Annotated in this window: 55 protein-coding genes and 1 tRNA gene (1 of these 56 cut by a window edge); 29 read left to right on the plus strand and 27 right to left on the minus strand. The window is 63.4% G+C overall.

What is annotated here, in order from left to right; genetic code table 11:
* Positions 1-261, minus strand: a 261-nt coding sequence (locus tag G568_RS0106865) for an IS5/IS1182 family transposase (RefSeq protein WP_026757473.1), incomplete at its 3' end; no start/stop codon positions are given.
* A gap of 293 nt (positions 262-554) precedes the next feature.
* Between G568_RS0106865 and G568_RS0106875 the strand changes: the two genes are divergently transcribed.
* A complete protein-coding gene (locus tag G568_RS0106875; RefSeq protein WP_037373817.1) occupies positions 555-1550 on the plus strand; it encodes a tyrosine-type recombinase/integrase in 996 nt (331 codons plus the stop codon).
* A gap of 18 nt (positions 1551-1568) precedes the next feature.
* Here G568_RS0106875 and G568_RS0106880 read toward each other — a convergent pair whose 3' ends face one another.
* A complete protein-coding gene (locus G568_RS0106880; protein ID WP_157084319.1) occupies positions 1569-2003 on the minus strand; it encodes a thermonuclease family protein in 435 nt (144 codons plus the stop codon).
* A 25-nt stretch (positions 2004-2028) separates the two neighbouring features.
* On the opposite strand from G568_RS0106880, the gene G568_RS20230 reads away from it, so the two are divergent.
* The gene (locus G568_RS20230; protein ID WP_157084321.1) at positions 2029-2235 is read left to right on the plus strand and encodes a hypothetical protein; all 207 of its coding nucleotides are present in this window, start codon (positions 2029-2031) and stop codon (positions 2233-2235) included.
* Between the two features lie 62 nt (positions 2236-2297).
* On the opposite strand, the gene G568_RS0106885 is transcribed toward G568_RS20230, so the two are convergent.
* A tRNA-Ser gene (locus G568_RS0106885) sits at positions 2298-2387 on the minus strand.
* Positions 2388-2544: 157 nt separating this feature from the next.
* Between G568_RS0106885 and G568_RS0106890 the strand changes: the two genes are divergently transcribed.
* The 11 genes from G568_RS0106890 (at position 2545) to G568_RS0106940 (ending at position 13696) form a co-directional block, all read left to right on the plus strand.
* Positions 2545-2985 (plus strand): tellurite resistance TerB family protein, encoded by a 441-nt coding sequence (locus G568_RS0106890; protein ID WP_026757336.1) that lies wholly within the window; start codon positions 2545-2547, stop codon positions 2983-2985.
* A complete protein-coding gene (locus tag G568_RS0106895) occupies positions 2982-3752 on the plus strand; it encodes a phosphate/phosphite/phosphonate ABC transporter substrate-binding protein (RefSeq protein ID WP_026757337.1) in 771 nt (256 codons plus the stop codon). Before G568_RS0106890 ends, G568_RS0106895 begins: the two co-directional genes overlap by 4 nt.
* Positions 3753-3868: 116 nt before the next feature.
* Positions 3869-4645, plus strand: coding sequence for an ABC transporter ATP-binding protein (locus G568_RS0106900; protein WP_026757338.1), 777 nt, complete (start codon positions 3869-3871; stop codon positions 4643-4645).
* A gap of 48 nt (positions 4646-4693) precedes the next feature.
* The gene (locus tag G568_RS0106905; protein ID WP_026757339.1) at positions 4694-5425 is read left to right on the plus strand and encodes a transporter substrate-binding domain-containing protein; all 732 of its coding nucleotides are present in this window, start codon (positions 4694-4696) and stop codon (positions 5423-5425) included.
* 97 nt (positions 5426-5522) lie between these two features.
* On the plus strand, positions 5523-6413 hold the full coding sequence (locus G568_RS0106910) for an ABC transporter permease (RefSeq protein WP_026757340.1): 891 nt from the start codon (positions 5523-5525) through the stop codon (positions 6411-6413).
* Positions 6410-7216, plus strand: a complete 807-nt coding sequence (locus G568_RS0106915; RefSeq protein WP_026757341.1) for an ABC transporter permease — start codon at positions 6410-6412, stop codon at positions 7214-7216. Before G568_RS0106910 ends, G568_RS0106915 begins: the two co-directional genes overlap by 4 nt.
* Before the next feature lie 175 nt (positions 7217-7391).
* Positions 7392-8726, plus strand: a complete 1335-nt coding sequence (locus G568_RS0106920; RefSeq protein WP_026757342.1) for a glutamine synthetase family protein — start codon at positions 7392-7394, stop codon at positions 8724-8726.
* 63 nt (positions 8727-8789) lie between these two features.
* A complete protein-coding gene (locus G568_RS0106925) occupies positions 8790-9470 on the plus strand; it encodes a type 1 glutamine amidotransferase (protein WP_026757343.1) in 681 nt (226 codons plus the stop codon).
* Positions 9467-10825 carry a glutamine synthetase family protein gene (locus G568_RS0106930; RefSeq protein ID WP_026757344.1) on the plus strand — a complete coding sequence of 453 codons (1359 nt, stop codon included), beginning with the start codon at positions 9467-9469 and terminating at the stop codon, positions 10823-10825. Before G568_RS0106925 ends, G568_RS0106930 begins: the two co-directional genes overlap by 4 nt.
* A gap of 102 nt (positions 10826-10927) precedes the next feature.
* Positions 10928-12232: an NAD(P)/FAD-dependent oxidoreductase gene (locus tag G568_RS0106935; protein WP_026757345.1), complete on the plus strand. Its 1305-nt coding sequence runs from the start codon at positions 10928-10930 to the stop codon at positions 12230-12232.
* 246 nt (positions 12233-12478) lie between these two features.
* Entirely contained in the window at positions 12479-13696 is a 1218-nt protein-coding gene (locus G568_RS0106940) for a DegT/DnrJ/EryC1/StrS family aminotransferase (RefSeq protein ID WP_026757346.1), read from the plus strand.
* A 24-nt stretch (positions 13697-13720) separates the two neighbouring features.
* On the opposite strand, the gene G568_RS0106945 is transcribed toward G568_RS0106940, so the two are convergent.
* From G568_RS0106945 to G568_RS0106960, 4 genes are all read right to left on the minus strand, one after another.
* The gene (locus tag G568_RS0106945) at positions 13721-14701 is read right to left on the minus strand and encodes a LysR family transcriptional regulator (RefSeq protein WP_026757347.1); all 981 of its coding nucleotides are present in this window, start codon (positions 14699-14701) and stop codon (positions 13721-13723) included.
* 6 nt (positions 14702-14707) lie between these two features.
* On the minus strand, positions 14708-15274 hold the full coding sequence (gene phaR, locus G568_RS0106950) for a polyhydroxyalkanoate synthesis repressor PhaR (protein WP_026757348.1): 567 nt from the start codon (positions 15272-15274) through the stop codon (positions 14708-14710).
* Between the two features lie 122 nt (positions 15275-15396).
* Entirely contained in the window at positions 15397-15846 is a 450-nt protein-coding gene (locus G568_RS0106955) for a phasin, PhaP (protein ID WP_026757349.1), read from the minus strand.
* 131 nt (positions 15847-15977) lie between these two features.
* A complete protein-coding gene (locus tag G568_RS0106960; protein WP_026757350.1) occupies positions 15978-17768 on the minus strand; it encodes a PHA/PHB synthase family protein in 1791 nt (596 codons plus the stop codon).
* A gap of 107 nt (positions 17769-17875) precedes the next feature.
* Between G568_RS0106960 and phaZ the strand changes: the two genes are divergently transcribed.
* Positions 17876-19165 carry a polyhydroxyalkanoate depolymerase gene (gene phaZ / locus G568_RS0106965; RefSeq protein ID WP_026757351.1) on the plus strand — a complete coding sequence of 430 codons (1290 nt, stop codon included), beginning with the start codon at positions 17876-17878 and terminating at the stop codon, positions 19163-19165.
* Between the two features lie 3 nt (positions 19166-19168).
* Here the strand turns inward: phaZ and pgi are convergent, their stop codons facing one another.
* From pgi to zwf, 3 genes are read right to left on the minus strand one after another with little or no spacing between them, the layout of a single operon-like run.
* Positions 19169-20779, minus strand: coding sequence for a glucose-6-phosphate isomerase (gene pgi / locus G568_RS0106970; protein WP_026757352.1), 1611 nt, complete (start codon positions 20777-20779; stop codon positions 19169-19171).
* Positions 20776-21450 (minus strand): 6-phosphogluconolactonase, encoded by a 675-nt coding sequence (gene pgl, locus G568_RS0106975; protein WP_026757353.1) that lies wholly within the window; start codon positions 21448-21450, stop codon positions 20776-20778. The genes pgi and pgl overlap by 4 nt, the downstream gene beginning before the upstream one ends.
* Positions 21447-22901 (minus strand): glucose-6-phosphate dehydrogenase, encoded by a 1455-nt coding sequence (zwf, locus tag G568_RS0106980; protein ID WP_026757354.1) that lies wholly within the window; start codon positions 22899-22901, stop codon positions 21447-21449. The genes pgl and zwf overlap by 4 nt, the downstream gene beginning before the upstream one ends.
* A 195-nt stretch (positions 22902-23096) precedes the next feature.
* Here zwf and G568_RS0106985 point away from each other — a divergent pair, with 195 nt between their 5' ends.
* Complete coding sequence (locus tag G568_RS0106985) at positions 23097-24041, plus strand: radical SAM protein (RefSeq protein WP_026757355.1); 945 nt, start codon at positions 23097-23099, stop codon at positions 24039-24041.
* A gap of 1 nt (position 24042) precedes the next feature.
* On the opposite strand, the gene G568_RS0106990 is transcribed toward G568_RS0106985, so the two are convergent.
* Entirely contained in the window at positions 24043-25155 is a 1113-nt protein-coding gene (locus G568_RS0106990) for an anhydro-N-acetylmuramic acid kinase (protein WP_026757356.1), read from the minus strand.
* A gap of 63 nt (positions 25156-25218) precedes the next feature.
* On the opposite strand from G568_RS0106990, the gene tyrS reads away from it, so the two are divergent.
* Complete coding sequence (gene tyrS, locus G568_RS0106995) at positions 25219-26517, plus strand: tyrosine--tRNA ligase (protein WP_026757357.1); 1299 nt, start codon at positions 25219-25221, stop codon at positions 26515-26517.
* Between the two features lie 134 nt (positions 26518-26651).
* Entirely contained in the window at positions 26652-27683 is a 1032-nt protein-coding gene (locus G568_RS0107000) for a fatty acid desaturase (RefSeq protein WP_051202821.1), read from the plus strand.
* Positions 27684-27736: 53 nt separating this feature from the next.
* Here G568_RS0107000 and G568_RS20235 read toward each other — a convergent pair whose 3' ends face one another.
* From G568_RS20235 to dksA, 3 genes are all read right to left on the minus strand, one after another.
* The gene (locus tag G568_RS20235) at positions 27737-28024 is read right to left on the minus strand and encodes a hypothetical protein (RefSeq protein WP_157084323.1); all 288 of its coding nucleotides are present in this window, start codon (positions 28022-28024) and stop codon (positions 27737-27739) included.
* A 255-nt stretch (positions 28025-28279) separates the two neighbouring features.
* On the minus strand, positions 28280-29452 hold the full coding sequence (locus G568_RS0107005; protein ID WP_026757359.1) for an FAD-dependent monooxygenase: 1173 nt from the start codon (positions 29450-29452) through the stop codon (positions 28280-28282).
* 84 nt (positions 29453-29536) lie between these two features.
* A complete protein-coding gene (gene dksA, locus G568_RS0107010) occupies positions 29537-29959 on the minus strand; it encodes an RNA polymerase-binding protein DksA (RefSeq protein WP_037373836.1) in 423 nt (140 codons plus the stop codon).
* 185 nt (positions 29960-30144) lie between these two features.
* Between dksA and G568_RS0107015 the strand changes: the two genes are divergently transcribed.
* From G568_RS0107015 to G568_RS0107030, 4 genes are all read left to right on the plus strand, one after another.
* Complete coding sequence (locus G568_RS0107015) at positions 30145-30984, plus strand: AAA family ATPase (protein ID WP_026757361.1); 840 nt, start codon at positions 30145-30147, stop codon at positions 30982-30984.
* A gap of 136 nt (positions 30985-31120) precedes the next feature.
* Positions 31121-32536 (plus strand): DUF2927 domain-containing protein, encoded by a 1416-nt coding sequence (locus G568_RS0107020; protein WP_051202823.1) that lies wholly within the window; start codon positions 31121-31123, stop codon positions 32534-32536.
* Between the two features lie 2 nt (positions 32537-32538).
* Complete coding sequence (locus tag G568_RS20490; RefSeq protein ID WP_026757363.1) at positions 32539-32709, plus strand: hypothetical protein; 171 nt, start codon at positions 32539-32541, stop codon at positions 32707-32709.
* Positions 32710-32712: 3 nt separating this feature from the next.
* The gene (locus G568_RS0107030) at positions 32713-33897 is read left to right on the plus strand and encodes a vWA domain-containing protein (RefSeq protein ID WP_026757364.1); all 1185 of its coding nucleotides are present in this window, start codon (positions 32713-32715) and stop codon (positions 33895-33897) included.
* A 5-nt stretch (positions 33898-33902) separates the two neighbouring features.
* On the opposite strand, the gene G568_RS0107035 is transcribed toward G568_RS0107030, so the two are convergent.
* Positions 33903-34640, minus strand: coding sequence for a maleate cis-trans isomerase family protein (locus G568_RS0107035; protein WP_026757365.1), 738 nt, complete (start codon positions 34638-34640; stop codon positions 33903-33905).
* A 166-nt stretch (positions 34641-34806) separates the two neighbouring features.
* Here G568_RS0107035 and G568_RS0107040 point away from each other — a divergent pair, with 166 nt between their 5' ends.
* On the plus strand, positions 34807-35505 hold the full coding sequence (locus G568_RS0107040; protein ID WP_026757366.1) for a M48 family metallopeptidase: 699 nt from the start codon (positions 34807-34809) through the stop codon (positions 35503-35505).
* Between the two features lie 36 nt (positions 35506-35541).
* On the opposite strand, the gene G568_RS0107045 is transcribed toward G568_RS0107040, so the two are convergent.
* The 3 genes from G568_RS0107045 to G568_RS0107055 are packed head-to-tail and all read right to left on the minus strand — an operon-like array spanning position 35542 to position 37977.
* Positions 35542-36096: an RSP_2648 family PIN domain-containing protein gene (locus G568_RS0107045; RefSeq protein ID WP_026757367.1), complete on the minus strand. Its 555-nt coding sequence runs from the start codon at positions 36094-36096 to the stop codon at positions 35542-35544.
* Positions 36093-37289: an RSP_2647 family RNA methyltransferase gene (locus G568_RS0107050; protein WP_026757368.1), complete on the minus strand. Its 1197-nt coding sequence runs from the start codon at positions 37287-37289 to the stop codon at positions 36093-36095. Before G568_RS0107050 ends, G568_RS0107045 begins: the two co-directional genes overlap by 4 nt.
* A gap of 37 nt (positions 37290-37326) precedes the next feature.
* Complete coding sequence (locus G568_RS0107055; protein WP_026757369.1) at positions 37327-37977, minus strand: DUF6778 family protein; 651 nt, start codon at positions 37975-37977, stop codon at positions 37327-37329.
* Positions 37978-38175: 198 nt separating this feature from the next.
* On the opposite strand from G568_RS0107055, the gene edd reads away from it, so the two are divergent.
* Entirely contained in the window at positions 38176-39984 is a 1809-nt protein-coding gene (gene edd / locus G568_RS0107060) for a phosphogluconate dehydratase (RefSeq protein WP_026757370.1), read from the plus strand.
* The gene (locus G568_RS0107065) at positions 39981-40622 is read left to right on the plus strand and encodes a bifunctional 4-hydroxy-2-oxoglutarate aldolase/2-dehydro-3-deoxy-phosphogluconate aldolase (RefSeq protein WP_026757371.1); all 642 of its coding nucleotides are present in this window, start codon (positions 39981-39983) and stop codon (positions 40620-40622) included. Before edd ends, G568_RS0107065 begins: the two co-directional genes overlap by 4 nt.
* A gap of 29 nt (positions 40623-40651) precedes the next feature.
* On the opposite strand, the gene G568_RS0107070 is transcribed toward G568_RS0107065, so the two are convergent.
* Together G568_RS0107070 and G568_RS0107075 are read right to left on the minus strand one after the other, a co-directional pair.
* A complete protein-coding gene (locus G568_RS0107070) occupies positions 40652-40921 on the minus strand; it encodes a hypothetical protein (protein ID WP_026757372.1) in 270 nt (89 codons plus the stop codon).
* Positions 40918-43710 carry a [protein-PII] uridylyltransferase family protein gene (locus G568_RS0107075; protein WP_026757373.1) on the minus strand — a complete coding sequence of 931 codons (2793 nt, stop codon included), beginning with the start codon at positions 43708-43710 and terminating at the stop codon, positions 40918-40920. The genes G568_RS0107070 and G568_RS0107075 overlap by 4 nt, the downstream gene beginning before the upstream one ends.
* 79 nt (positions 43711-43789) lie before the next feature.
* Here G568_RS0107075 and G568_RS0107080 point away from each other — a divergent pair, with 79 nt between their 5' ends.
* The 3 genes from G568_RS0107080 (at position 43790) to G568_RS0107090 (ending at position 45745) form a co-directional block, all read left to right on the plus strand.
* A complete protein-coding gene (locus G568_RS0107080) occupies positions 43790-44257 on the plus strand; it encodes a YbaK/EbsC family protein (RefSeq protein ID WP_026757374.1) in 468 nt (155 codons plus the stop codon).
* 113 nt (positions 44258-44370) lie between these two features.
* Positions 44371-44793, plus strand: coding sequence for a DUF2852 domain-containing protein (locus G568_RS0107085; RefSeq protein WP_026757375.1), 423 nt, complete (start codon positions 44371-44373; stop codon positions 44791-44793).
* A gap of 130 nt (positions 44794-44923) precedes the next feature.
* The gene (locus G568_RS0107090; RefSeq protein ID WP_026757376.1) at positions 44924-45745 is read left to right on the plus strand and encodes an arginyltransferase; all 822 of its coding nucleotides are present in this window, start codon (positions 44924-44926) and stop codon (positions 45743-45745) included.
* A 61-nt stretch (positions 45746-45806) separates the two neighbouring features.
* On the opposite strand, the gene G568_RS0107095 is transcribed toward G568_RS0107090, so the two are convergent.
* The 3 genes from G568_RS0107095 to G568_RS0107105 form a co-directional block, all read right to left on the minus strand.
* Complete coding sequence (locus G568_RS0107095) at positions 45807-48161, minus strand: TRAP transporter large permease (RefSeq protein WP_026757377.1); 2355 nt, start codon at positions 48159-48161, stop codon at positions 45807-45809.
* 20 nt (positions 48162-48181) lie between these two features.
* Positions 48182-49108, minus strand: a complete 927-nt coding sequence (locus tag G568_RS0107100; RefSeq protein WP_026757378.1) for a TRAP transporter small permease subunit — start codon at positions 49106-49108, stop codon at positions 48182-48184.
* Positions 49109-49234: 126 nt separating this feature from the next.
* A complete protein-coding gene (locus tag G568_RS0107105; RefSeq protein ID WP_026757379.1) occupies positions 49235-50320 on the minus strand; it encodes a TRAP transporter substrate-binding protein in 1086 nt (361 codons plus the stop codon).
* Between the two features lie 618 nt (positions 50321-50938).
* On the opposite strand from G568_RS0107105, the gene G568_RS0107110 reads away from it, so the two are divergent.
* Both G568_RS0107110 and ilvN read left to right on the plus strand, forming a co-directional pair.
* The gene (locus G568_RS0107110) at positions 50939-52693 is read left to right on the plus strand and encodes an acetolactate synthase 3 large subunit (RefSeq protein WP_026757380.1); all 1755 of its coding nucleotides are present in this window, start codon (positions 50939-50941) and stop codon (positions 52691-52693) included.
* A 59-nt stretch (positions 52694-52752) separates the two neighbouring features.
* Positions 52753-53316, plus strand: coding sequence for an acetolactate synthase small subunit (gene ilvN / locus G568_RS0107115; RefSeq protein WP_026757381.1), 564 nt, complete (start codon positions 52753-52755; stop codon positions 53314-53316).
* A 12-nt stretch (positions 53317-53328) separates the two neighbouring features.
* Here ilvN and G568_RS0107120 read toward each other — a convergent pair whose 3' ends face one another.
* From G568_RS0107120 to G568_RS0107135, 4 genes are all read right to left on the minus strand, one after another.
* The gene (locus G568_RS0107120) at positions 53329-54147 is read right to left on the minus strand and encodes a DUF2189 domain-containing protein (RefSeq protein ID WP_026757382.1); all 819 of its coding nucleotides are present in this window, start codon (positions 54145-54147) and stop codon (positions 53329-53331) included.
* Between the two features lie 146 nt (positions 54148-54293).
* On the minus strand, positions 54294-54677 hold the full coding sequence (locus G568_RS0107125) for a GFA family protein (RefSeq protein ID WP_026757383.1): 384 nt from the start codon (positions 54675-54677) through the stop codon (positions 54294-54296).
* Between the two features lie 385 nt (positions 54678-55062).
* On the minus strand, positions 55063-56190 hold the full coding sequence (prfB, locus tag G568_RS0107130; RefSeq protein ID WP_026757384.1) for a peptide chain release factor 2: 1128 nt from the start codon (positions 56188-56190) through the stop codon (positions 55063-55065).
* Between the two features lie 86 nt (positions 56191-56276).
* Positions 56277-56791, minus strand: partial view of a penicillin-binding protein 1A gene (locus tag G568_RS0107135; protein ID WP_026757385.1) — the 3' portion only. Its footprint extends 2017 nt past the window's final position; the window shows 515 of its 2532 coding nt (coding positions 2018-2532); its start codon lies beyond the right edge, outside the window; it ends in the stop codon at positions 56277-56279.

Below are 56791 nucleotides of genomic sequence, written 5' to 3' on the forward strand. Positions count from 1 at the left end.
GTCCAGGTCGACCAAATGCAGCAGGCTCTCGACGAAGCCTGTGGTCTGGCGTAGCGCCATGCCGAACAACACTTTCATCGTCAAGCATGTCTGGATAGCGGTGTCGCTGTAGGTCTGCTGCCGACCGCGCTTACCGGTCGGCGCAGCCTCCCAGATCATCTCCGGGTCAAACCAGACTGTCAGCGAGCCACGGCGCTTGAGCGCTTCGTTATAGGCCGGCCAGTTCCTGGTCTTGTAGGTTGGGGGTGTGGGTCTGCTCATGTCGCCCAGCTACCACACTGGATTCGCGACATGAATCCCTCACGCGCTTTGTGCAACAGAGCCCCTTATCGGTCAAACCGTATTTCTCAACGTATTCCATCAGGACGGACATCAGCTCATCGTTCAGCTTCTCAAGGACCAACAACTTTTGTTCTGTTTGCATTCATTCTGCCCCACATGATTGCGACTTTTCCAGCAACGTCAGCTTGCCCATCCAAAGTTAATATTTAGTAAGCATATCGCGCATAGCGCAGGACGCCTTCAGATTCTCAACAAAAACCAGGAGACATATCGTGACCCAAGCTTTTGACCGCGAAGCAGAGCGCTTCGCAACAATTGCCAAACTCAGCAACACACCATCTGAAGCGCGAGCAGCGCTTGTCGACGAATATAAAAGACGATCCGAGGAGGCCTTCGCGCCCTCAACGCTGCGCAACTATCGCCAAATGTCCATGAACTTCAGAAACTGGTGCGATGAAAGAGGCTTTCAGTCCAAACCGCCAATAGAGCCCAAGGCAGTCGCCGCATATATTGATTTCTTAGGTGGCAAGATCCGCGCAACGACGATTGAGCTGCGCCTATGGGCAATCTCAGAGATGCACCGAGCCGCCTTTATGCCCTCACCCTGCCGCCATCGCCTGGTCGTGCTTGCCCTGAAAGCCGTAAAAAGGAAATACGGGGCGGGGATCAGACAAAAACCGCCGCTCTGCAAAGCGGAGGTGCTGGCCGCGATTGATAGGCTCGGAAGCAGTCGCCTGGAAATCCGAGACAAGGCAGTTCTATGGATTGCGACCGACAGCTGGTGCCGCGCATCCGAGATTGTGGCGCTCAAGGTGAAAGATCTGATCCGGCAGGATGATGGCGCAAGCCTCCTTTACATCGAAAGATCAAAGACCGATCAGTACGGTCAAGGGGCCTATGCGTTTCTTTCTGAAGCTGGAACTGGAGCCGTGCTCGACTGGACTGATCTGGCGGGCTTGAAGTCCGAAGACCCCATACTGACGAAATCACAAGCCAATGCCAGGATTTGCTCGCTCAATCCGCTGACCATAACGCGGATCATCAAGCGGTGCACGGGACGGCGAGATGTATCGGCACACAGCACACGTATCGGCGGTGTTCACGACGCGTTCAGAATTGGATGCGACCTGTCTTCGATCATGGTCGCTGGGCGCTGGTCCTCGCCCGAAATGCCCGCCCGCTACGGTCGGAGAATTCTGGCGACCCAATCTGCGGCAGCGCTTGTGTCCAAGGCAGTCTCTGAGGAGATCGCGACCTCCGGGGAGTGAGGAGTGCCAGCGACAGGCCTACCGGCAGTAGCCGTGAATCGGCAATCTGCGGCTTTCATCAGTTTCGAAACTGGCATACTTGCCGTCCGAGTATCGCGGACAGTCCCTCGCCTGTCCTGCGGAGATCGCCAGCGCGCCCAGGTCTTCTTCTGACTTGGTGTAACATGTGCCAACCCAACGGTCATACGTGCGGTCCCCGTTGAGCCAGCAGCGCACCGGCTTGCGCAGGACAAGTCGCTGCATCCACCTTTTTGCGGCCTGTCCGCCTCGTTCATCGAGTTCAGGGCCGTCCACGCCGTTCAACCTGACAGCACGGCTCTCAACCTCGATGGTATCGACGTCCCGCACATGGGTTACTCGGCCTTCAATCCATTCTCCCGCATAGGATGGCTGGCCGACTACGAGACAGGCGACAATCAGAAAGAACGGGGCAAGAGTGTGATCAAGAACCATAATAACTATAGAGTAGGTTATTGAGATGCTGGACTGCAAGTATCTCACTGAAATCGCTCAAACAGTTATCGAAACACTATGGCAGATCAGACGTTTTGGGAGCGAACACGCTTACCTACAAACGCTGGAACATGATCAGAAAACAGCGTCAGATGCGGCAGGACTAGGCGAGGTCACCAGAATCGCGACCAACGCTGAACGCTTAAAAGCGTGTGGTGATAACGTGTGGTGACAGCGAAAATACCCACCTTCTAACTATCTGATATTAAGCTAATTTTATGGGGTGTAGATGTATGGCGGAGACGAAGGGATTCGAACCCTCGAGACCCTTCCGGGCCTACTCCCTTAGCAGGGGAGCGCCTTCGACCACTCGGCCACGTCTCCGCCGACGCGTATAGCCGCCCGGGCGATCGATTTACAAGGCCAAATTTCAACGTTTCTGCCGAAAGGCATGCGGCGTGGATCACCCCCTCCGCGCGGGCGGGCGGCGTGCGGGAAATGACGGATTGGCGAGCGGGGCCAACCATTCTATATATGCCGGATGATTTCAGATTTGCTAAAGACCCTCTTCGCCCCGGCGCCCGAGCCGATCACGGATCAGGATGCGCGCCTTGCGCTGACCGCGCTGCTGGTGCGTGTGGCCCGTTCCGACAACGCCTACGAGGTGTCCGAGATCACCCGTATCGACCGGATCGTCGCCACCCGCTATGGCCTGGACACGGCCGAGGCCAAGGACCTGCGCCGCGAGGCCGAGGAGCTTGAGGCCCACGCACCTGACACAGTCCGCTTCACCCGCGCGATCAAGGATGCCGTGCCCTATGATGACCGCCTCGGCGTGATCGAGGCGCTGTGGCAGGTCGCCCTGGCCGATGGCGAGCGCGATCATCACGAGGATTCGCTCATGCGGATGGTGGCCAACCTGCTGGGCATCAACGATCGCGACAGCGCGCTGGCCCGGCAGCGCGTCGATACCTCCGAATGATCGCCAGCCTGCCGATGTATGACCGCCCCGAAACGCGGGCGGCGACCGATCAGCTGTGGCATCTGGTGCGCGAGGAGCTGGGGTATGGCCCCAAAACGCTTAGCCGCGGCCAAGACCCCTGGGCCGACTGGCAATCGCCCGGGCTGCTGCTGTCGCAAACCTGCGGCCTGCCCTATCGCACGCGGCTGCGCGGGCGCGTGGCGCTTGTCGGCACACCCGATTTCGCGCTGGAGGGCTGCCCGCCGGGATATTACCGCAGCATCCTGGTGGTGCGCCGCGACGCGCAGGGCGCGCGCCTGGCCGATTTCACCACGCAGCGCTTTGCCTATAACGATCCCGCCTCGCAATCGGGCTGGGCCGCGCCGGCGGCCTATGCCAAGGCGCAGGGCCTGCGCATCACGGACCCCATACAAACAGGCGGGCACGCCGCGTCGGCCCGCGCGGTGGTCGAGGGGCGCGCCGATATCGCCGCGATTGACGCGCAAAGCTGGCGCCTGATGCAGCGCCATGATGCCTTTGCCACGCGCCTGCGGGTGCTATGCAAGACGTGGCCCACGCCCGGCCTGCCGTGCATCACCGCCATCGCGCACGATCCCGCGCCGATCCGTACCGCCCTGCGCCGGGCCATCGCCGCGCTGGACGATGAGGCGCGCGGCACGCTGTGCCTGCAGGCCCTCATCGACATCCCCGAGGCGGCCTACCTTGCGGTTCCGACACCCGCCGCGCCTGCCGCCGCACAGCGCGCAAATGGTCACATTTCGGGCTGACGCCGGGTCAATTCGGAAGGAATCGGGGCAAGTCTTCCGTTTTGGAAGTTGCATCAGCGTTTATTTTCCGTCCTATTGGCGGACGTGATGGATAAACGACCAGACCGGAGCACCGCGTGACAGACGCAAGCCCAGTGATCGAAATTCGCAACCTGCACAAAGCCTTCGGCGCGCTGGAGGTGCTCAAGGGGGTGGATATATCGGCCCGGCGCGGTGACGTGGTGTCGCTGATCGGCTCTTCGGGGTCGGGCAAATCGACGCTTCTGCGCTGCGCCAACCTTCTGGAGGATAGCCAGCAGGGCGAGATCCTGTTCAAGGGCGAGCCGGTCAAATGGCGCGGCACCGGGGCGCATCGCCATCCCGCCGATGCCAAGCAGGTCCTGCGCATCCGCACCAACCTGTCGATGGTGTTCCAGCAGTTCAACCTGTGGGCGCACATGACCATCCTGCAAAACGTGATGGAGGCGCCGATGACGGTGCTCGGCCGCGAACGGGCAGAGGTTGAAAAGGCCGCGCGCGGGTATCTCGAAAAGGTCGGGATCGGCGACAAGGCCGATGCCTGGCCGGCGCAGCTTTCGGGCGGACAGCAGCAGCGCGCCGCGATCGCGCGCGCCCTGTGCATGGAGCCCGAGGCGCTGCTGTTCGACGAGCCGACCTCGGCGCTCGACCCGGAGCTGGAGCAGGAAGTGGTCAAGGTGATCAAGGATCTTGCCTCCGAGGGGCGCACGATGCTTATCGTAACGCATGACATGCGCATGGCCGCGGATTTATCCGATCACGTCGTGTTCCTGCACCAGGGACTCGTCGAAGAAGAAGGCGCGCCAGACGAGCTGTTCGGCGCACCCAAGACCGAACGTTTGCGCGGATTTCTCTCCTCGACAATGCCGGGCTGAGACAATGCGCATGCACTTTGAACCAAACCAACCAACGGGAGAACTCAAATGAAAAAACTGATCCTGACCACAGCCGCGCTGGCCTTTGGCGCCAGCCTTGCAATGGCCGACAACCACGGCGGCACCGTGCGCCTGGGCACCGAGGGCGCCTACCCTCCGTATAACTACCTCAACGATGACGGCGAGGTTGCCGGCTTCGAGCGGGTGCTTGGCGACGAACTGTGCGAGCGCGCCGAGCTGGACTGCGAGTGGGTCACAAACGACTGGGACAGCATCATTCCCAACCTGGTGTCGGGCAACTACGACGCGATCATCGCGGGCATGTCCATCACCGACGAGCGCAAGGAAGTGATCGACTTCACCGATCCCTACACGCAGCCCGATCCGTCCGCCTACATGGCGCTATCCGCCGATGCAGACATTGAAAACGGCGTGATCGCGGCGCAGACCGGCACCATCCAGGCCAGCCATATAGCCAACAGCGACGCGACCCTGCTCGAGTTCGCAACGCCCGATGAAACCGTCGCCGCCGTGCGCAACGGCGAGGCCGACGCGGTGCTGGCCGACAAGGCGTATCTTGAGCCGATGGTCAGCGAATCGGGCGGCGATCTGGTTTGGGCCGGCGACGATGTCCTTCTGGGTGGCGGCATCGGCCTCGGCATCCGCAAGTCCGATCCCGAGCTGAAGGAAAAGTTCAACGCCGCGATCCAGTCGATGAAGGACGACGGCACCCTGAACGAATTGATCAAGGAATGGCTGCCCGGTTCGGCGACGTTCTGATCTGACCTGACCTGCGCCAGGGGGGCCACGGCCCCCTTGGCGACCGCTTTCCCGTCATACTATCCCGCTTTCGCCCGACATCGCCACAGGTGCCGCCATCTTCAGCTTCTGCTCAGATCCTTCGACGCTCAGCGGCCTGTCATGGCTGAGTTGCTACCTGACCACGGGTAAGCACATGGCGTTTTACGGCTCCATCGGCACGGTGCTGTTGCTGCTGGCCATTACCGCGCCCGCCGCGCTAGCATTCGGGTTTGTCGGGGCCAGTGCCGCCCGCGCCCGGTTTGCGCCGCTGCGCTGGATCGGCAAGACCTATATCGCGCTGGTGCGGGGCGTGCCCGACATCGCGTTTTTCCTGTTTTTCGTGATCGCCCTCGACCAGGCGATCGAGTGGGTCCGCCACAAGACGCTCTGCCCCGACTGGGATCAACCCATTCGCCAAGGCAATGATTTCGTTGTGTGCCAGGCCGCCAAGATGCCCTTGGGCAACGCGCCCCAATGGGTGCACGAAACCTACGGGTTTTTCATAGCGGTGTTCACCTTTGCCATCGTGTTCGGCGCCTTCGCGGCGAATGTGCTGTTCGGGGCCATGCGCGCCGTGCCGCGCGCCCAGATGGAAACCGCCGAGGCCTACGGCATGACGCACCGCCAAAGCTTCTGGCGTATCCTTGTGCCGCAAATGTGGATCTATGCCCTGCCCGGCCTGTCGAACCTGTGGATGATCCTGGTCAAAGCGACTCCGCTGCTGTTCCTGCTGGGGATCGAGGACGTGCTTTATTGGGCGACCGAGCTGGGTGGTTCCAAGGCCGCGCGCTTTTCCGACTATCCGCATGGCGACTGGCGGATGTGGTATTTCCTGGGGCTGCTGGTGCTGTACCTGCTGTTCACCAAGGCATCCGAGGTGGTGCTTGAGCGGATCATGCAGCGCCTCAGCCGCGGACAAGCCACCAGTGGCGGCGACGCGGCCCGCCGCGCGGAGGCCCGCGCATGAGCTGCATCCAGACCATACAGGATTACGGCCTGCGCAGCCTCGGCCATGGCGAGCGGCTGCTCCCGCGCGAGGATTTCACCCTGTGTGAGCAGTTCACCCTGATCGGCTCGGGGATGATCTGGAACGTCTATTTCGGCATTTTCGCCCTTCTGGCCGGTTTTTTCCTGGCTACCGGGCTGGCCGTGGCCAAGAGCGCCCGCCGCAAATGGCTGCGCAAACCGGCCGAATGGTTCATCTTCGTGTTCCGCGGCTCGCCGCTATTCATACAGTTTTTCTTTGCCTATTTCCTGTTCCTGTCGCTCAAGACGGTGATGCCGGTGTTCAGTGCCTTCACCAGCGCATGGGCCGGCGCGCTGGTGGTGCTGTTTCTCAATACCGCCGCCTACTCGGCCGAGATCTTCTACGGCGCGCTGCGCTCGATCCCGCGCGGCGACCTGGAGGCGGCCGATGCCTACGGCATGTCCGGCTGGCACCGCTTTCGCCGAATCGTTTGGCCGACGATGCTACGGCTGGCATGGCCCGCCTACACGAACGAGGCGATCTTCCTGTTCCACGCCACCACGCTGGTGTTCTTCGCGGGCTTTCCGGCCTGGCAGCAAAAGGGCGATGCGCTCTACTATGCCAGCTATTTCGCCGACAAGACGTTTAACCCGTTCGTGCCCTACCCGATCCTTGCGGGCTATTTCATCTTGCTGACGCTGTGCATCGTGGGCGCGTTCGGGCTGGTTAATCGCCACCTCAACCGGCACCTGCCGCAAGAGGCCCGGCGCAGAATCCGCTTGCGTATGAATCTCATCCGGTAGTATTCATGATTTGATCAAATTATTTTAACGCGTGTTCGCCCCTCCAATTGAACGGGAAAAGGCGAACTGGCATGCCTATCCTAATTTGATCATAAAATTGAAACGGGCCCTCCTCCGCCGCGCCCCCGCATCGCCGGCCCCGGAGGACCGGGCCCCAACCCACCGGGTGACAGGTATGAAGAACTGGCTCAGGAAACACCCCGAAGTGCGCACGATCCGCGTCGCCGCCGCCGACCTAAACGGTCAGCCGCGCGGCAAGCGCGTGCCGACGCGCTTCGCCGACAAGGTGGTCGAGGACGGCACCCGCTTTCCGCTGTCGGTGCTCAACCTCGACATCTGGGGTGAGGATATCGACGACAGCCCGCTGGTGTTCGACTCAGGCGATGCCGACGGCGTGCTCAAACCCACCGAGCGGGGTTTCATGCCGATGCCGTGGCTTGAGGCGCCGACTGCGCTGTTGCCGATCTGGATGTTCCGCGAGGACGGCCGCCCCTATGACGGCGATCCGCGCCATGCCCTGCGCGCGGTGCTGGACCGGTTCAAGGCACGCGGCCTGACCCCGGTGGTCGCGGTCGAGCTGGAGTTTTTCCTGATCGACGATTCGGGCCGCAACCTGCAGGTTCCGATCAGCCCCCGCTCGGGCAAGCGGCGCAAGGCGGCCGAGACGATGTCGGTGCGCGCACTGGATCAGTTCGATATCTTCTTCACCGATCTCTATGATGCGTGCGAAGAAATGGATATCCCCGCCGACACCGCCATTTCCGAGGCCGGGCTGGGTCAGTTCGAGATCAACCTGATGCATTGCGACGACGCCCTGCGCGCCGCCGATGACGCGTGGCTGTTCAAGATGCTGGTCAAGGGGCTGGCGCGGCGGCACGGGTTCGCTGCCTCGTTCATGGCCAAACCCTATGACGACTATCCCGGCTCGGGCCTGCACACACATTTCTCGCTGCTCGACAAGGACGGCAACAACGTGTTTGACGACGGCGGGCCCAAGGGCACCGACACCCTGCGCCACGCCATCGCGGGCTGCTTGAACGCCATGCACGACAGCGCCCTCGTCTTTGCGCCCCATTCCAACAGCTATGACCGCATGGTGCCCGGCGCCCACGCCCCCACCGGCATCTGTTGGGCCTACGAGAACCGCACCGCCGCCATCCGCGTGCCCTCGGGCAGCCACAAGGCCCGCCGCGTCGAGCACCGCGTCGCCGGCGGCGACGTGAACCCTTACCTGATGCTTGCCGCCATCCTGGGTGCCGCCCTCAACGGGATCGAGGACGCCGCCGAGCCCCCCGCCCCGATCAGCGGCAACGCCTATGCGCTGGACCTGCCGCACATCCCCGACACCTGGGCCGGCGCGATCGACGCCTTCGAAAACTCCGACATCGTCAAGCGCATCTTCGCCCCCGAAATGATCCGCAACCTTGTCCTGACCAAGCGGCAGGAGTTGCACTACATGGGCGAGTTGACACCGACGGAACAGGCCGAAATATACCTCGACACCGTCTGACGCGCCCTTGCCGCGCCGGCGCGGCTGGCCTAGCCTTCGCACACTCCAATCAACTGGTGATCCATGAAAATCGGCATCCTGCAAACCGGCCACGCCCCCCAAGAGGTGAAGGAACGCCTGGGCACATACCCCGACATGTTCGCGCAACTCCTCGCCGGGCACGGCTTCGACTTCGAGACGTGGCGCGTCGTCGATAACGAGTTCCCCCCCGGCCCCGAGGCAGCCGATGGCTGGCTGATAACCGGCTCCAAGCACGGCACCTACGAGGATCACGACTGGATCGCGCCGCTGGAGGAGCTGGTGCGCGATATCCAGGCAGCAAAACGCCCGCTGGTCGGCATCTGCTTTGGCCACCAGATCATCGCGCAGGCCCTTGGCGGCAAGGTCGAGAAATTCTCGGGCGGCTGGGCCATCGGGCCGCAAAGCTACGATTTCGACGGCACCAGCCTAATGCTCAACGCCTGGCACCAGGACCAGGTCACCGAGAAACCCAAGGGCGCCCGCGTGACCGCGACCAACCCGTTTTGCCGCTATGCCGGGCTGGCCTATGGCGACACCATCCTGTCGGTGCAGCCCCACCCGGAATTCAGCCCCGAAATGATCGACATGCTGATCACGCATCGGGGCCCCGGCCTGGTTGACGAGGCAACGCTGAGCGACGCCCAAAAGCGCCTCGCCACCCCCCTGAACGCGCAGGATTTCGCCAACCAGATTGCCGATTTTTTCAAAAGGACCACGTCATGAGCGATTGGACCGAAAACCTTCCCGACCACGCCCGCGCCTACCTCGAAGGGCGCCGCCTGGACGAGGTGGAATGCATCATCTCGGACCTTCCCGGCATAGCGCGCGGCAAGGCCGTCCCGGCCAGCAAATTCGCGCGGCAGGACTATTTCCATCTGCCCGACAGCATCTTCTACCAGACTATCACCGGCGACTGGGGCGAGGCAGCCGGCGAGGATGGCTTCATCGAGCGCGACATGATCCTCAAGCCGGACATGACCACCGCCTCGGCCGCGCCGTGGACCGGCGATTGGACACTGCAGGTGATCCATGACGCGTTCGACCGCAAGGGCGAGCCGATCGAGTTCGCCCCGCGCAACGTTCTCAAGCGCGTCGTCGATCTCTACCACGCGCAGGGCTGGACGCCGGTCGTGGCCCCCGAGATGGAGTTTTACCTCGTCGCGCGAAATGTCGATCCGGCCAAGAAGATCGAGCCGATGATGGGCCGCTCGGGTCGCCCCGCCGCCGCGCGTCAGGCCTATTCGATGACCGCGGTGGACGAATTCGGCCCCGTCATCGACGACATCTACGACTTCGCAGAGGCACAAGGCTTCGAGATCGACGGCATCACCCAAGAAGGCGGCGCCGGGCAGTTGGAAATCAACCTGCGCCATGGCGACCCGGTCAAGCTGGCCGACGAGGTGTTCTTCTTCAAGCGCCTGATCCGCGAGGCGGCCATGCGCCACGATTGCTTTGCCACTTTCATGGCCAAGCCGATCGCCGAAGAGCCGGGCTCGGCCATGCATATCCACCACTCGGTGCTGGACATGGACACCGGCAAAAACATTTTCTCCGGCCCCCAGGGCGGCGAGACCGAGGCGTTCTATCACTTCATCGGCGGCCTGCAGGAACACATGCCCTCGGCCATCGCCGTGATGGCGCCCTACGTGAATTCCTACCGCCGTTACGTGCGCGACCACGCGGCGCCCATTAACCTGGCCTGGGGCCGCGACAACCGCACCACCGGCATCCGCGTGCCGCTCTCGGGGCCAGACGCGCGCCGCGTCGAAAACCGGCTCGCCGGGATGGATTGCAACCCCTACCTGGGCATCGCCGCCAGCCTCGCCTGCGGCTACATGGGCCTGATGGACGAGGTCCGCCCCGACAAGCAGTTCAAGGGAGATGCCTATGACGGCGACGGCGACATCCCCCGCGTTCTCGGGCAGGCGCTCGATCAATTCGACGCCGCCACCCACCTGCACGCAATCATGGGCCCCGAGTTCGCCCGCGTCTACAGCATCGTCAAACGCGCCGAGTACGAGGAATTCCTGCAAGTCATCAGCCCGTGGGAGCGAGAGCACCTGCTGATCAACGTCTGACCCTGCGCCCCGTTTCTTCTGGCCCGAAATATCCCGGGGGGCCGCGCGGCACGCGCGGCGGGGGCAGCGCCCCCTCCCCCGCTGACCCACGGAAAACGCCCCATGAACCTGCTCTACTCCAACGACCGCCCCGGCGAATATCCCCAAAGCTGGTACGCCGCCACCGCCGCCAAGGCCCCGCGCACCGCGCCCCTGTCGGGCGAGGTTCGCGCCGATGTCTGCGTGGTCGGCGCCGGCTACACAGGCCTGTCGGCCGCCCTGCACCTGGCCGAGCGGGGCTACGACGTGGTCCTGCTCGAGGCGCATCGCGCCGGGTTCGGGGCTTCGGGACGCAACGGCGGGCAGCTCGGATCGGGCCAGCGGCAGGAACAGGACACGCTCGAGCGGATGCTCGGGCGCGAGGATGCGCGCAAGCTGTGGCACCTTGCTGAGGAGGCCAAGCAATTGGTGCGCGGCCTGATCGACAAGCACGCCATCGACTGTCAGCTCAAGCCCGGCATCGCCTGGACCGGCTTTCGCCGCTCCGAGGTCGATCACATGCACGCCTATGTGGAACTGCTGCAAAACCGCTATGGCTACAACCAGATCGAGGCGCTGGACCGCGATGCCATGCACGCGATCTGCCCCTCGCCCGCCTATGTAGGTGGGCTACTCGATCACGGCGCGGGGCACCTGCACCCGCTCAATTTCGCGCTTGGCCTGGCGCGCGCGGCCACCGCGGCGGGCGTGCGGCTGCATGAAAACTCGGCCGTGCGCAACATCACCACCGGCCCGCAAACCCTGGTTGAGACCGAGCACGGCAAGGTCCAGGCCGATCACGTGATCCTTGCGTGCAACGGGTACCTGGGCGGGCTCAACGCGCAGGTCGCGCGCCGGGTGATGCCGATCAACAATTTCGTCATCGCCACCCGGCCACTGGGCGAGGAGGCCGCGCGCGTGCTGACCCGCGACATCGCGGTCGCCGACAGCAAGTTCGTGATCAACTACTTCCGCCTCAGCGAGGATCGCCGGCTGCTGTTCGGCGGCGGCGAAAGCTATGGATACAAATTCCCGCGCGACATCGCCGCGTTAGTGCGCAAGCCGATGCGCCAGATCTTCCCGCACCTCGCCGATGTCCCGATCGATTATGCTTGGGGTGGCACCCTGGCCATCACCATGAAACGCCTACCTTACCTGGCGCGGGTCGCGCCCAATATCCTGTCGGCCTCGGGCTATTCCGGCCACGGCGTCGGCACCGCCACCCATGCCGGGATGCTGATGGCCAAGGCCATCGCCGGTCAGGCAGAGGGCTTTGACACCATGGCGCGCATCCCCACGGCGCCGTTCCCCGGCGGCCCCACGCTGCGCACGCCGCTGCTGACGCTGGCGATGACGTGGTTCGCGCTGCGCGACCGGTTGGGTTTCTAGCATTGCCCACCTGACACAGCTTGCCCGCTGCCGTCGACGAACGGAAACTTCAAAAGATTCCGTTCAAAAAAGTTTTAAACTTTCTTGGCCGTCACGCATCGCGGGCGCGGGCCCCTTTTGCCGGGTAACAATCACGCGCGCACCGAGGCGCATTGCCGCGTCCATAGCGCCGCGCTTGGGGCTTTGCTTTTCGACGCCTTTCGTTTAGAAAATCGGAAAGGGAAATTCAGGAAAGCCGAAAGCCTCATGACGCTACCGCCCAATGTCTACGACGCCGAACCCATCCCCGAAGCCGCCCGCGACGAGATCGAGCGGCTTTTGCAAAGCGGCGATCTGTTTCGCTACACCGCGCCCAAGGACGCGCCGGTTTCCCTGCTCGAGCGCGAGTTCGCCGATGTCATGGGCACCCGCTACGCCCTCGCGGTCAGCAGCTGCTCGGCCGCGCTGTTTCTGTCGCTCAAGGCGCTCGGCCTTCCACGCGGCGCACGCGTCCTGATCCCCGCCTTTACCTTCGCCGCGGTGCCCTCGTCTATCGTACACGCCGACTGTACGCCCGTCCTGTGCGAAGTGGGCGAGAATTACCGCATCGACATCGACGATTTCGCCGAACGGCTCGACGCGTCAATCGACGCGGTCATCATAAGCCATATGCGCGGCCACACCTCCGACATGGACGCGATCATGGCACTGGCCGAGGCACGCGGCGTGCCGGTGATCGAGGACGCGGCGCATTCGCTGGGCACCACGTGGCACGACCGCCGCATCGGTACCATCGGGCGTATCGGCTGCTTCAGCTTCCAAAGCTACAAGTTGCTCAATGCCGGCGAGGGCGGCGTGATGATCACCGACGACCCCGACGTGATGGCCCGCGCCGTGATCATGTCCGGCGCGTATGAACACAACTGGTCCAAGCACATGGCCGCCACCCCCGAGGACGCCGAGGCGCTGCACGCAGCGTTTGCCCGCTGGCAGAACCAGCTTCCGCTTTACAACCTGCGCCTTGGCAACCTCAGCGCCGCACTGGTGCGCCCGCAGATCGCCGAATTGCCCCGCCGCGTCAGCGATGGCCGCCGCAACCACGATTACGTGGCCGAGCGGCTGAACCTGTCGCCGTGGATCGATGTGCCCGCCAAGCTCGACCCCGAGCAGCGCGCGCCCGATTCCATCCAGTTCAACCTTGTCGGCATGGCCAAGGATCAGGTCGAGGCGTTTTCCCGCGCCGCCGCCGATCGCGGCGTCAAGGTGCAGGTTTTCGGCCTCAGCACCGACAACGCGCGGGCCTTCTGGAACTGGCAGTTCCTGGATGATCTGCCCGATCTGCCCCGCACCCGTGAGATGCTGATGAAGGCCTGCGATACCCGCCTGCCCGCCCGCCTGCAATTGCCGGAGCTGGACATCATCGCCGATGCGCTGGTGCGCGCAGCGCAGGACGTGATGGGCAATATCCGCGCCTACGGCACCTGACCAACGGGGCCGCGAGCGCAGCCCCTACAACACCCGCAAATGCGCGGCCATGAACGGATGCGCGGCAATCGCCGGGCCAACCACCCCGTTTTGCAATAGCGGCTTGAGCTTGCCGGCCAATTGGCCCGGCAAATCGCGCAGCACATCCTTGCGCGCGGTCAGGGATATCGTCCGCTCCAGCGGGGCAAAAGGCAACTCGGCCACGTCCAGCTGCCCCGCGAACCGCCGCGCCCGCATCAACGCCAGCGGCGTGAGGATGGTCCATCCCGCCCCCTGCGCCACCAGCGCCAGGATGGCGTGGTAGCTGTCCAGCTCGAACCGATGCGCCAGCCGCAGATCCTGCCGCGCCAAGTGTGCGGTGATCTGTCGGCCCATGTGATGGCGGGCGCTGTATTGAACCAACGGCAATTCGCGCAGCCGCGATAGAACTGCATCATGCGCGCCCGCCTGCAGCCCGTCCAGCGCACCGCGCGGCGCCGCCACCACGAACCCCTCGCTCAGCAGCGGATGCACCTCGGCCCATTCGGGCGTCGCGCCCATCTCGGCAGCCACCACGACGTCCAGCGCCCGCGCGTCCAGTTGATCAAGCAAATGATGGCTTGCTCCTGTCTCCAACAGGAACTGGCAGCCGGTCATTTCCTCCGCCAACCCGGTCAGCAGGCGCGGCGTTACATCCGCCTCGAAATCCTCGATCATGCCCAGCCGAAACCGCGTCAGCGCCGACATGTCCGCCATCGCCAATTCGCTGCGCGCCAGCGCCGCCTCGTTCAATATAGTGCCCGCGCGGCGACGAAACAGCTCGCCCGCCGGCGTCAGGGCCACGGGCCGCGTGTTGCGAAACAGCAGCGCCGCCCCGATCGCCCCTTCCAGGTTGGTCAGTTGCTGGCTCACCGCCGAGGGGCTGGCCCCCAGGCGCCTAGCTGCAGCCGAAATACTCCCCTCTTCAGCCGTGGCAACGAAAACCTCGATCCCCCAAAGGGTTATCCGACCGGGGCTATCGACCATCCCGACCTACTTGTTCATCTTGGACAGTTTCGATTGCAGCTCGGCCAGTTGACGTTTGATCTCTTCTAGATCCTCGTCGTCGCTGCTGCTGTCGCCGCCTTGCCCGGCGGCTCCGCCCGCGCCTTGGCCGGCGCCCGGCATGCCGCTGGTCATCGCCTTCATGAACGCCTCTTGCTGGGCCTGCATCGCCTCGAATCCCGGCAACTTGGCCATCGGGTTCACCTTGGCCATGTTCTCCATCATCTGCGATTGCCCGTCGCGCAGCATGTCGAACGACATCTGCAAGAACTGCGGCACGACCGAGCCCGCCTGGCTGGTATAACTGCGTACCAGGTCGGTCAGCACGTTCACCGGCAGCACACTTTCGCCCCTGCTTTCATGCTCTGCAATGATTTGCAGCAGGTATTGCCGCGTTAGGTCATCGCCGGATTTCAGATCGACAATCTGCACCTCGCGGCCGTCGCGGATGAACCGCGCGATGTCCTCCAGCGTGACATAATCGCTCGTCTCGGTGTTATAGAGACGGCGGCTGGCATAGCGTTTGATCAGAAGCGGTTTCGCGTCTTCGGCCACGGGTTATCCTCCCATATGCAGCAGTGCAGAAAGCTTAGGACACGAATGGACAAAATGAAAGGGCGAGCTTTGCAGCCCGCCCTCATGCATCAACAGGGAGGAAGTCGATGCATTCCGTCTGATCACTTGGCCTGTGCGGTGGCCTTCTTGGCCGCGCTGGTCGCGTCCTTGGTGGCTTTCTGCACGGCCGACTGGGCTTCTTCGCCCATGTCCTTGCCTGCGGCCATCATCAGTTCGACCGTGTCCATCTGGACTTTCTTGGCGACTTCGGCGAAGGCGGCCATGTTCTCGGCGGCGACTTCGGCCTGGGCCGATGCGAAATCGGTCATTGCCTTGGCATAGTCGGCCGGCTCGGCCTTGGCTTTGCTCATCTCGGTCATCTTGGCCAGCGTGTCCTTGGTCCACTTGCTGGAGATCTCCGAGGATTTCTCGGCCGCTGTCAGCGCAACGCCGGTCAGCTTCTCGTTCAGCGTTGCCTGGCTCTTGAATGCGTTTTCCATCGCCTTGGTGTCGACGGGGAACGCGCCCATCATGTCTTTCATCATGGCGGTCATGTCATTTGCATTGGTCATGTCTAATTCCTTTCGTCTGTCCGGGGGGCATCCCGGTTTGCCTTGATCCTGACGGAAATATGCATGCTGCACCGCAGCAATTCAAGGTTTTTCGCTGCAATGCAGCAAATAATTTTCAAGCTGCTTTATTTTCAATCACTTGACGCCGGGTCAACATAACTCCCCGGCGCCGGGCACAGGGGCGGATGGGTCGAATCGCCCGGCTCGCGCGCCGCAACCTTGCGCCCTGATCGCTTGGCCAGCCACTTGCCCCAGCGTGGCCACCAGCTCCCCTCGTGGAACGTCGCGCGCTCGCGCCACTCCTCGGCGGGCAGGCTCATGTCGGTGTTGGTGTAATGGCCGTATTTCTTCTTGCTGGGCGGGTTGATGATCCCGGCGATATGCCCCGATTCCGATAGGATAAAGGTGCGGTTCTTCGATCCCATTGCCTGCGCACCGCGATAGCTGTCCTTCCACGCCGCGATATGGTCGGTCTCGCAGGCGATGAAACACACCGGCAGATCGACATCGTGCAAATGCAGGCGCTCATCCAGCAGCTCGATCCCGCCCTTGGCAAACTCGTTGCGCTGGCAAAGCTGGCGCAGGTATTGCACCGCCATCCGCCCCGGCAGGTTGGTGCCGTCGCCGTTCCAATACAGCAGATCAAACGCCGGCGGCGCCTCGCCCATCATGTAGCTGCGGATCGCCGGGCGATAAATCAGGTCATTCGAGCGCAGGAACGAGAACGTGCGCGCCATGATGAACGAGCGCAGAATCCCCTGCTCGGCCACCTCGGCCTCGATCCCGTCGATGAAATCATCTTGCAGGAACGGCGTAAACTCCCCCTGCTCGGAGAAATCCGTCAGCGTGGTAAAGAACGTGGCAGATTTCACCGACTTGTCGCCGCGATGCCCTAGCAGCGACAGCGCCATCGCCAGCGTGGTGCCGCCGATGCAATAGCCCACCACGTTGACCTTGTCCTCGCCGGTGATCGCCTTGACCTCGCGCAGCGCCGCCAGGTAGCCGCGCTCGATGTAATCCTCCAGCCCGATATCGGCATAGCTCTCGTCGGGGTTGACCCAACTGACCACGAACAGGGTAAAGCCCTGCTCGGTGATCCACTTGATCAGGCTATTCTTCTCTTTAAGATCCAATATATAGAACTTGTTTATCCACGGCGGAAAGATGATCAGCGGCGTCGCGTGCACCTCCTCGGTGGCCGGCGCATACTGGATCAGCTCCATCATGTCGTTTCGGTACACCACCTGCCCCGGCGTGGTGGCGATATTCTCACCCAGCTTGAAGGCACTGGGATCGGCCAGCCGCACCAGCATCTCGCCGTGGTTGGCCTCGAGATCGGCAACCAGGTTCTCCAACCCGCGCACAAGGCTTTCGCCCTCGGTCTCGACGGCACGCTCCAATGCATCGGGATTGGTGCTCAGGAAATTGGTGGGCGACAGCATGTCGATGATCTGCCTTGAGAAATATTCAAGCCGCTGCTTTTCCACCGGGTCCAGATCGGTGGCGTCCCGCACCGCCTTTTCCACCGCCTCGGCGTTCAGCAGGTATTGCTGTTTAACGAAGTTGAAATACGGATGCGTGCGCCATAGCGGGTTGGAAAAGCGCGGATCGTCGGGGGTGTCGTCCTCGGGCGCCTCCAAACCCTGCGCGACGGCTTGCTGCGCCTCGAGGAAATGCTTCACCGACTTGCCCCAGAACTCAAGCTGATGCTCGAACACGCGGGCCGGGTCGCGCATCATCTCGGACCAATAGGCCGCACCCGCCTTCACGAACACGTCGCCATCGGGGCCGCTCAGGCTCGGGTTGGCACCCTGCCGGTCCGATAATGCCCGAATCAACCGCTGCGACAGTTCCTCGACACGCGCCAGGTTCGTGTTCAAACGCTCAAGGCTTTCCTGCGAAATGTCGTCTTTGGTTGTCATATTAAATTTTTACCCCTAGTCTTCGCTGCAAAGCAGCATAAATGTCGTGGGCCCTCGGGGCAAAGCGGCATTCGACCGGTTCGCCCGGACGCAATAAGGAGACGCAGATGCGTTACATGGCCACCTACGACCTTATGGAAACCTTCCGTAACGCGAACCAATGGATGGGTGCCTCCGCCTTGTCCTTCGCATCCTATCCGGTTTTCAGCATGGTGCCAAACCCCGCCTTCAACTGGCTGGCCGCCTGGGGCGAAGTGACCGAGCGCACCTTTCAGCGCATGGTCGCCAAGCCCGATTGGGGCATTCGCACCTTCACCTGCGAGGATGGCAAGGACCACCTCGTCAGTATCGAAACGGTCATGGAAAAGCCCTTTGGCGATCTGATCCACTTTTCCGTGCCGGGCCGCGAGCCGATGCCACGCAAGGTGCTTCTGGTCGCGCCGATGTCGGGCCACTACGCGACGCTTCTGCGCTCGACCGTCAAAAGCCTGCTGGTCGATTGCGAGGTCTATATCACCGACTGGCACAACGCCCGCGACATCCCCGTCAGCTGCGGCAAGTTCGACGTCGAGGATTACACCCTCTACCTGACTGATTTCATGCGCGAAATGGGCCCCGACAGCCACGTCATCGCCGTCTGCCAGCCGGCGCCGCTGGCGCTTGCCGCCACTGCCTACCTGGCCGAGATCGACCCGAAGGCGCAGCCGCGCAGCCTGACGCTGATCGGCGGCCCGGTAGACCCCGACGCCACCCCCACCGAAGTCACCGATTTCGGCGCCCGCGTCACCATGGGCCAGCTTGAGGAAACCATGATTCAGCGCGTCGGCTACAAGTACAAGGGCGTCGGGCGCATGGTCTATCCCGGCCTGCTGCAACTGGCCTCGTTCATCGCCATGAACGGCGAGCGGCACCAAAAGGCGTTTTCGGATCAGATCACCCGTGTCGCCCGCGGCGAGGCCTCGGATCATGACGCGCATAACCGATTCTACGATGAATACCTTTCAGTTATGGACATGACATCGGAATTCTACCTGTCCACGGTCGAGCGCGTTTTCAAGAACCGCGAAATCGCGCGCAATGTCTTTACCGTTGAGGGGCACCAGGTGGATATCGGCAAGATCACCGATGTCGCCGTGAAAACCGTCGAAGGCGCCAATGACGACATCTCGGCGCCCGGGCAATGCATCGCTGCGCTGGATCTGTGCACCGGCCTGCCGGACGACAAGAAAGCAAGCCATGTCGAGCCGGGCGCCGGACACTACGGCATTTTCGCCGGCAAGAGCTGGCGCAATAACATCCGGCCTCTGGTGTTGGATTTCATCGACGCCAACAGCAAAGCCGCGCCGGCCAAAAGGGCCCAACCCAAGAAAGCCGCCAACACCAACAGCGCCGCCTGATCCCTACCCGCCGCGCAGAAATTGCAACAGCGCGGCGGTCGATCCGTCGATGCCCTTCGGCACCGCCTCGCCCGCCACCGCGGGGGCGAGGGCGTTGGCCATTTCCTTGCCCAGTTCAACGCCCCACTGATCAAAGCTGTTGATGCCCATAATCACGCCCTCAACGAACACCCGGTGCTCATAAAGCGCGATGATCTGGCCCAGCCGCCGCGGCGTCAGCCGGTCATAAGCCAGCGTCACGGACGGCCGATTGCCCGTGAACACCCGGTGCGCCGCCTGCTGTTCCAACTCGGCGCCCTTGAGTCCGGCGGCGCGCATCAATTCGCGCGCCTCGTCCATCCCGCGCCCGCGCATCAGGGCCTGCGACTGCGCCAGGCAATTGGCCACCAGCAGCCGGTGATGATGCTCCAGCCCGGCCTCGTGCCCGCGCGCCGCGATCATGAACTCGCACGGCACCACCTGCCGCCCCTGGTGGATCAACTGGTAGAACGCGTGCTGCCCGTTGGTGCCCGGCGCACCCCACACCACCGGCCCCGCCGGCCGAGTCAGGGCGCTGCCGTCCATCGCGGTGCCTTTGCCGTTGCTCTCCATCTCCAACTGCTGCAAGTAGCTGGGCAGCAGCGCCAGACGCTGATCATAGGGCAGCACCGCGCGCGTGGCGTGGCCGCAGACCTGGTGGTGCCACACTCCGGTCAGCGCCAGCATCATCGGCATGTTCGCGCCCGGCTCGGCCTCGCGAAAATGCGCGTCCATCGCCGCCGCGCCGCCCAGGAAGTCCTCGAACCGCTCCGCCCCGATCGCGATCATCACGCTCAGGCCGATCGGCCCCCACACCGAATAGCGCCCGCCGACCCAGTCGGCAAAGCCGAAGACGCGCTCGGGCGCGATGCCCCACTCGGCCGCACGCCCTGCGTCCGAAGAGATCGCCACGAACTGCGCGCCGGGATCGGCCACCCGCGCGGTCATCCACGCGTGCGCGGTGGCGGCGTTGGTCATTGTCTCGACGGTAGTAAAGGTCTTGGACGCCACGATCACAAGCGTCGTTTCAGGGATCAGCCCGGCCAGCGTATCGTGGATATGCGCGCCGTCCACGTTGCTTACGAAATGGCAGCGCGGCCCGTCGTGGTAAGGCTCCAGCGCCGCACAGGCCATCGCCGGGCCCAGGTCCGAGCCGCCAATGCCGATATTGACCACGTCGGTTATCGCCCCGCCCTGCCCGCGCACCGTGCCCGCGCGCAGGCCCTCGGACAGTTCTGCCATCCGCGCGCGGGTGCGGCGCACCTGCGGCATCACGTCCGCGCCGTCCACCTCGACCTGCACGCCGTCAGACGCGCGCAGCGCGGTATGCAGCACGGCGCGCCCCTCGGTCCGGTTGATCGGGGCGCCGGCGAACATTTCCTCGCGCCGCTCGGCAACGCCGGCCTGCTGCGCCAGATCGATAAGCGCCGCGCGAAGCTCGCCGTCCAACTGCGTCTTGGAATAATCCAGCGCCATCCCGTCGAACCGCGCGGTGAACCCTTCGGCGCGGTCGGGGTCCTGGGCGAACAAATCCGTGATATCGCGGCCTTCGCGCGCGCCGCGCATCCGCTCAAGGGTTTGCCACATACCGCTCATTCGGGCGCCCAATGCACGGTCGCGTCATCGAGAATGGCAGCCACCGGCGCCTCTTCGGGGGGCAGGTCGCGGGCCCGCTCCAGCACGGCGCGCTTTTCATCGCCAATAATCACCAGGTGCAGCGAAAGCGTCCCGCGCAGGACCCGCGCGCTCAGGCTCACGCGCGTGTGCTCCAGCCCCTCGGCCCGCATCGACACCAATATCGGCGCCTCCCCATGCAGGCCCAGCCGCAAGTTGTCGCCGCGCGGGAACAGGCTGGCCACGTGGCCATCGGTGCCCATGCCCAAAAGGCCGACCGAGGCGGGAAAATGCGGCTCCAGCATCGCCTCGACATCGGCCAATACCGCCTCGGGATCATCCCCGGGCGCATAGAGCGGCAGGAACGTCGCCGCCGCCGCGCGGTCCACCAGCAACCGCTCGCGCAGCAGCCGCGCATTCGAGTGTGGATGATCCTCCGGCACCCACCGCTCATCGCTCAGGATCACGTCCACCCGGCTCCAATCCAGATCGGCCGCGCACAGATCGTCGAACACCGGCCCCGGCGTGCTGCCCCCCGGCACGATCAGCGTCGCCCGGTCCTGCGCCCTGAGCGCCTCGCCCAGCTCCCCGGCCACGGAATTGGCCAGGTCGATCGCCATCATCTCGGAATCGGCATATTCTATCAGCGTCATGGTTTGATCTCCCGCCAACGACGCCCGTCGCGATGCATCAGCGCCAGCGCCTCCTCCGGGCCCGAACTGCCCGCGTCATAGGGCAAGGGCGGTTGCCCCCGTTTGTTGCATTCAACGATCGCCGGATCGATCCACGCCCACGCCGCCTCGACCTCGTCGTCGCGCATGAACAGGGTTTGGTTACCCCGGATCACGTCCATGATCAGGCGCTCATAGGCGTCCGGCACGTCTTCTGCATCGGGGCCAAGCGCCTTGGCGAATGTCATGTCCAATGGCACATCCACCAGCCGCATCCCCCCCGGTCCCGGCTCCTTTATGGTCATGTCCAGATCGATCCCCTCGTTGGGCTGCAACCGGATCGTCAGGATATTGCGATGCCGCCCCGCCTCGGGGCCAAAGATAGAGTGCGGCGTTTCCTTGAACACCACCGCAATCTCGGATTTCCGCGCCCTCAGCCGCTTGCCCGTGCGAACATAAATCGGCGTGCCTGCCCAGCGCCAGTTGCTGATCTGCAACCGCAGCGCGGCAAAGCTCTCAGTAGTGCTATCTGGGTCGCCCACGTCCTCGTGGTATCCCGGCCGGGTGGCATCGGCCCGGTATTGGCCCAGCACGATATCGTCCTGCCCGGCCGGGTCCAGCGCGCGAATGACCTTCAGCTTCTCGTCGCGCAGCGCGTCCGGGTCAAACTTCGACGGCGGCTCCATCGCGATCAGGCACAATAGCTGCATCAGGTGATTTTGCACCATATCGCGCATCGCGCCTGCGTTATCGTAATATTCGCCCCGGCCGGCCACGCCCACGGTCTCGGCCACGGTGATCTGGATGTGATCGACATACTGGCTGTTCCACAGCGGCTCAAACAGCATGTTGCCGAACCGGATCGCCATCAGGTTCTGCACCGTCTCCTTGCCCAGGTAGTGATCGATGCGGTAAATTTGCACCTCTTCGAAATGCTCGGCCAGCGTCTCGTTCAGGCGCCGCGCCGTGGCCTGATCGTGGCCAAAGGGCTTTTCCACCACGATCCGGCTTTCGCCATGGGCCATCCCGTGCCGATGCAGGCGCTCGGCCAGCCCGCCGAACAGCTCTGGCCCGACCGAGAAATAGAACGCGCGCACCCGCTCTTCGCTTAGCATCTGCGACAGTTCGGACCACCCCAGCTCGCCATCGGCGTCAATCGCCACGTAGTCCAGGATGTCCAGGAATCCGGCAACCTGGTCAGTATCCTGCGCGGCGGGGCCGGCGAACTCGACCAGTTCATCATGCACAAAGGCGCGATAGCCCTCGGTGTCATACTCGGCCCGCGCGGCGCCGATGATCCGCGTGCCATCCTGCATCTGTCCCGCGCAATAACGCCGGAACAGCGCCGGCAGGATCTTGCGCCGCGCAAGATCCCCCGTGCCGCCGAACACCACCAGGTCGAACGGATCGACCGGAATGATTCGAGATGCCATGTATCGCGCCCTTCTTGGTGTTTCGTGCTACCCACATTGATACCCGCTTGCGGTGGGGCAAGCACTCTTTGAAATGTTAGCGCAAACATATCTTGATCACCACGGGATCACAATGGTGTCAGGCGCCAATTGCCCCCCTTCTAACCGCGCCGCCCGCACGCTAGCCTTGCGGCAATTCCATGACATGGGTGATGCATGAAAGACCTGAACGCCAACCACGGCAAATTCACCGACCCTGCCCTGACCGCCGATGGCAGCCCCCGCGCCACCGTCGCGCTGGAGCGGGCCGAGACCCTGTGGTTCAACACCGGCAGCCTGTGCAACATCACCTGCGCGAATTGCTACATGGAAAGCTCGCCCAGCAACGATGCGCTGGTCTATATCACCGCCGATGAGGTGGCCAGCTACCTCGACCAGATCGAAAGCCGCGGCTGGCCGGTGCACGAGATCGGCTTTACCGGGGGCGAGCCGTTCATGAACCCCGACATGATCGCGATGACCCGCGATGCGCTCACTCGCGGGTACGAGGTGCTGATCTTGACCAACGCCATGCGCCCGATGATGCGCAAGCGCGTGCAGGCGGGGCTGGCCGCGCTGATCACCGAGTTCGGCAATTGCCTGACGCTGCGCATATCGCTCGATCACTGGTCGCGCGAAAAGCATGACGCCGAACGCGGGCGGGGTGCCTTTGATCGCACGATCGAGGGCATGAACTGGCTCAGGGATCAGGGTGCGCAGATGGCGGTCGCCGGCCGCACCACATGGGACGAGACCGAGGCGCAGAGCCGCGCCGGCTATGCCGCGCTGTATGCGCGCCATGGGTTTGACATCGACGCGCAAGACCCCGCCATGACGGTGCTGTTCCCGGAAATGGACGAAAACGTCGAAGTGCCCGAGATCACGACCGATTGCTGGTCCATCCTTGGCAAATCGCCCGGCGACGTGATGTGCGCCTCCTCGCGCATGGTGGTCAAGCGCAAGGGCGCCGCCAAACCGGCGGTTCTGGCCTGCACCCTGCTGCCCTACGCGCCCGAGTTCGAGCTGGGCGAAACCCTCGCCGAGGCCGAGCGCGATGTCGCCCTCAACCACCCCCATTGCGCCGAGTTCTGCGTTTTGGGCGGGGCGTCGTGCTCGGGGTGATCTACACGGCCGCGCCGTCTTCTGGCCGCGACACGGTACCGCCGGCCACCGCCGCGCGCACGCCCGTCGTCGCCTGGCACGATGTCGGCAGGCCCCGCAACACCCGCACCGCAAGGTAGGCAAACGCCTGCGCCTCCAGCATATCGCCGTTCAGGCCCACATCCTCGACGGGGGCCACCGGGCAATCCAGACCGGCGCGCAACATCTCCATCATCACCGGGTTATGGCGCCCGCCGCCGGTCACCAACAGGCGCTCGGGCGGGGCCGGGCAATGCTCCATCCCGCGCATCACCGCCGTTGCCGCCATCGCCGTCATCGTCGCGGCGGCATCGGTATCTGGCAGCTCGCGCACCAGATCCAGCATGCCCTCGAACGCGTTGCGATCCAGTGACTTGGGCGGCAGCTTCAGGAAATACCCCTCATCGAGGAACATCTCCAATGCGCCCTCGGCCACCTGCCCCTGCGCGGCCAGCGCCCCGCCCGCGTCATGGCTCAGGCCCCGGCGCTGCATCATCAGGTCGTTCAGCGGCGCGTTGGCCGGCCCCGTGTCGAACGCCAGCAGCGCGCCATCGGCCTCGGGGCGCGGCACGCGCGGGTCCGCCCAGGTCAGGTTCCCCACCCCCCCGAGGTTGAGAAACGCCACCGGCCCCGCCGCCCCGATCCAGCGCGCGCAGGCATGGTGGAAAAACGGCGCCAGCGGCGCCCCCTGCCCGCCTAGGCGCACATCCGCGCTGCGAAAATCCCACACCACCGGCACGTTCAGCGCCCGCGCCAGCGCCGCGCCATCGCCCGCCTGGTGCGTGCCACGCCCGCCCGGATCATGCGCCAGCGTCTGACCGTGAAACCCGATCAGATCGATCGACTCGAACCCGGCCAGCACCTGCTCATGCGCGCGCTGCACCACCTGCGCCGCTGCCGCCACGCCCGCGCCCTCGGGCCACTGCCCCAGCGCCGCGCGCAAGCGCGCCTGCTCGTCCTCGTCGTAGGCGCGATAGGCCACCGGACCAAAGCCCGCGATCGCTTCGCCGTCGGTCTCGACCACCGCCGCATCGACCCCGTCAAGCGATGTGCCCGACATCGCGCCAAGCGCCCTGACGATCCCCGCCTTCAACATGGCCTTTTCCTTTGCTACCAGCCTGCCTATACATGCCGCGCAAATGCCCAAGGAACAACAGCGATGACCTACCATCCCAAATCGGATTTCATGTCAGTGATGATCGAGCGCGGCTTCATGGCCGACTGCACCGATTATCAGGGCCTCGACGAGGCGCTGAGCGCAGGCGTCGTGCCCGGCTATATCGGCTTTGACGCGACGGCGAAATCGCTGCATGTGGGCTCGCTGATCCAGATCATGATGCTGCGCTGGCTGCAAAAGACCGGGCACAAACCGATCACCCTGATGGGTGGCGGCACCACCAAGGTGGGCGACCCCAGCTTCCGCGCCGATGAGCGCCCGCTGCTGACGCCCGATCAAATCGACGCCAACATCGCCGGGATCAAGCAGGTTTTCGCCAAGTACCTGGAATACGAGGATACATACGAAGAGCTTTCAGCGGCGAAGGCCGGACGCGCGACGCCGACGACAAACAAGGCGCTGATGCTCAATAATGCCGAATGGCTGGACGATCTGAACTACCTTGAATTCCTGCGCGACGTGGGCCGCCATTTCAGCGTCAATCGCATGCTGTCATTCGAGTCCGTGAAATCGCGGCTCGACCGGGAACAATCGCTGTCGTTCCTCGAATTCAACTACATGATCCTGCAAGCCTATGATTTCATGGAGCTAAACCGCCGCTACGGTTGCCGGTTGCAGATGGGCGGCTCGGACCAGTGGGGCAACATCGTCAACGGCATCGACCTGACCCGCCGGGTGATCGACCAACAGGTGTTCGGCCTGACCTCGCCGCTGATGACCACCGCCGACGGCAAGAAGATGGGCAAATCCGCCGATGGCGCAGTCTGGCTCAATGCCGACATGCGCTCGCCCTACGAGTTCTGGCAGTTCTGGCGCAACACCGCCGATGCCGACGTGGGCCGGTTCCTCAAGCTTTATACCGAGCTGCCGGTCGAGGAATGCGAGCGCCTCGGCGCCCTCGCCGGGTCCGAGATCAACGAGGCCAAGATCGTGCTCGCGGATGAGGTCACAACCCTGTGCCACGGCGCGGATGCCGCCGCCGCCGCCCAGGCCACCGCCCGCGAGGTGTTCGAGCATGGCGGCGCCGGAGACGATCTGCCCACGCTGACGCTGTCGGCGGACGAGTTGGGCGAGGGTCTGTCGGTGGTGCAGGCGATCGTGCGCTCGGGTCTGGCGAAATCGGGCAAGGACGCCAAGCGCCTGATCGCAGAAGGCGGCGCGCGGCTGGACGATGCGCCGCTATCGGATGCGGGCCTGGTGCTGACGCCTGCGGACCTGGCCAGCGCGGTCAAGCTGTCGGCGGGCAAGAAAAGGCATGCATTAATCCGCTTGAAGGGCTGATCCGCGCGCTTTGCCCTTGCGGTGAAGGCTTGTCGTCCCCATTGTATTTGCCACTCCCTCACGGCTTGTGCCCTGCGGCGCAATCGCCCTGTTTCCTCTCTGCCTCTTCTCCCTACGAAAGCCGCGCCGTGCCAATGCACCCTACCGGAACGACCCCGACCGAGCCCACAGCCCCCGCCCGCAACTGGATCAGGACACTGGCACGCTACCGCGAGCCGATCCTTTGGCGCAGCCTGACCGAACTGGCACTCAGCCTACTGCCACTGGTGGCGATCTGGGCGCTGGCGTGGTGGGCCATGTCCATCAGCCCGCTGCTGTCGATCCTGCTGGCGCTGATCAACGGTGGGTTCCTCGTGCGTCTTTTCGTGATCCAGCACGATTGCGGCCATGGCGCCTATTTCGCCAATCGCCACGTCAACGAATGGGTCGGGCGCGGAATCGGGGTGCTGACGCTGACGCCCTATGACGTGTGGCGCCGCACCCACGCGATCCACCACGCCTCGCACGGGAACCTGGACAAGCGCGGCATGGGCGACGTGCACACCCTCACCGTGGCCGAATACCGCGCCCTGCCGTGGCACCGGCGGATGATTTACCGGCTCTATCGCAACCCCCTGGTCCTGTTCGGGCTGGGGCCGACTTACCTGTTCGTCGTGCAAAACCGCCTGCCGCTGGGGCTGATGCGCTCGGGCTGGCGCTATTGGCTCAGCGCGATGACCACCAACGCCCTGCTGATCGCGGGATCGCTGGCGATTGTGTGGCTGGGCGGCTGGAGCGTGCTGTTTTCGGTGTTCGTGCCCACCGTGCTTGTCGGGGCGTCGGCGGGCGTGTGGCTGTTTTACGTGCAACACCAATTCGAGGATACCATGTGGGACCGCGACCACGAATGGAACCTGCACGAGGCGGCGCTGCACGGTTCCTCGCATTACGTGATGCCGGGACTGCTTCGCTGGTTCTCGGCCAATATCGGCGTGCATCACGTGCACCACCTCTATAGCCGGATCCCGTTCTACCGCCTACCCGAGGTGCTGCGCGACCACGCCGACCTGGCCAATGCGCAACGCCTGACGATTCGCGAAAGCCTGTCCTGCGCCCGCCGCCACCTGTGGGACGAGGAAACCCGCCAGCTGCTCAGCTTCCGAAGCAGCCGCGCGATGTACGGGTAGTACCCGGCCTCAAAGGCTGCATCGGCAGACCGCGCTTGTAATCTCCGTGTCTGCTATTCTTCATAGCCGATCGCCCATCCAATTCTTCCCAAAATTTCATTTACACTTGCCTTATCAACGTTGACCTTGCCAGTCTTCAGCCAGTGACGTATCTCTTGTTGATCAATATCTAAAAGACTGGCGCTTGGGAGTTGCGTTAATAGCAGAAGCACAGCCTCTTGCGGTGAAAGGTGATTTTCTTTGCCAGATTTTTGTGCATATTGGCGAAAATCTGGATTTACTCTTTTCGGATCAATCCCAGCAAGTGACAAGGAATTATTGAAACGTAGTACATACAGCATTTTTCTTCCAAGCTTGGTAAATTCATCTGATAACGCGGTGAAAGCTAAGGCTTACACCTTATGAATAACGGATCTCCGTTGTCATTTCTTCGTTGGTCGCATCTCACCTACAAAGTCGCCTGTTTTCGTCTGCTGATCAAGAAATCTACTTCACACGTCCTAAGACGGACGAGGTCTCCTTTTGGGGGGACTTAGCGGCAGCATTGGCGCTCTGCGCTCGGGACCGCCACGCTATGCCACGAACAGCCGTGGGCCTCAGCCCGGCTGCGTCACGTCGTGTTCATAGAGCCAATCGAACTGCCGCACCATCGCACCCGGCGCCAACCGCCCGCCAAGACGGAGCGCCGCGTGCGCCGCCATCCGCAGTGGGCCGGGGCGCAGGTGGTATTTCCACGCGTTGCCATTGGCCGCCGCGATGGTTCGGCGCACGCGCGGCTCGCGCCGCTCCTGGTAGGCGTGCAAGCCCTCGGCGACGTCCCCTGCCCCCGACAGGGCGTCGGCCATCACCCACGCATCCTCAAGCGCCATGCACGCGCCTTGCGCCAGGAACGGCAGCGTCGGATGCGCCGCATCGCCCAGCAGCGCGCATTGCCCCTTCTGCCACACCTGCGCCACCGGGTGCCGGAACAACCCCCACAGGTTCACCGCCTCCACCTGCGCCAGCATATCGCGCACCTGCGGTCCGAAATCCGCAAACGCCGCGCGTAGCGCGTCCGGATCGTCGCGGTGATGCCAGCCCTCGGCGGTCCACTCTCGGCGCTCCTGGACCGCCACGATGTTGCGCGCCCGGCCGTCGCGCAACGGATAGCTAACCATGTGCCGCCGCGCGCCCATGTCCACGCGGGCCACCGGCGCAGCGTCGCCCCACGCCGGGATCACCGCGCGCCAAGCCACCTGGTTGGTGAAAAACGGCCGGTCGGTGCCATTGAGCACCGGCCGCAGCCGCGAATGCAGGCCATCCGCCCCGATCACCAAATCCGCGTTCATCACCGCGCCGCTGGCCATCACCACCTCGGGCCGCGAGCCGGGATGCACCCGGTCCACCTGCTGTAGCAGCCGGATCCGCACGCCCGCATCGCGCGCGCCCTGCGCCAGCAGATCGATCAGGTCGGCCCGGTGAACAAAGTAATACCCCTGCGCCCGCACCTGCCCCAAGTCCAGCCGCAACACCTCGCGCCCGTCCTGATTGTGCAGGGCCACCGCCCGCGCCGGCACCGCGCCGCCGGACAAAAGCCCCTGCTCCAGCCCCAACGCGCGCAGCACCGCGGTGCCGTTGGGGCTGATTTGTAGGCCGGCGCCGACCTCTTCGATCGCCTCGGCCTGCTCCAGAACCGTCACCTGCGCACCGCGCAGCGCCAGCGCACGCGCAACCGCCAGACCGCCAATGCCGGCCCCGATCACGATCGCCTTGATACCGCTCATCTGCATGGATCGCCTTTCGCAAAAGAAAACGCCGGCGCGCTAAGGCCCCGGCGTTCCTGTCTTTCCGCACGCGGTGTGGTGTGGCCGGGGTCAGTCGTCGCGATGAACCTTTTCGCGACGCTCATGACGCTCCTGCGCCTCAAGTGTCATCGTCGCTATCGGCCGCGCGTCCAGCCGCTTCAGGCTGATCGGATCGCCGGTCTTCTCGCAATAGCCGTACTCGCCCGTCTCGATCCGTCGCAGCGCCGCGTCGATCTTCGCAACCAGCTTGCGCTGGCGATCCCGCGTGCGCAGCTCCAGCGCGCGGTCGGTCTCTTCGCTGGCCCGGTCGGCAACATCGGGAATGTTGCGCGCCCCGTCTTGCAACCCTTCGATTGTGTCGCGGCTATCTTCCAGAATATCCTCTTTCCACTGCAACAACTTGCGGCGGAAATACTCCAGTTGCTTTTCATTCATGAATGGTTCGGTTTCTGCCGGCCGGTAGTCGTCGGGCAAAAAGGATTCCGGTTTCATATCCGCTCCCTCATCAAGGCCAACCTCTGTCATCAAGATATCCTTTGACATATGGCACCCCCTTCATGGCCGGTCAGATACCCCACGGGCCAAGGATTGTCACTACCTCATCCGCATCGCGTTGCAGGGAATTTGCGATCACGCTACTGTGCCTCAAATTCAGCGCGTAACAGCTTGGAGATCCCATGAAATTCGAAGGCACGGCCGAATACGTGGCCACCGAAGACCTGACCGTTGCCGTCAACGCGGCCGTCACACTCGAGCGTCCCCTGCTGGTCAAGGGCGAGCCGGGAACCGGCAAGACCGAACTGGCCCGCCAGGTGGCAGGCGCTCTTGGCCTGAAGATGATTGAATGGAATATCAAGTCTTCGACCAAGGCACAGCAGGGCCTTTACGAGTACGACGCCGTCAGCCGCCTGCGCGACAGCCAACTGGGCGAGGAACGCGTGCATGACGTGTCCAACTACATCCGAAAGGGCAAGCTGTGGCAGGCGTTCGAGGCCGGTGAAAAGGTTGTCCTGCTGATCGACGAGATCGACAAGGCCGATATCGAGTTTCCCAACGACCTGCTGCAGGAACTCGACCGGATGGAGTTCCACGTCTACGAGACGGGCGAGACGATCCGCGCCGTCAACCGGCCCATCGTGATCATCACCTCCAACAACGAAAAGGAACTGCCCGACGCCTTCTTGCGGCGCTGTTTCTTTCACTACATCCGGTTTCCAGATCCCGACACCATGCGCCGCATCGTCGAGGTGCATCACCCCGGTATCAAGGAACAACTCCTGACCACCGCGCTGACGCAATTCTACGAGATGCGCGATCAGCCGGGCCTCAAGAAAAAGCCCTCGACCTCCGAGGTGCTGGATTGGCTCAAGCTGCTGCTGGCCGAGGACCTGACCCCCGAGGACCTCAAGCGCGACGGCCCCAACGCCCTGCCCAAATTGCACGGTGCCCTGCTCAAGAACGAACAGGACGTGCACCTGTTTGAACGGCTCGCCTTCATGGCGCGGGGGCGGGGGTAACGCGGGCGCGCGGCGGTCTGCCCGCCATGGATGCGGGCAGAAAACGCACGCTCACGTTGAAACCTCCATATTTTCGCCGCACTGTCTACTTAACAGATATACCTTCCGGTGTTTGCAGACGAGTGAAACAGGACAGATGACCAAGGCGCACAAGATCGCATTTCCGCGCCGCCGGGCGGCCCGAACCCTGCTGGCCTCCGGCCTTGTGGCCCTTGTCGGCGCCTGCATGCCCGCCGGCGCGCCCGATACGCCCACCCGCGCGGCACAGGCCACCGGCGCCGGCCTGCCGCCGATGAAATCCTTCGATACCGCGCACCCGCAGGCACCGCAGCAGGCCAATGCCGATATCGCGCGCGATTTTCTCGATCTGTCCTTCCTGCTCGAATCGGGGCGCGCCCTGCCCCGCCTCACGCGGTTCGAAGGGCCGATCCGCGTCGGCGTGACCGGCGCCGCGCCCGCGCATTTGCAAAGGGATCTCGACCGCCTGCTTGCCCGCCTGCGGCGCGAAGCGGGCCTGGACATCGCGCGCGCCAGCGCGGGCGAAGCCGTCAACCTGACCGTCGCCGCCGTCAGCGGCCAGCGGATTCGCCAGTTCCTGCCGCAGGCCGCTTGTTTCGTGGTGCCCGGCATCTCGCGCCTGTCGGATTATCGCGGCCGCCGGGGCGCCCCCGAAACCGATTGGGCCCGCCTGCCCGAGCGCCGCAAGGTGGCGATTTTTGTGCCGCAGGACGCCGCCCCGCAGGAAATGCGCGATTGCCTGCAAGAGGAACTGGCGCAGGCGATCGGCCCGCTCAACGATCTCTACCGGCAACCCGATTCGGTGTTCAACGACGACAACGTGCATACCGTCCTCACCGGGTTCGATATGCTGATCCTGCGGGCCTATTACGCGCCCGAACTGCGCTCGGGCATGACCCGCGCGCAGGTCGCGCAGCGCCTGCCGGCACTTCTGGCGCGGCTCAACCCCGGCGGACAGGGGCGCGCGCCGCGCCTTCTGCCGGCCACGCCGCGCGCCTGGACGGACGCGATCCAAACCGCCCTCGGCCCCGGCACCGGGGTTGCCGCCCGCCGCCACGCCGCTCGCCGCGCTGTCGCCATCGCCCGCGCCGAAGGCTGGGGCGATCACCGCGCCGGGTTTTCCCACTACGCGCTCGGGCGGCTCCTGCAGGCCACCGATTCGGGCGCGGCCTATCGCCATTTCCTCGCCGCCGACGCAATCTTCGCCGATAGCCCCGGCACCGAGCTGCACCGCGCACAGGTCGCCAGCCACCTCGCCGCCTACGCCATCGCGCGCGGCAATGGCGAACAGGCGCTGGCATACATACGCCCCGCCCTGGAAACTGCCACGCGCGGCGAAAACGCGATGCTCCTCTCAACCCTTATGATGCTCCGCGCCGAGGCGCTCGATCTCGCAGACCGCCCCGCCGCCGCCCGCGCCGTGCGGGTGGACAGTCTGGGCTGGGCGCGCTACGGATTCGGCTCTGACGGGGCGGTCCGCGCCAAGCTGCGCGAAATCAGCGCCCTCAACCCGATAAACAGGAGCGGCGGGTAAAAATGATCGTATTGGCGGGGGCGATTCTGGGCGCCCTGATTGGCGGCACACTGGCCGCGCGGCGCAAGGGCAAAACGCTGGACATTGCGCAGTATGCCTTTGTTTACGCTATTATATTTGCCCTTCTGGGCCTGTTCCTCACGCTGATACTGCACCGCGCCGCATTGGTGTAGCCCATGTTTCTGCCCTTCTTCGACAACCTGCGCGAGGCCAGCATCCCCGTCAGCCTGCGCGAGTATCTCACATTCCTCGAGGCGATGAAATCGGGCTTGGTGACCTACGATGTCGAGGGGTTTTACTACCTCGCCCGCAGCGCCATGGTGAAGGACGAACGCAACCTCGACCGCTTCGACCGCGCTTTCGCAGCCACCTTCAAGGGGCTTGAGAACATCCAGCTGAGCGATGTCTTCAACGCCGTGGACGTGCCGCGCGATTGGCTGGAAAAGATGGCCGAAAAGCACCTCACCGAGGAAGAGAAAGCCGAGATCGAGGCGCTTGGCGGCTTTGACAAGCTGATGGAGACCCTCAAGGAGCGCCTCAAGGAACAGGACAGCCGCCACCAGGGCGGCAACAAGTGGATCGGCACCGCCGGCACCTCGCCCTTCGGCGCGCATGGCTACAACCCCGAAGGTGTGCGCATCGGACAGGAAAAATCCCGCCACCAGCGCGCGGTCAAGGTCTGGGACAAGCGCGAGTTCCGCAACCTTGATGACAGCGTCGAGCTGGGCACCCGCAACATCAAGGTGGCGCTCAAACGCCTGCGCCAATGGGCCCGCGACGGCGCCCATGACGAGCTGGACCTCGACGGCACCATCCGCGCCACAGCCGAGCATGGCTATCTCGACGTCAAGACGCGCCCCGAGCGGCGCAACGCCGTCAAGGTGCTGCTGTTTCTCGACGTGGGCGGCTCAATGGACCCGCATATCAAGCTGGTAGAAGAGCTGTTCTCGGCCGCCCGCTCGGAATTCAAACACCTTGAACATTACTATTTCCATAACTGCCTTTATGAAGGCGTGTGGCGCGACAACCGCCGCCGCTGGGGCGATGTCACCCCGACATGGGACGTGATGCACACCTATGGACCTGATTACAAATGCATTTTCGTCGGCGACGCGTCGATGAGTCCCTACGAGGTCGCCTATCCCGGCGGCGCGAACGAGCACTGGAACCCCGAATCCGGGCAGATCTGGCTTGAGCGCGCCCGGGCCCAATGGCCCGATCATGTCTGGATCAACCCGGTGCCCGAAAAATACTGGGGCTACACACATTCCATCGGCATGATTCGCGAGATTTTCGAGGATCGCATGGTGCCCATGACCCTGTCGGGGATCGAGACCGCGATGCGCGAGTTGATCCGCTAGCACGCCTATAGAGAAAACAGCCGCCCCGGCCCCCAGCCGCGCGCGTCCACCCCCGCCAACCTTAGCATATGCCACAGCAGCGCCTGGTTCGAGCTGACCACCGGCAGTCCGGTCTCGCGCTCGACCTCGTCGATGATGCCAAAGGTGCGCAGGTTGGTGCAGCTCACGAAAACCGCCTCAACCTTTGCTTTAGCTATGACATCCAATATCATGGTTTTACTTGATTTTTCTGAGATATGAGCGACCGTCCGGTCATCCCCTTCGGCAAAGCTGTCCTCGATCACCGTGGTGATCCCCTGCTTCTCGAGATAGACGCGCATCGGGGCTGTCACGCTGGGCACGTAAGGCGAGACATAGGCGATCCGCCCCACCTCAAGCGCTCGCAGCGCCGCAATCACCGCGGAGATCGGATTGCTTACTTGCGCACCCGGATGGTGCCCGCGCACCAGTTCGGCCACCCGCTCCGGCCCGATCACCGTCGAGGCCGAGGTGCAGCCATAGCCGATCGCATCCTGCCCCTGCGGCAGCAGCCGCGCCGCTTCGGGCAGGCGGTTTTCCATCATTCTAAGGGCGTCGGGCGTCACATCCTCTTCGGCAGGGATGCGCGTGTGCATCATGCTTACCGCGCGATCCCCCAACACCAGCCGCGCCTCGTTCTCAAGCGACTCGTCGGTCGACAGCACGATCAACCCCAGCCGCGCCAGCGTGCCAAAGCCGCCATCCGTCTCGAATGCCTGCGCCATCGGTTGCCCCCTTCATGGCCTCGTGCCGGGCACGCCCGCATCGGCGCCGGCACCCTGTTTCGCAAGGGGCCCTACCTAATGCGTGGCCGGGCGCGACACAAGGCGCGGATCAATGGCATGCCGCTCGCCGCTTGCCCCCGTCCCTGTTTCACCCCATATCTTGTCAATGATCCGTTTTACCCCGATCCTGCTGGCCATCCTCTATGGTTTCGCGATGTACCGCTTCTCGGCGTGGCGCACCCGGCGCGAGCTGGATGAGCGCTCGACCGAGCTGGCCGATCCGACGCTCAAATCCATGACTGACAAGCTGGCCCGTGCGCTCGATATACCGCGCGTGCGCGTGCATATCTACGAGATCGACCCGGTCAACGGCCTGGCCGCACCCGATGGCCGCATCTTCATCACGCGCGGGTTTTACCGCAAGTACCAGAACGGCGAGGTCACCGCCGATGAAATGGCCAGCGTCATCGCGCATGAATTGGGCCATGTCGCGCTTGGCCACAGCCGCCGGCGGATGATCGATTTTTCCGGACAAAACGCCCTGCGCACGGCGCTGGCGATGGTGCTGTCGCGGTTCCTGCCCGGCATCGGGGTCTGGATCGCCAATAGCGTGACCGCCCTTTTGGCGGCGCGCCTGTCGCGCGGCGACGAGTTCGAGGCCGATGAATACGCCAGCGCCCTGCTGACTAAGGCCGGGATCGGCACCTCGCCGCAGAAATCCCTGTTTCTCAAGCTTGAGGAACTGACCCAATCGCGCGCCGGATCGGCGCCTGCGTGGCTGATGAGCCACCCCAAGACGCAGGCCCGCATCGACGCGATCGAAGAACATGAGCGCCGCTGGCTGGGCGAGCCACAAAAAACCTGAATATAATTATATATCAAATACTTGTGGAAACACAATTCACAGTGAGACGCGCCCCTGCAACGCCTTTCCAAGGCGCGGCATCTTGGCTTTTTTCATGAGCCCCCGCAGCGTCCATTCCTGCCCCGACAGCCGCTCCGCCTCCTGCCGGACGGCCTCCACGACGGTCTCGACCAGCTCCGGCTGCGCCTTCCAGATCCCCATCAGGAACCCGTCGGGATCTTGCCGGCTCAGCCCCTCCTCGGCCAGGATTTGCCGGGGAAAATCCTTGGCATTAAGGGTCAGGATCAGGTCCGCCGACCCCGCGACCGCCGCCGCCAGAACGTGCCGATCCGCCGGGTCCGGCAGCCATAGCCGCCGCTCGATCCCCTCGGCCCCGCGCACCTCGGCGCCCGTCCATTCGGCCCTCACAAGGGCAATTTCCGCCCTCGCCTGCGCCTCGCCGCCGGGGCCCAGCTTGCGCGCCGCGCGCGCCCATTCCTCAAGGATCCGCGCCGACCAGAGCGGCGTGAACACCCCCTGCCGCGCCACCCCCAGCAGCACCTCGCGCATCACCGTGGGATAGATCACGCAGGTATCCAGCAGAACCTTCATAGCCGGTAGAACACCGCCTTGAGATAACCCGACTCGGCCAGTTGCGGCAGCAGCGGATGATCCGGCCCCGCCTGCCCGGTATGGATGATCTGCGCCTGTTGGCCGGCCCGCCCAATGCCGCGGTTGCAGGCGCCGCGAAACCGGGTCAAATCGGCGGCGTGCGAGCACGAGCACAGGCCCAGGTATCCGCCCTCTTCGACCAGGGCGGCGGCCATCCTCGCCACGCGCTCATAGGCGCGCAGGCCCTTTTCCACCGCCTTTTTCGTGGGGGCAAACGCGGGCGGATCGCAGATCACCACGTCAAACCGGCGCCCTTCCTCGGCCAGCGCAGCCATCACGTCAAACGCATCGCCGCGCCGCGCGTCAAAGCGCGCCGCCACGCCGCCCACCTCGGCCCCGGCCCGCGCCAGATCCAGCGCCGGCTGCGAGCCATCCACCGCCAGCGTCGATGCCGCCCCCCCGGCCAGCGCCGCCAGCCCAAAGCCGCCAACATGGGAAAACACGTCCAGAACCCGCGCCCCCCGCGACAGGCCGGCCGCAAAGGAATGGTTGGGCCGCTGATCATAAAAGAGGCCGGTTTTCTGCCCGCCCATCAGGTCGGCCATGTAGGTGGCGCCGTTCATCGGCACCGCAATCGGCCCCTCCGGCGCCTGTCCGCGCAGCACGCCCGAGGCATCATCCAGCCCCTCCAGCGCCCGCGCCCGCCCGCCGGCGTTCTTGATCACCACGCGAACCCCGGTCACATCGACCAGCGCCTCGATCAATTCCTCCAGCCGCGCCTCGGCCCAGGCGGCGTTCGGCTGCACCACGGCGCAATCATCGAATCGGTCGATCACGACGCCGGGCAGGCCATCCGCCTCGGCGTGGATCAGGCGGTAATACGGACCCGGGTAGAGCCGCGCGCGCAGCGATTGCGCCTTTTCAAGCCGCGCGGCGAACCAGTCCTGATCGATCCACGCGGCAGGGTCCGTATCCAGCATCCGGCAGATGATGCGCGATGCCGGGTTCACCGCCACCAACCCCAGCGGCGCGCGCTCGTTATCCTCAAGGATGGCAAGGCTCCCGCCCGGCAAGGCGCGGGTACGCCGATCGGTCACCAATTCGTTATCATACACCCAGGGAAAGCCGTGCCGGATGGCGCGAGCATTGGCCTTGGGACGCAGTCGGACAGATGGCAAAGAGGGCGGTGTCATCCCGCCCTCTTACGCCTCAATCGTGTGGTGGGAAAGCTCAGATTTGAGTTCCCGTCTCAAGGCCATTCACCAGCTTCGTAACCTTGTCGGTGGTCGATCCGGGCACGGCCAGTTCCTGCTGGATCACGTTCTCGAGGTGACGCGTGATGCGCACCTTCTGCGTGAGGCCCTGCTGCTCGGCCGCCAGGGCCCTGGACCCGCCATAAGCCTTAAGATCCGCCGTCACGATACGCGGCTCCATGAGGGTTGCCCCGGTTTCGGGATCACGCAGCGTCATCTTGAACTTGATCGAATGCACGCCCCCGATGGAATAGCGCGTCTTCTCGGTCAGCGCGTGAAAGCGCAGCACCTCGATATCGACCTGGGCGGGCATGGTGCCCTCGGCTCGCTCGGCCGCGACGGTCATCGCCGTGTCAAAGATCCCGGCCACCTGTGCATGCCGGTCGCCGATCGGATCGCCGCGCCAGACGATGTCGCCCATCGGGTAATAGCTGTTGGCTTCGGAAACCCGCAGGCCGCGCGACACCTTGATGTTGTATGTTGCGACCGAAACCTCGGGCTGCGCGACGGCGCCTGCCTCCAGCCCCGCCGCATCCAGCGGCGCATTCCTGGTGGCGGTGTCAATCGATGCGCAGGCGCTCAGGCTCAGACCTGCGCAGATCGCGATAATCGTCCGAAAATATGCCATGCTCTACCCTCCTTGGGCTTTGTGCCCGTTTGTATTGAGCTGTGGTTTGATCCCGGATTGTGGCGCGGGTACGGCAAATTGGGTTCGAATACCGGGCATTTGCGCCCCATGCGCCCCCCACCACCGGCGTGCGAATTGGCGCCAGACTTGAAGCGTTACCGCTATCATCCTATACCAACCCCAGGTAAAGGAGGCGCGATGCAGATGAACGAAACGATCCTGCGCGTGACTGAAAGGGTCATCGCGCGCAGCCGCGACAGCCGTCAGGCCTATCTTGAGAAAATGAAACGCGCCGCCGAGGATGGACCGCGACGCGCCCACCTGAGTTGCGGCAACCAGGCCCATGCCTACGCGGCGGCCGGCGCGGATCAAGACACGCTCGCGCAAACGCAAGCGCCCAATATCGGCATCGTCACCGCCTACAACGATATGCTGTCGGCGCATCAGCCGTTCGAAGGGTTCCCCGATCAGATACGCGCCGCCGCCCGCGCCCGCGGGGCAACGGCGCAGGTCGCCGGCGGGGTGCCCGCCATGTGCGACGGGATCACCCAGGGCCAGACGGGTATGGAGCTGTCGCTGTTTTCCCGCGACGTTATCGCACTGGCCAGCGCGGTCGCCCTGTCGCACAACACGTTCGATGCCGCGCTTTACCTGGGGGTCTGCGACAAGATCGTGCCGGGGCTTGTCATCGCCGCGGCGACCTTTGGCTATATCCCCGGCGTCTTCATGCCGGCGGGGCCCATGACATCGGGCCTGCCCAATGACGAAAAATCCAAGGTGCGCCAGAAATTCGCCGAAGGCCGCGCCACCCGCGAAGAGCTGATGCGCGCCGAAATGGCCAGCTACCACGGCCCGGGCACCTGCACGTTCTACGGCACCGCCAATTCCAACCAGATGCTGATGGAGTTCATGGGGCTACACCTGCCGGGCGCCTCGTTCGTCAATCCCGGCACGCCGCTGCGCACGGCGCTTACCGTTGCGGGGACCGAGACCGCGCTTTCAATGACGGCGCTCGGCAATTCCTATCGCCCGGTCTGCGATATCCTTGATGAGCGCGCGTTCGTGAACGGGATCGTGGGCCTCATGGCGACAGGCGGATCGACCAACCTGGTGCTGCACCTGCCGGTCATGGCGCGGGCGGCGGGCATCCAACTTGCGCTTGAGGATTTCGAGGACATCTCGTCGGTCACGCCGCTGATGGCGCGGGTCTATCCCAACGGGTTGGCCGACGTGAACCATTTCCACGCGGCCGGCGGGCTGGGCTACATGATTGGGCAGTTGCGGGATGCGGGATTGCTGCACGACGATGTGCAGACCGTCGCGGGCCACGGCCTCGATGCCTATACCAAGCAGGCGCAACTGGGCGAGGATGGGCGCCTGAGCTATGTCAACGGACCCGAGGAGACGCATAACGACCGCATCGTGCGCCCCGTCGCCGATCCGTTTCAGGCCACGGGCGGGCTACGGCAGTTATCGGGGAACCTGGGCACGGGGCTGATCAAGGCCTCGGCGGTGGCCGAGGACCACATGATTGTCGAAGCGCCGGCGCGCGTCTTCACCGATCAACAGGCGGTCAAGGATGCCTTCAAGGCCGGCGAGTTCACGCAGGACACGGTCGTGGTGGTCCGCTTTCAAGGGCCACAGGCCAATGGTATGCCCGAGCTGCACGGCCTCACGCCGACGCTGTCGGTGCTGCTGGATCGTGGCCTGCGGGTGGCTCTTGTCACCGACGGGCGCATGTCGGGCGCCAGCGGCAAGGTGCCCGCCGCGATCCATGTCAGCCCCGAGGCGGCCTCAGGCGGGCCACTGGCGCGGCTGCGCGACGGCGATATGATCCGCCTTGATGCACAAAACTGCACACTGGAGACCCTGGCCGAAGATTTCGAGACCCGCACACCCGTCGCCGCCGATTTGTCCGGAAACGGCACGGGCGTCGGGCGCGAGCTGTTCGAAGTGTTCCGCAACTCGGTCGGCCCGGCCATCACCGGGGCGGGGGTGATCCTGTGAGCCGCGCGGCCCCCGGTCGGATCGAGGCGATCTGCCGCCGCGCGCCGGTGATCCCGGTCCTTGTCATCGACGACGCCGCTATCGCGGAGCCGCTGGCGCGGGCACTGGTGGCGGGGGGCCTGCCAATCCTCGAAGTGACGCTGCGCACCGACGCCGCGCTTGACGCGATCAAGGCGATGACGCGGGTTCCGGGGGCAACAGTGGGCGCGGGCACGGTCCTGAATGCACAGGACCTGGAGCGCGCGAAACAGGCAGGCGCAGAGTTCGCCGTGTCGCCGGGCAGCACCGATGCCCTGCTATCGGCCAGCGAGGCCGCCAATATGCCCCTTCTGCCCGGCGCGGCCACGGCAAGCGAGGCGATGCGCCTGTTGGATCGTGGCTATAGCGTGCAGAAGTTCTTTCCCGCCTCCGCCGCGGGCGGGGCGCCCATGCTCAAGGCGCTGTCCGGTCCCCTGCCCCAGATCCGGTTCTGCCCAACCGGCGGGATCGGGTTGGACAACGCCCCCGATTACCTCGGGTTGCCGAACGTTCTGTGCGTCGGCGGAAGCTGGATCACGCCAGCGCATCTGGTTCAACGCGGCGAATGGGAAGCGATCGAGGCATTGGCCCGTCAGGCGGCAGAACTGCCCCGCCCGTGACCCCTGAACGGCATGGACGCCGGGCACCGTTAGTCGCGCGTGCGCGATCGCCACCCGCCCCGGCGGCGCGGGTTTTCCATCCGCTCCAACCCCTCGCGCAAAACAACCGACATCGGGTGGTCCGGGGCATCGCCCACGTACCGCTCCACCAAACCGTTCAGCGCCTCCTGCGTATCGGTGTCATCGGGCAGGCTCAGCGCCCAATCCAGAAAGATGGTCCGGCAATCGGCCTGTGTGATCCCCTCGATCTGGAAGGCCTCGCGGATCAGGGCCTTGGGGTCCAGCGCATCGCCTTTCATCCCGCGGCCTCGTCCGCAGACGCGGGCAGGTTCCGGTCGATGATTTCGGCGGCCTTGCGGATCTGATCGCTCAAGGCGCCGCGCAAGTCCTCCAACGTCTCGCACCCGGTTTCCCGCAACAGCATCGCACGCCCTCCTTCGCCAATCGCCTCCGTATCAAGAGGCTTGCCGCTTAGCAGCCGTGATACGGATTGCACCCCCCAACAAAGCCTGTACGCCGCCTGCAATGCAGCGCCGTCCGCGTCACTCAACCACCCGGTTGCGACAGATGATTGCAAACCGCGCACCGGATCCTGCCGGTCGCTCCCTGCCAGCAGCGCCCCCGCCTGCGCAATCAACTCGATATCCTGCAATCGCCCGGGGCCGATCTTGGCATCCCACGCGCCCGAGGGGCTTTTGGCGGCGCTTATCCGCGCGCGCATGGCGGCCACCTCGACCAATACCTTGTCGCGGGAATGGTCGGCCTCAAGAACCGCGCGCCGCACCTCTTCGACATCAGAAGCAAGCTCTTGCGAGCCCGCCACGACACGCGCGCGGGTCAGCGCGAGGTGCTCCCACACCCAGGCCTGCGTCATCTGGTAGTTCCGAAAGCTGTCCAGCGCGGTCGCAACCGGGCCTTGCGTGCCGGACGGGCGCAGGCGCATGTCGATCTCGTAAAGCTTGCCCTCGGACATCGGCGCGGTCACGGCGGTCACCAATGCCTTTGTCAGGCGCGCATAGTAGCGCCGCGCATCCAGCGGACGCTTGCCATCCGATTGCTCGACCCCCGCCGCATCATAAATCAGGATCAGGTCCAGATCGGATGTGGCCGTCAACCGCCGCGCCCCAAGCGACCCCATCCCCAAAAGCGCCGCACCGCGCCCCGGCGGCGGGCCATGGCGCGCGGCGAACTGATCACAGACAACCGGCCACAACGTACTTAGCGCCGCTTCGGCCAGGTCGGCATATTGCCGGCCCGCATCATCCGCATCGATCAACCCGCGCAAATGGTGCACGCCCACGCGAAAATGCCACTCGCGCGCCCACCGTCGGGCCGCGTCAAGCTTGCGCTCGTAGTCATCCACACCCTCCAGCGCCCCCTGCAATGCATCGCGCAAACGGTCCTGCCCCGGCCAAGGCGCAAAGAAATCCCCGCCGATCACGGCATCGAACACCTCGGCATTGGCCGACAGATGCGCCGCCAGCGCGGGCGAGGTGCCAACGATATCAATCAGCAGATCAATGAGCTGCGGATTGGCTTCGAACAAAGCAAACAACTGCACCCCGGCCGGCAGCCGCGACAGAAACCCGTCCAGCGCCAAGAGCGCCTCGTCCGGCCGCGCCGTCCGCTTGAGACGCTTCAGCAAATCGGGCTTGAGCCGCTCGAATATCTCGATTGCCCGGGACGAGCGCAACGCGGGGTAGCTGCGCCACCGCTCGATCACCTCCGAGTCGAACTCGGAGTATTCCGCTTCTGACGCACTTCCGTTTTCGGGCGCAAAGAACCCCTCGATCAGCTCGTGCACCTCTTCGAGCCGCGCCATCAGCCCGGTTTTCAGATCGTCCACGGACGTGCCCATGAAACAGGCCAGCCGCGCGAACCCTTCCTCGCTTTGCGGAAGGCTGTGGGTCTGCGCATCGCGCAGCATTTGCAGGCGATGTTCGACCTCTCGATGCGCCCGGTAATGCTTGGTCAGCACATCGGCCACATCCTGCGGAATCCAGTCCTTGCGCGCAAGAACCTCAAGGCCATCGACGGTGCCCCGTACCCGCAGATCGCGGTCACGTCCGCCGGCGATGATCTGCCGCGTCTGGGTGAAAAACTCGATCTCACGGATACCGCCACGGCCAAGCTTCATGTTGTGCTCAGGCAAGGTGATCGGGCCGCCCAGCCCCTTGTGCTCGCGGATGCGCAAACGCATGTCATGCGCGTCCTGGATCGCTGCGAAATCAAGGTGCTTGCGCCAGACGAACGGCTTGATCGTCTCAAGAAACCGCTCACCCGCGGCAATGTCCCCGGCGGCGGCTCGCGCCTTGACATAGGCGGCGCGTTCCCAGGTTCGGCCAAGGCTTTCGTAATACGCTTCGGCGCCCGCCATCGCCATGCACACCGGCGTGACCGACGGGTCCGGACGCAGGCGCAGGTCGGTGCGGAACACGTAGCCATCGGCGGTTATCTCCGACAGCATGGTCGCCATCCGCCGGGTCGCCCGGACAAGGCTGGCGCGCGCCTCGTGATAATCGTCGCGGTCATAGCGGGTCTCGTCGAACAGACAGATCAGGTCGATATCCGAGGAATAGTTCAACTCGAACGCGCCCATCTTGCCCATGGCAAGCGCGACCACGCCGCCAGCGGTCTCGATGTCCTCAGACGCCGCACCGGGCAGCTTGCCGCGCCTGATCTCCGCCCCAACGGTGGATCGCAAGGCCGTCGCAACCGCCACATCCGCAAACCGCGTCAGGGTCTTGGTCACCGTCTCCAGTGGCCATACCCCCCCCAGATCCGCCAGCCCGGTCAGCAAGGCAACCTTGCGCTTGGCGCGTCTCAGGGCCTTTGGAACGTCCTCGGGCGAGGCATCGCCGATGCCTGCGAGCACAGCGTCAATAGCCTGCTCCGGCGCCTCCAACGCCCCGGGCAGCCATTCGGTTTCGGCTTCGATCAAGGATCGCAGATAGGGGCTGCATCCAGCCGCCCCTTCGATCAACTCGCCCATACGCGCCTCCAGAGCGGGCAGCAATGCACGCGCTTCTGCGCCGCGATCGGGCTCATACGGGATGGGGCAGCGGGTCATGCGGGATGCAAATGTCATGAACCGAGAATGCGGCGGCATTTCAGACTGGTCAATGCGTCAAACACTTGGAATACTGCGGCAAATCCGGAGGACACCCATGAGCAAGAGCCTGAAGCGCGTTGCCCGCGCCCTCGAGGCCGCGGGCATCGAGACAGAGATCGTGGAGTTGGGCGAAGCCCGCACCGCCGCACAAGCCGCGGACGTGGCCAAGTGCGAGCTGGACCAGATTGCCAAATCCATCATCTTCCGCGGCACCCAGAGCGGCGAGGCGCTCCTGTTCCTGACGGCCGGCGGAAACCAGGTGAACGCCGACAAGGCCAGCGCCCTGGCGCAAGAGCCGCTTGGCAAAGCGGACGCGGCATTGATCCGGGCGCAGACCGGGTTTGCCATCGGCGGCGTGGCCCCTGTCGGGCACAAGAACCCGATCCGGGCGTTCATCGATCCCAGGCTCCTGGAGTTCCCGACAATCTGGGCGGCGGCGGGCACGCCACACCACATATTTGAGATGAACTCCGCTGACCTTCAGCAGGTCACATTCGCGCAAGTTGCTGATTTCACGACCTGATTTCACGTATGTAAATTTTATTCACATTGCCCCTTGCAATTTGCGCGCAAAATGCAAATCTTGAGGATGTAAAAGGCTTTCACATTCACTCTCGCACATCAAGGAGCTTTCAAATGACAACCGCCACGACAACGAGCCCCGGCATTGCCGGCTGGTTTCACAGCGCGACGGCGTGGCTTGATGCACGCGGAAAGGCCGCCTGGATCACGCTCATGGTTCTGGGGTTCGTCTTTTTCTGGCCCATTGGCCTCGCCCTTCTCTTTTACATGATCTGGAGCAATCGCATGTCTGGCCATTCCTGCCGCCGCAGCCGTTCTGGTTTCACCGAGTCGGGATCGACCGGAAACGCCGCATTCGACGCCTACAAGGCCGACACCCTGCGCCGTCTTGAAGAAGAGCAAACGCAATTCGAGACGTTCCTCCAGCGCCTGCGCGACGCCAAGGACAAGGCGGAATTCGATGCCTTCATGGAAGACCGCGAAAAGGCCGCAACCGAGGCGGCGGACACCTCGGAGCAAATGCACGCAGGATCATGATCCCAACCTCAGAGCTGACCGGGGCGCATGACCCGGGCAGCTCACCGCCCGATTATCGAAGTCGTGCTTTCGGCGCTTGGCCCATTGGCACATCGTTGTTATCTTCATGTAAAAGCGATGATCGAGACCTATGCGCCATACACTTCCTGTAGCACCGCAGTTCTATGTAACCGCGCCGCAGCCATGCCCCTACCTTCCGGGACGCATGGAGCGGAAACTGTTCACCGCGCTACAGGGCGATACGGCTGAAAGCCTGAACAACGGATTGTCCAAGCAGGGCTTTCGCAGGTCGCAAAACGTGCTCTATCGTCCGTCCTGCGCGGAATGCGGCGCTTGCATGTCCGCGCGGATATGCGTCGATGATTTCACCCCAAACCGCAGCCAAAAGCGCACAAGGCGGCGGGGCCGCAACATACAAAGGCGAGTCAGCTCCCCTTGGGCCACCGAAGAGCAATACGATCTTTTTCGCAAATACCTTGAGATGCGCCATGCTGATGGCGGCATGTCGGACATGGACGTGTTCGAATTCGCCGCCATGATCGAGGAATCGCCGATCCGCACGCGTGTTGTGGAATATTACGCCCCGGAAAACGACGAGCTGATCGCGGTTTGCCTGACCGACATTCTCGATGACGGGGTCAGCATGGTCTATTCCTTCTATACCCCGGACCGGCCACGTGACAGCCTTGGCACCTATATCATCCTTGATCACATCGAAATCGCCCGCGAGGCGGGTCTGCCCTATGTCTACCTGGGCTATTGGGTGCCCGGCAGCGACAAGATGGGCTACAAGGCGCGCTTTTCCGGCCTTGAGGTGCATCGGCGCGGCACTTGGGAAAAGGTATCGAACCCCGAGGATTACAAATCGGAAACGCACCCCCTGAACACCGACCCGATCGCCGAGCAGGTCGCGAACATCTCGCTTCCCGGCAGTCACCCCGCCAAGGCGTAATCCCCCCAGCCACCGCGATGCTCAGTGGTCTGAGCAGTGGCCGAGGGGTATCGGTCTTGGATCAGTTCGGGATCAGGTCCGGCACGATTGTCACGATCGCCGGGAAGTACCACAAGATGGCAAGGCCCAGAACCTGGATCAGAACGAAGGGGAACACGCCGCGATAGATGTGCCCCGTGGTCACTTCCTTGGGTGCGACCCCGCGCAGATAGAACAACGCAAACCCGAACGGCGGCGTCAGGAACGAGGTCTGCAGGTTCACCGCGATCATGATCGTGACCCAGCTCGGATCGAACGTACCACCATAGATCACCGGCCCGACGATCGGGATGACGATGTAGATGATCTCGAGAAAATCGAGCACGAAACCAAGCACGAACAGCACCAGCATCACGATCAGGAACACGCGGTATTCACTGTCAAAACTCTGCAGGAACTGCTGGATATAGTGCTCACCGCCAAAGGAAATGACCACAAGGTTCAATAGCTGCGAGCCGATCAGGATGGTAAACACCATGCTGGTGACCTTAGCCGTCTCGCGGACGACAGGGGTCAGGATGCTGGACCGGAACAACGTCCAGCACGAATACAACAGACCGAACAGCGTAAAGAGATACGCGCCATACGCCACGAGGAAGGCAAGCCAGCTTTCGACCGAGACGGATTCGTTGTTGATGCGCAGATCAAAGTTGATCCCGACCAGCAGCATGATGATCAGCGAAAAGGTCGACCAGATGATCACCTTGCCGCTGCGTTGCTCGTCATGGAGCCGCCGATACGCCGCCAGCATCAGCGCCCCGGCCGCGCCAAGCGCAGCGGCAGGCGTCGGGTTCGTGATCCCGCCCAGGATCGAACCCAGAACAGCCACGATCAGCACAAGAGGCGGAAAGACCACCCGGATCAACTCGTTTCGCGCCAACCGCATGAGCGCATGCCGGCACCCATAAAGCGTGATGACCGCAGGCGCCGCCAGCATCAGCCAGGTCGCGCCGTTGCTCGACAGCGGCGATATGAACAGGACATCCACCAGCAGCATCAACGCCACACCCAGCAGCCCCACGGCAATCGGCACCTGGTTGGCCGATGGCGCGACGCCCCGCGCCGTGGTCAGCACCAGCGCCAGCATGATCGCAATCGTGGCAATCCCAGTGCCGACCGGCGCGGCATTGGCGACTTTTTCCTCAAGCGCCTGCGCGATTTCCTCTTCGCTACGGCGCTGCATGCCCTGATCGCCGGTCACGGCGTCGATTTCGGCCTGCTCGGCGACGGCGGCATCCCATGCCTCCTGCCCATGCAGATCGATCATGGCCGCTTTGCACTCGTCATCCACGTTGGTGCGCAAGGATGCGGTTTCGCTTGCGTTGGTGAAGCTGCTGATCTGCACGTTTTGCGAGCCGACCATGCCAAGCTGCGCCAGCATCAGCGCCCCGCCGATCAGCGCCAATGGCGCCCCGACGAACCACGTGAGGCTTTCGCCCCGCGTGATCGGCTCACCGCTTGCCGTGCCCAATTGCACGGCGGGCGCCTTGGACGGGTTAAACAGCGCGTAGCCAAAGGCATAGGCGGCATACAGGAACGCCAGCAATATCCCCGGCAAAAGCGCTGCCTGGAACAGGGTTCCCACCGACACGACGGCGGGCTCGCCCAGGTAGGTCAGCGCATCGCTACACCCGGCCAACTGCGCACGGTTTTCCTGCGCCGTCGAATACAGATCGCCCGCGAGCGTGCCCAGCAAGACGATCACGATCGATGGCGGAATGATCTGCCCCAACGTCCCGCTGGCGGCAATCACCCCGGTGGAAAGCTGCGGCGAATAGCCATTGCGCAACATGGTGGGCAAGGACAAAAGCCCCATCGTCACCACGGTGGCGCCCACGATACCCGTGGATGCGGCCAGGAACGCCCCGACCACGACGACCGACACGGCCAGACCGCCGGGCAAAGGCCCGAAAACGCGCGCCATGGTCGTCAACAGATCGTTGGCGATCTTGGACCGCTCCAGCGTGATCCCCATCAGCACGAACATCAGCACGGCCAGCAGCGTCTCGATTGAGGCCCCGGCCAGGACACGCTCGTTCATGCGGTTGACGATGAAGGAGACGTTCCTGTCCATCGCCACCTGCCAGCCCTGGTCGAACACCGGCTGCGCAATGCGCGGCAAATCGGGGTATCGGAATATCGATATCGTCTCGGGCCTCACGCCGGTGTTCACCAACCCCTGGAAGGCCTCCGACGACCGGTCGATCGCCTGGTGTACCAGGATGCCGGAGCTATCCAGGGCCGCGATAATCCCGAAGGATATCGCCCCCGCGCCACCGATGGCAAAGGCCACCGGAAAGCCAGATAGGATGCCCCCGAAAAGGCAAAAGGCAACGATGATCAGGCCGATCTCGACGCCATCAAGTCCAAATAGCATGGTTCAACTGCCCCTGAGTGTCAGTGTGTGCCTTCATAGGCCTCTTCGCCCTCGCCCAGGCTATCCCGGTCGAGGTATTTTCCCGAACTTCCCTCGCCTTCCTTGAACTCAAGAAAGGAGCGATGGAAAAACGCAACTGCTTGAATAAAGACCATACCGGCAAAGCACATGAGCAGGATCTTGAACAGGAAATAGGCCGAGAACCCGTTTGGTGAAAAGCTGATCGTCTCCACGTTCCACCGCAATGCCCGCGACTTGAGCAGAAGGCGCTCAAGCGTATCGCTGGCCGACGGGTTCGGCACGATAAGGTGCCGCCACATGAAGAACCAGCCGTACATCCATACGATGATCGACAGCGGCAGCATGAAGATCACCGAGCCAACCATGTCGATGACCTTTTTGGTACGGAAACGAACCCCGGCATAGATCAGGTCCACGCGCACATGCCCGCCCTGAACAAACGTGTAAGTCGCACACAGCGCGACCACCATGGCGTTGTAAAGCTTCAGTTCCTCGGCATACCAGCTGATGTCGAACTCGACCGGGATGCCCAACCCGAACACGATATCCGGCCGGTTGAAGATGCGCTGCATGACCACGATGATCACCTGCTGCACCACCATGAGCATCCCCGCCCAGGTAAAGAACCGGCCAACGGTATTGGCGAACCCCTCCAGAATGCGCACGACCCGCCACAGAAAGCCGCTATGCCACATCCCTATGGCGGTAACGACCAACACCGCGGTGAACACGACGAAGAAGAACTCGACCGATCCGCCATAGTAGACGAACCGCATCAGCGCCTCCTTGTCCGACCAATCCAGCCACAGCTGCGGGTGCGTCACGGCATAGCCGAAATTATAGAAGGCCATCGCGATATTCTGGAAAAACCAGACTATCCAATCAAAAAGGGCTTCGAACCCTCTGTTTGTGGCGGAATCTTCCATGGCAGGTCCCTGATTCTATAACAGGAGTCCAAAGTGTTGAACTCATTCGCCGATCCTGCACATAGGCATGGCGACGAAAAGGCGCCCCCGCACGAGGCGGGGACGCAACGATAGGTATAGACCTAGTTACAGGTCCATCACACGGTTACGCTGAGCCGTGTAGGCACCTTCCGAACTACTAATCCATGCGGCAGAGGACGCCATGGATTCCATGTAGCTGTCGTGGCACTGCTTGTAGATGGGATCATCCATCGGTTCGGCCACGACTTCCTTTGCGCCGGCGCCAAAGGCATCCCAGACACTGTCGGGGAATTCCATCAGTTTGACTCCGCCGGACTGGAGACGGCTAAGGGCGGCCGAGTTGTTGGCCATGAACAACGACATTGTCCAACCATTGGATGCGCGCGCGACCTGTTCGATCACTGTACGCTGTGCATCCGTCAAGCTTTCGAACACTTCCAGATTGGTGTTCAGGCTGAGCATCGGCCCAGGCTCATGGAAGCCCGCGGTATAGTAGGTCTTGGTGATTTCCTGGAAACCGGCCGCTTCATCCGCCCAAGGGCCGATCCACTCGGTTCCGTCAATCGCACCCGTCGAAAGTGCCTGGTACACTTCGGCACCCGGGATGTTCTGAACGCTGGCACCCAGCTTGCCCAGAACCTGACCACCTTGGCCGGGCATACGGAATTTCAAACCCTGGAAATCATCTGGACTATTGATTTCCTTGTTGAACCAGCCGCCAGATTGCGGGCCGGTGCTGCCGGCGGGGAAGAACTTCAGGCCGAAGATGCTATAAAGTTCGTCGGCAAGATCCCTGCCACCGTCATGATAGAACCAGTTGTTGAATTCCTGAAATGTCATGCCGAATGGCACCTGCGAGAAGAACGACAACGCAGGGTGCTGCCCCATGAAATAGTAGTCCACCCCGTGATACATATCGGCTTGGCCCGACGAGACAGCGTCAAACACTTCGAATGCGCCCACAAGCTCGCCAGCGGCCTTGAGTTCGACTGTCAGCTGGCCATCAGTTGCAGCGGTGATCATGTCCGCACAATACTGCGCGCTGTCATGAACACCGGCAAGGCCGCGCCCCCAGGTGCTAACCATCGTGAGCGTCCGTTTGCCTTGAGCGTAGGCCGGCGCCGCCAGCGTGCCGGCTGCGGCGGCTGCACCGCCCACTGCGGAAGTTGTTAGAAAAGAACGACGATCCATAGAGTATTTCCTCCCAAGATTGGTGATGCGCAGCTGTAGAAGGCTGCGCGGATCGTTACAAGTGCCCGAACACTAGCGTTGGTGATGCAGCTAGGGAATACCTAGTAATACCCATAGGCATAGCTAAGGGCACTTTTTTTTCCAGAAATCAGCGCCGAACGCCATGCGGCACGCCCCACGCACGGATTTCGCTTTCGCATTTCGAAGTGCCGCTTTTCGAACAGATCGAATCAATCACGCAAGGCGCCTCTGAACCCGATCATCGCTCAACCCCCGCCCCGGGGCAACAAGGCGCAAGCGCCCCTATTCACCTCAATAGACCGGCGTAGCCTTTCAATATCCGCTTTCTGACGCCGCGAAGCCGATCTGCGCAAGATTAATCAAGATTTTTTTGCCCCAGCGACATAATATTCACTCTTTTCGAGGTTGACGCCTTTTGCCCCCCCTCCTAATGTCTCGCCCGCAGCAAGGAGTCCCGATCATGGCAAATGTCGTGGTAATTGTAGGAATTTGGCGCATGGGCCGGTAACGGACACCATAACGGTACCCCATGCGCCCCCGACCAAAAATCGGGGGCTTTTTTGTGCAAAGAATTGACGTCGGTAACGGAGCAAGATCATGACACGTCAGATGACCGGAGCGAAAATGGTGGTTCAGGCCCTCAAGGATCAGGGCGTGGACGTCGTATTCGGATATCCCGGTGGCGCCGTTCTACCGATTTACGACGAGATTTTTCAGCAAAACGAGATCCGTCACATCCTGGTGCGGCACGAACAGGGCGCCGTGCACGCCGCCGAGGGCTATGCCCGCTCGACCGGCAAGCCGGGTGTTGTGCTGGTCACCTCGGGGCCGGGCGCAACCAATGCCGTGACCGGCATCACCGATGCACTCATGGACTCGATTCCGCTTGTCGTGCTGACCGGGCAGGTGCCCACCTTCATGATCGGCACCGACGCGTTCCAGGAGGCCGATACCGTCGGCATCACCCGCCCCTGCACCAAGCATAATTGGCTGGTCAAGGACACCGATGCGCTGTCCGGCACGATCCACGAGGCGTTCCACGTCGCGACATCCGGGCGCCCCGGCCCCGTCCTGATCGACATCCCGAAGGATGTGCAATTCGCCAGCGGCGACTACATCGCGCCGCAAAAGGCCCGCACCAGCCACTACCAGCCCCGCCTCAAGGGGGACATGGACGAGATCACCGAACTGGTCGCCGCCCTGGAAACCGCCAAGAAGCCCGTGTTCTACACTGGCGGCGGCGTCATCAATTCCGGCCCCGCCGCCGGGCAACTCCTGCAAGAGCTGGTCGAGGCTACGGGTGCCCCGATCACCAGCACGCTGATGGGGCTGGGCGCCTACCCGGCGAATGGCAAATCCTGGCTGGGCATGCTGGGCATGCACGGACTCTACGAGGCCAACATGGCGATGCACGATTGCGACCTTCTGATCGCGATCGGCGCGCGGTTCGACGACCGGATCACCGGCCGCATCGACGCGTTCAGCCCGCATTCGAAAAAAGCGCATATCGACATCGACCCGTCATCGATCAACAAGGTCGTGAAAACCGACATCCCGATCGTTGGCGACGTGGCGCATGTCCTTGAAGACGTTCTCAAAATCTGGAAATCACGCGGACGAAAGACCGACAAGGCCGGCGTCGCCAAATGGTGGGACCAGATCGAGGAGTGGCGCAAGATCGACTGCCTCAAGTTCACCCAGACCGGTAGTGTCATCAGGCCGCAACACGCGCTTGCACGGCTCGAGGCGCTGACCAAGGATCACGATCGCTACGTTTGTACCGAGGTCGGCCAGCACCAGATGTGGGCGGCGCAATACATGGGCTTCAACGCGCCGAATCGCTGGATGACATCGGGGGGGCTTGGCACGATGGGTTATGGCTTCCCGTCGTCCATCGGCGTGCAAATGGCCCATCCCGATGCCTTGGTCATCAACGTCGCGGGCGAGGCAAGTTGGCTCATGAACATGCAAGAGCTGGGCACCGCGACGCAGTTCAACCTGCCGGTGAAGCAATTTATCCTTAACAATGAACGCCTTGGCATGGTGCGCCAGTGGCAGGAGCTGCTGCACGGGGAACGCTACAGCCATAGCTGGTCCGAATCCCTGCCCGACTTCGTGAAGCTGGCCGAGGCCTTTGGTGCCAAGGGGATTCAATGCCACGACCCCGCCGATCTGGACGATGCGATCATGGAAATGATCAACCATGACGGCCCCGTGGTGTTCGATTGCCTGGTCGAGAAGCATGAGAACTGCTTTCCGATGATCCCGTCGGGCGAGCCGCACAACAAGATGCTGCTGGGAGAGGCCAGCACCAAGGACGCCATCAAGGAAGGCGGCGCGGTGTTGGTTTGATCAAGAAAGGTAAATAACGCACTGATCCGACACGATATTCCAGAACGAGAGAAAAGCAAATGTCCGCACTGCACATCAAGAAGGGCTCGACCAAGCACTCGGCCTATAACCTGCGCCCGCAATTCAGCGATGTGAGCGAGACGCACACGCTGGCGGTGGTCGTGGACAACGAGGCGGGCGTTCTGGCGCGGGTGATCGGATTGTTCTCGGGGCGGGGCTACAACATCGAAAGCCTGACCGTCGCCGAGGTGGATCACGAAAGCGCGCTAAGCCGAATCACCATCGTCACGACCGGCACGCCGCAGGTGATCGAACAGATCAAGGCACAGCTTGGCCGCATCGTGCCGGTGCATGACGTGCACGACCTAACGGTTGAGGGGCCGTCGGTTGAGCGTGAGCTGGCCCTGCTCAAGGTCGTCTGCGAGGGTGAAAAGCGGGTCGAGGCGCTGCGCCTTGCGGACATCTTCCGGGCCAATGTCGTGGATAGCACGCTTTCGAGTTTTGTGTTTGAAATCACGGGGATGCCGGACAAAATTGATGCGTTTGCAAGCCTGATGCGGCCGCTTGGCCTCTACGAGGTGGCGCGAACCGGTGTCGCGGCATTGTCCCGCGGAGGCGAGTGAGCGCCGCCGCCCTCAGGCGGTTTGCGCATCGTCGCGCGACGAATCGGATACCTGCGCCGCGCCCGCCTCGACCAGCAGGCGATAGAGATGCCAGGTGGCGTGCCCCAACAGGGGCAGCGCCACGAACAACCCCACGAAGCCAGGGATCATCGCGGCAAAGGTGACAACGGCGATGAACACCGCCCAGGCCAGCATCGGAACCGGGTTGTGCAGCACGGTTTGAAAGCTGGTGATCATGGCGGTCACGAAATCAACCTCGCGGTCCAACAGAAGCGGCAGCGCGATCACCGTGATCATGTAAAGCAGCAGCGCAAACGCAGCCCCGACGACCGTTCCAACGCCCAGCATCATCACCCCGTTCCACGTCAAGAACACGCTGTAATAGCTTGATATATTTGTCATTGTACTAAGCCCCAGGAACAAGGCGAAGATCATGTGCGCCAAGAAAAACCAAAACAGGAACAGGAACACGATGATCGCGCAGATCGACGGGAGCTGCCGGCGCGACTGCTGCGTGACGACCCCGAAAATGCGGTAGAAATCCATCGCCAACCCCTTCTGCAAGCGGCGGCTGACCTCGTAGAGACCGACGGCGGCGAAGGGGCCCAGGAGGGGGAAGCCGACTGCGGCGAAGATCAGCCAGTAGGTCTGACCGGTGGCCCATGTGACCAGGACCATCACCCAGCCGATCAGCACGTAAACCGCCGAGAACACCACGCCATAGCCCGGCGCCCGGCGCATATCCGCGCGGGCCCGCCTCAACGCCTTGAAAAGCATGTCGAAATCGACCGCGCCAAGCGGTGGCACGCCCTCACGTGGGTTGTAGGGCATGGGGTTCCTCCCGTTTCAATCCTCCGAAAACAAGAGAAGCGGTATCCGCCCCGTTAATCAAGGGTTTCCACGGCGCACGCCCCGATAACGACCTGCGTAACGCCCTAAACGGACGTTTCAGGCCCCGGGCCGTACGATTCGTCAGGTCACACCGTCGAGGGATCGACGACCGCCACGTCGGGCAGCGCGTAGTAGTCCCCCTTCGTGTCCGGATAGAGCTGCCGGTCCATCGTCAACCCGGTGTCCCCGTCGATCGTGCCCGCCATGACCGATGTGTTGGGGCTACCGAATGTGCGCCAGAACAGTTGACTGCCGCAGTTCGCGCAGAACCCGCGCTCGGCTGTATCAGAGGATTGATACCAGGTGATGTTCGCGCCCCCTTGGATATCCAGCTTGCCACTGGAAACCCGGGTGGCCGCAACATGATGGCCCGAGGTCTTGCGGCATTGGGTGCAATGGCAGCCGACAACCGACCGGGGGGTATCGCGTATCTGGTAGGTGACGCGACCGCATAAACAGCTTCCGTGCATGGCATCCTCCCTTTTGCGGCCCTGATCATGCGCGAACAGGCGGATCACGTGCGGTCAAACACGATGCTCCACGACGATTTTGCGACGACAGGCGCTATCGCGCAAGGGACGGGCCAAGGAGGGTATTGCCGCGAATGGCCTTGAGTTGCGAACCTTCGGCCCAGCGCCATGCGCGAAATAGCGCCCGCAGGGCGCCGCGCATCGCCGGGCCGCCCCCCGGCACGGCGAATTGGCAACCACCTGCACAACGCACAAATGTTATTCGGATTTAGCTGAGATAAAGCGCCCCGAACCAGCGTTGGATCGCCGCACCGCGGCCCGCCGATGCGCGGCCCGTCAGCCGTTCACCCGATGCCCGCTCAAGACCATTGACGCCTCTTGAGCGTTACTCTTCGCCCTGCGCCTCGGCGCGGCTCTTGCCGGACACGTTGAGCGCCAGCGTCGCGGCCATCAGCCCATCGAGATCGCCGTCAAGGACACCCTTGGTATCGGACGTCTCGTAATTGGTGCGCAGGTCCTTGACCATCTGGTAGGGCTGCAACACGTACGACCGGATCTGGTTGCCCCAGCCGGCCTCGCCCTTGGCCTCGTGGGCCTCGTTGATGGCGGCGTTGCGCTTGTCCAACTCCAGCTGATACAGCCGCGATTTCAACGCTTTCATGGCGATATCGCGGTTCTGGTGCTGCGACTTCTCGGAACTGGTCACGACGATGCCCGTGGGCGCGTGGGTGATCCGCACGGCCGAGTCGGTGGTGTTCACGTGCTGGCCGCCCGCCCCGGAGGAACGGTAGGTGTCGATGCGAATATCGGCGGGGTTCACGTCGATCTCGATATTGTCGTCGACCACCGGGTAGACCCAGACCGAGCAGAACGAGGTGTGCCGCTTGGCCGCGCTGTCATAGGGCGAGATGCGCACAAGGCGGTGCACGCCGGATTCGGATTTCAGCCAACCATAGGCGTTGTGGCCGGAAATCTTGTAGGTGGCCGATTTGATGCCCGCCTCGTCGCCGGGGCTTTGGGCCTGCAACTCGACCGTGTAGCCCTTTTTCTCGGCCCACCGGACATACATGCGCGCCAGCATCGCCGCCCAATCGCACGATTCGGTGCCCCCTGCCCCTGCGTTGATCTCAAGGAAGGTGTCGTTGCCGTCCGCCTCGCCGTCCAAAAGCGCCTCAAGTTCTTTCTTGGCGGCGCGCTCGGCCAGTGCCTTGAGGGCCTCCTCGGCCTCGGCAATGACCTCTTCGTCGCCTTCGGCCTCGCCCATCTCGATCAGGCCGACATTATCGTCAAGCTCTTGCTGGATGCCGTTGACGGTATCCATCGCATCGACCAGCGTCTGCCGGTCGCGCATCAACTTTTGCGCGCGGGCGGGATCGTCCCACAGGGTCGGGTCCTCGACCCGGGCGTTGAATTCCTCAAGCCGGTGGGGCGCCATTTCCCAATCCATCCGCTGGCGCAGCAGGTCCAGCGACTTCTCGATTTCGGCAACTTTTGCTTCGGCTTCGGCGCGCATTGGGCATTCCTGATGTGGTGATGGCGTCTCAGGGCAGCGTGATAGACCACTGCCCGCTCAGGGGCAAGCGAGCGCACGCGCGCGGCTTAGTAGAGGCCGCCAGAGCTGATCGTGCCAAAATTGGCCTTGGGGCCGACGGTGGCCTTGCGCCCGGTGGAGGTCGTGACCTCCTTGTCGGTCTGCTCCGCCCGTGTTCCGTCGCCCTGTTCGAACAGCAGCAGGTTCGAGCCCATGGCGAACCCGCCGTCATAGGTGATGCCGAAAACGGGCTCCTCTCCGTCGCGGAAATACTCGGCCACGACCTGCTCTCCGCTGGCGTCATCGGGCAGGCGCGCGCCGGTGTAGCGGTCAATCTTGAGGAAATGCCCGCCGGGCGGCACGCGGAACGGACCGCCACCGAATTTCTTGATCGCCTCGGTCATGAATTCCTGGAACACCGGGCCGCACATGGTCGAGCCGTAGGCGCCGTGCCCCAAACCGCGCGGCTGGTCAAAGCCGATGTAGCAGCCCGCGACCATGTTGCTGGTGAAGCCGATGAACCACGCATCGCGCGCGTCGTTGGTGGTGCCGGTCTTGCCCGCGACGGGGACCGGCAGGCTGA

The organism is Sediminimonas qiaohouensis DSM 21189, from assembly GCF_000423645.1.
GTDB lineage: Bacteria > Pseudomonadota > Alphaproteobacteria > Rhodobacterales > Rhodobacteraceae > Sediminimonas > Sediminimonas qiaohouensis.

Coding starts and splice junctions, on each gene's coding strand:
- G568_RS0106880 (WP_157084319.1), bottom strand. CDS start 2,003: ATGGTTCTTGATCACACTCTTGCCCCGTTCTTTCTGATTGTCGCCTGT.
- G568_RS20230 (WP_157084321.1), top strand. CDS start 2,029: ATGCTGGACTGCAAGTATCTCACTGAAATCGCTCAAACAGTTATCGAA.
- G568_RS0106890 (WP_026757336.1), top strand. CDS start 2,545: ATGATTTCAGATTTGCTAAAGACCCTCTTCGCCCCGGCGCCCGAGCCG.
- G568_RS0106895 (WP_026757337.1), top strand. CDS start 2,982: ATGATCGCCAGCCTGCCGATGTATGACCGCCCCGAAACGCGGGCGGCG.
- G568_RS0106905 (WP_026757339.1), top strand. CDS start 4,694: ATGAAAAAACTGATCCTGACCACAGCCGCGCTGGCCTTTGGCGCCAGC.
- G568_RS0106915 (WP_026757341.1), top strand. CDS start 6,410: ATGAGCTGCATCCAGACCATACAGGATTACGGCCTGCGCAGCCTCGGC.
- G568_RS0106920 (WP_026757342.1), top strand. CDS start 7,392: ATGAAGAACTGGCTCAGGAAACACCCCGAAGTGCGCACGATCCGCGTC.
- G568_RS0106925 (WP_026757343.1), top strand. CDS start 8,790: ATGAAAATCGGCATCCTGCAAACCGGCCACGCCCCCCAAGAGGTGAAG.
- G568_RS0106930 (WP_026757344.1), top strand. CDS start 9,467: ATGAGCGATTGGACCGAAAACCTTCCCGACCACGCCCGCGCCTACCTC.
- G568_RS0106935 (WP_026757345.1), top strand. CDS start 10,928: ATGAACCTGCTCTACTCCAACGACCGCCCCGGCGAATATCCCCAAAGC.
- G568_RS0106940 (WP_026757346.1), top strand. CDS start 12,479: ATGACGCTACCGCCCAATGTCTACGACGCCGAACCCATCCCCGAAGCC.
- G568_RS0106945 (WP_026757347.1), bottom strand. CDS start 14,701: ATGGTCGATAGCCCCGGTCGGATAACCCTTTGGGGGATCGAGGTTTTC.
- G568_RS0106955 (WP_026757349.1), bottom strand. CDS start 15,846: ATGACCAATGCAAATGACATGACCGCCATGATGAAAGACATGATGGGC.
- G568_RS0106960 (WP_026757350.1), bottom strand. CDS start 17,768: ATGACAACCAAAGACGACATTTCGCAGGAAAGCCTTGAGCGTTTGAAC.
- phaZ (WP_026757351.1), top strand. CDS start 17,876: ATGCGTTACATGGCCACCTACGACCTTATGGAAACCTTCCGTAACGCG.
- pgi (WP_026757352.1), bottom strand. CDS start 20,779: ATGAGCGGTATGTGGCAAACCCTTGAGCGGATGCGCGGCGCGCGCGAA.
- pgl (WP_026757353.1), bottom strand. CDS start 21,450: ATGACGCTGATAGAATATGCCGATTCCGAGATGATGGCGATCGACCTG.
- zwf (WP_026757354.1), bottom strand. CDS start 22,901: ATGGCATCTCGAATCATTCCGGTCGATCCGTTCGACCTGGTGGTGTTC.
- G568_RS0106985 (WP_026757355.1), top strand. CDS start 23,097: ATGAAAGACCTGAACGCCAACCACGGCAAATTCACCGACCCTGCCCTG.
- G568_RS0106990 (WP_026757356.1), bottom strand. CDS start 25,155: ATGTTGAAGGCGGGGATCGTCAGGGCGCTTGGCGCGATGTCGGGCACA.
- tyrS (WP_026757357.1), top strand. CDS start 25,219: ATGACCTACCATCCCAAATCGGATTTCATGTCAGTGATGATCGAGCGC.
- G568_RS0107000 (WP_051202821.1), top strand. CDS start 26,652: ATGCACCCTACCGGAACGACCCCGACCGAGCCCACAGCCCCCGCCCGC.
- G568_RS20235 (WP_157084323.1), bottom strand. CDS start 28,024: ATGCTGTATGTACTACGTTTCAATAATTCCTTGTCACTTGCTGGGATT.
- G568_RS0107005 (WP_026757359.1), bottom strand. CDS start 29,452: ATGCAGATGAGCGGTATCAAGGCGATCGTGATCGGGGCCGGCATTGGC.
- dksA (WP_037373836.1), bottom strand. CDS start 29,959: ATGAAACCGGAATCCTTTTTGCCCGACGACTACCGGCCGGCAGAAACC.
- G568_RS0107015 (WP_026757361.1), top strand. CDS start 30,145: ATGAAATTCGAAGGCACGGCCGAATACGTGGCCACCGAAGACCTGACC.
- G568_RS0107020 (WP_051202823.1), top strand. CDS start 31,121: ATGACCAAGGCGCACAAGATCGCATTTCCGCGCCGCCGGGCGGCCCGA.
- G568_RS20490 (WP_026757363.1), top strand. CDS start 32,539: ATGATCGTATTGGCGGGGGCGATTCTGGGCGCCCTGATTGGCGGCACA.
- G568_RS0107030 (WP_026757364.1), top strand. CDS start 32,713: ATGTTTCTGCCCTTCTTCGACAACCTGCGCGAGGCCAGCATCCCCGTC.
- G568_RS0107035 (WP_026757365.1), bottom strand. CDS start 34,640: ATGGCGCAGGCATTCGAGACGGATGGCGGCTTTGGCACGCTGGCGCGG.
- G568_RS0107040 (WP_026757366.1), top strand. CDS start 34,807: ATGATCCGTTTTACCCCGATCCTGCTGGCCATCCTCTATGGTTTCGCG.
- G568_RS0107045 (WP_026757367.1), bottom strand. CDS start 36,096: ATGAAGGTTCTGCTGGATACCTGCGTGATCTATCCCACGGTGATGCGC.
- G568_RS0107050 (WP_026757368.1), bottom strand. CDS start 37,289: ATGACACCGCCCTCTTTGCCATCTGTCCGACTGCGTCCCAAGGCCAAT.
- G568_RS0107055 (WP_026757369.1), bottom strand. CDS start 37,977: ATGGCATATTTTCGGACGATTATCGCGATCTGCGCAGGTCTGAGCCTG.
- edd (WP_026757370.1), top strand. CDS start 38,176: ATGCAGATGAACGAAACGATCCTGCGCGTGACTGAAAGGGTCATCGCG.
- G568_RS0107070 (WP_026757372.1), bottom strand. CDS start 40,921: ATGAAAGGCGATGCGCTGGACCCCAAGGCCCTGATCCGCGAGGCCTTC.
- G568_RS0107075 (WP_026757373.1), bottom strand. CDS start 43,710: ATGACATTTGCATCCCGCATGACCCGCTGCCCCATCCCGTATGAGCCC.
- G568_RS0107080 (WP_026757374.1), top strand. CDS start 43,790: ATGAGCAAGAGCCTGAAGCGCGTTGCCCGCGCCCTCGAGGCCGCGGGC.
- G568_RS0107085 (WP_026757375.1), top strand. CDS start 44,371: ATGACAACCGCCACGACAACGAGCCCCGGCATTGCCGGCTGGTTTCAC.
- G568_RS0107090 (WP_026757376.1), top strand. CDS start 44,924: ATGCGCCATACACTTCCTGTAGCACCGCAGTTCTATGTAACCGCGCCG.
- G568_RS0107095 (WP_026757377.1), bottom strand. CDS start 48,161: ATGCTATTTGGACTTGATGGCGTCGAGATCGGCCTGATCATCGTTGCC.
- G568_RS0107100 (WP_026757378.1), bottom strand. CDS start 49,108: ATGGAAGATTCCGCCACAAACAGAGGGTTCGAAGCCCTTTTTGATTGG.
- G568_RS0107105 (WP_026757379.1), bottom strand. CDS start 50,320: ATGGATCGTCGTTCTTTTCTAACAACTTCCGCAGTGGGCGGTGCAGCC.
- G568_RS0107110 (WP_026757380.1), top strand. CDS start 50,939: ATGACACGTCAGATGACCGGAGCGAAAATGGTGGTTCAGGCCCTCAAG.
- ilvN (WP_026757381.1), top strand. CDS start 52,753: ATGTCCGCACTGCACATCAAGAAGGGCTCGACCAAGCACTCGGCCTAT.
- G568_RS0107120 (WP_026757382.1), bottom strand. CDS start 54,147: ATGCCCTACAACCCACGTGAGGGCGTGCCACCGCTTGGCGCGGTCGAT.
- G568_RS0107125 (WP_026757383.1), bottom strand. CDS start 54,677: ATGCACGGAAGCTGTTTATGCGGTCGCGTCACCTACCAGATACGCGAT.
- prfB (WP_026757384.1), bottom strand. CDS start 56,190: ATGCGCGCCGAAGCCGAAGCAAAAGTTGCCGAAATCGAGAAGTCGCTG.